The 46,990-nt window shown below is 73.4% G+C and carries 38 protein-coding genes and 1 tRNA gene; 10 read left to right on the top strand and 29 right to left on the bottom strand.

Annotation, left to right across the window (positions count from 1 at the left end):
- Positions 1-43: 43 nt before the first annotated feature.
- The 11 genes from groL to ABD254_RS14095 form a co-directional block, all read right to left on the bottom strand.
- A complete protein-coding gene (groL, locus tag ABD254_RS14145) occupies positions 44-1,669 on the bottom strand; it encodes a chaperonin GroEL (RefSeq protein ID WP_344249060.1) in 1,626 nt (541 codons plus the stop codon).
- A 306-nt stretch (positions 1,670-1,975) separates the two neighbouring features.
- Positions 1,976-2,179, bottom strand: a complete 204-nt coding sequence (locus ABD254_RS14140) for a cold-shock protein (RefSeq protein WP_344249059.1) — start codon at positions 2,177-2,179, stop codon at positions 1,976-1,978.
- Between the two features lie 126 nt (positions 2,180-2,305).
- Positions 2,306-3,073, bottom strand: a complete 768-nt coding sequence (locus tag ABD254_RS14135; RefSeq protein ID WP_344249058.1) for a GntR family transcriptional regulator — start codon at positions 3,071-3,073, stop codon at positions 2,306-2,308.
- A 74-nt stretch (positions 3,074-3,147) separates the two neighbouring features.
- A complete protein-coding gene (locus ABD254_RS14130) occupies positions 3,148-3,486 on the bottom strand; it encodes an L-rhamnose mutarotase (protein ID WP_344249057.1) in 339 nt (112 codons plus the stop codon).
- Positions 3,483-5,012 (bottom strand): sugar ABC transporter ATP-binding protein, encoded by a 1,530-nt coding sequence (locus ABD254_RS14125; protein ID WP_344249056.1) that lies wholly within the window; start codon positions 5,010-5,012, stop codon positions 3,483-3,485. The genes ABD254_RS14130 and ABD254_RS14125 overlap by 4 nt, the downstream gene beginning before the upstream one ends.
- Positions 5,009-6,028, bottom strand: a complete 1,020-nt coding sequence (locus ABD254_RS14120; protein ID WP_344249055.1) for an ABC transporter permease — start codon at positions 6,026-6,028, stop codon at positions 5,009-5,011. The genes ABD254_RS14125 and ABD254_RS14120 overlap by 4 nt, the downstream gene beginning before the upstream one ends.
- Complete coding sequence (locus tag ABD254_RS14115) at positions 6,025-7,245, bottom strand: ABC transporter permease (protein WP_344249054.1); 1,221 nt, start codon at positions 7,243-7,245, stop codon at positions 6,025-6,027. The genes ABD254_RS14120 and ABD254_RS14115 overlap by 4 nt, the downstream gene beginning before the upstream one ends.
- The gene (locus tag ABD254_RS14110) at positions 7,242-8,330 is read right to left on the bottom strand and encodes a mandelate racemase/muconate lactonizing enzyme family protein (protein ID WP_344249053.1); all 1,089 of its coding nucleotides are present in this window, start codon (positions 8,328-8,330) and stop codon (positions 7,242-7,244) included. Before ABD254_RS14110 ends, ABD254_RS14115 begins: the two co-directional genes overlap by 4 nt.
- A gap of 32 nt (positions 8,331-8,362) precedes the next feature.
- Positions 8,363-9,424, bottom strand: coding sequence for a substrate-binding domain-containing protein (locus tag ABD254_RS14105; protein WP_344249052.1), 1,062 nt, complete (start codon positions 9,422-9,424; stop codon positions 8,363-8,365).
- 224 nt (positions 9,425-9,648) lie between these two features.
- A complete protein-coding gene (locus ABD254_RS14100) occupies positions 9,649-10,311 on the bottom strand; it encodes a LytR C-terminal domain-containing protein (RefSeq protein WP_344249051.1) in 663 nt (220 codons plus the stop codon).
- A gap of 63 nt (positions 10,312-10,374) precedes the next feature.
- Positions 10,375-10,716 carry a DUF3263 domain-containing protein gene (locus ABD254_RS14095; protein WP_344249050.1) on the bottom strand — a complete coding sequence of 114 codons (342 nt, stop codon included), beginning with the start codon at positions 10,714-10,716 and terminating at the stop codon, positions 10,375-10,377.
- Between the two features lie 125 nt (positions 10,717-10,841).
- Here ABD254_RS14095 and ABD254_RS14090 point away from each other — a divergent pair, with 125 nt between their 5' ends.
- Entirely contained in the window at positions 10,842-11,549 is a 708-nt protein-coding gene (locus ABD254_RS14090; protein WP_344249049.1) for a uracil-DNA glycosylase, read from the top strand.
- A 49-nt stretch (positions 11,550-11,598) separates the two neighbouring features.
- Positions 11,599-12,483, top strand: a complete 885-nt coding sequence (locus tag ABD254_RS14085) for an SGNH/GDSL hydrolase family protein (RefSeq protein WP_344249048.1) — start codon at positions 11,599-11,601, stop codon at positions 12,481-12,483.
- Positions 12,484-12,567: 84 nt separating this feature from the next.
- On the opposite strand, the gene ABD254_RS14080 is transcribed toward ABD254_RS14085, so the two are convergent.
- The 3 genes from ABD254_RS14080 to ABD254_RS14070 all read right to left on the bottom strand — a co-directional run bounded on the left by ABD254_RS14080 (position 12,568) and on the right by ABD254_RS14070 (position 15,553).
- A tRNA-Thr gene (locus ABD254_RS14080) sits at positions 12,568-12,643 on the bottom strand.
- Positions 12,644-12,704: 61 nt separating this feature from the next.
- Positions 12,705-13,514 (bottom strand): DsbA family protein, encoded by an 810-nt coding sequence (locus ABD254_RS14075; protein WP_344249047.1) that lies wholly within the window; start codon positions 13,512-13,514, stop codon positions 12,705-12,707.
- 134 nt (positions 13,515-13,648) lie between these two features.
- Positions 13,649-15,553, bottom strand: a complete 1,905-nt coding sequence (locus tag ABD254_RS14070; protein ID WP_344249046.1) for a serine/threonine-protein kinase — start codon at positions 15,551-15,553, stop codon at positions 13,649-13,651.
- Positions 15,554-15,694: 141 nt separating this feature from the next.
- Here ABD254_RS14070 and ABD254_RS14065 point away from each other — a divergent pair, with 141 nt between their 5' ends.
- The 4 genes from ABD254_RS14065 to ABD254_RS14050 all read left to right on the top strand — a co-directional run bounded on the left by ABD254_RS14065 (position 15,695) and on the right by ABD254_RS14050 (position 20,763).
- On the top strand, positions 15,695-17,149 hold the full coding sequence (locus ABD254_RS14065) for an alpha,alpha-trehalose-phosphate synthase (UDP-forming) (protein WP_344249045.1): 1,455 nt from the start codon (positions 15,695-15,697) through the stop codon (positions 17,147-17,149).
- Entirely contained in the window at positions 17,142-17,990 is an 849-nt protein-coding gene (gene otsB / locus ABD254_RS14060; RefSeq protein WP_344249044.1) for a trehalose-phosphatase, read from the top strand. Before ABD254_RS14065 ends, otsB begins: the two co-directional genes overlap by 8 nt.
- A 221-nt stretch (positions 17,991-18,211) precedes the next feature.
- Entirely contained in the window at positions 18,212-19,336 is a 1,125-nt protein-coding gene (locus ABD254_RS14055) for an ABC transporter ATP-binding protein (RefSeq protein ID WP_344249043.1), read from the top strand.
- A 77-nt stretch (positions 19,337-19,413) separates the two neighbouring features.
- Entirely contained in the window at positions 19,414-20,763 is a 1,350-nt protein-coding gene (locus tag ABD254_RS14050) for a DUF4032 domain-containing protein (protein WP_344249042.1), read from the top strand.
- A 255-nt stretch (positions 20,764-21,018) separates the two neighbouring features.
- On the opposite strand, the gene rlmB is transcribed toward ABD254_RS14050, so the two are convergent.
- From rlmB to ABD254_RS14025, 5 genes are all read right to left on the bottom strand, one after another.
- Positions 21,019-21,999, bottom strand: a complete 981-nt coding sequence (rlmB, locus tag ABD254_RS14045) for a 23S rRNA (guanosine(2251)-2'-O)-methyltransferase RlmB (protein ID WP_344249041.1) — start codon at positions 21,997-21,999, stop codon at positions 21,019-21,021.
- A gap of 70 nt (positions 22,000-22,069) precedes the next feature.
- Entirely contained in the window at positions 22,070-23,503 is a 1,434-nt protein-coding gene (gene cysS / locus ABD254_RS14040; RefSeq protein ID WP_344249040.1) for a cysteine--tRNA ligase, read from the bottom strand.
- A gap of 64 nt (positions 23,504-23,567) precedes the next feature.
- The gene (locus tag ABD254_RS14035; protein WP_344249039.1) at positions 23,568-26,492 is read right to left on the bottom strand and encodes a helix-turn-helix transcriptional regulator; all 2,925 of its coding nucleotides are present in this window, start codon (positions 26,490-26,492) and stop codon (positions 23,568-23,570) included.
- 73 nt (positions 26,493-26,565) lie between these two features.
- Entirely contained in the window at positions 26,566-30,312 is a 3,747-nt protein-coding gene (locus ABD254_RS14030; protein WP_344249038.1) for a S8 family serine peptidase, read from the bottom strand.
- Between the two features lie 290 nt (positions 30,313-30,602).
- Entirely contained in the window at positions 30,603-31,790 is a 1,188-nt protein-coding gene (locus tag ABD254_RS14025; protein WP_344249037.1) for an alanine racemase, read from the bottom strand.
- A gap of 132 nt (positions 31,791-31,922) precedes the next feature.
- Between ABD254_RS14025 and ABD254_RS14020 the strand changes: the two genes are divergently transcribed.
- Entirely contained in the window at positions 31,923-33,287 is a 1,365-nt protein-coding gene (locus tag ABD254_RS14020; protein ID WP_425553812.1) for a D-arabinono-1,4-lactone oxidase, read from the top strand.
- Here ABD254_RS14020 and ispF read toward each other — a convergent pair.
- The 3 genes from ispF to ABD254_RS14005 form a co-directional block, all read right to left on the bottom strand.
- Positions 33,274-33,789: a 2-C-methyl-D-erythritol 2,4-cyclodiphosphate synthase gene (gene ispF / locus ABD254_RS14015; RefSeq protein WP_344249035.1), complete on the bottom strand. Its 516-nt coding sequence runs from the start codon at positions 33,787-33,789 to the stop codon at positions 33,274-33,276. The two genes, ABD254_RS14020 and ispF, sit on opposite strands and share 14 nt — an antisense overlap.
- Complete coding sequence (gene ispD, locus ABD254_RS14010) at positions 33,786-34,529, bottom strand: 2-C-methyl-D-erythritol 4-phosphate cytidylyltransferase (protein ID WP_344249034.1); 744 nt, start codon at positions 34,527-34,529, stop codon at positions 33,786-33,788. The genes ispF and ispD overlap by 4 nt, the downstream gene beginning before the upstream one ends.
- A gap of 140 nt (positions 34,530-34,669) precedes the next feature.
- The gene (locus tag ABD254_RS14005) at positions 34,670-35,152 is read right to left on the bottom strand and encodes a CarD family transcriptional regulator (protein WP_188522243.1); all 483 of its coding nucleotides are present in this window, start codon (positions 35,150-35,152) and stop codon (positions 34,670-34,672) included.
- A 263-nt stretch (positions 35,153-35,415) separates the two neighbouring features.
- Here ABD254_RS14005 and ABD254_RS14000 point away from each other — a divergent pair, with 263 nt between their 5' ends.
- Positions 35,416-35,916, top strand: a complete 501-nt coding sequence (locus tag ABD254_RS14000; protein WP_344249033.1) for a hypothetical protein — start codon at positions 35,416-35,418, stop codon at positions 35,914-35,916.
- Between the two features lie 106 nt (positions 35,917-36,022).
- Here ABD254_RS14000 and pstB read toward each other — a convergent pair whose 3' ends face one another.
- From pstB to ABD254_RS13970, 6 genes are all read right to left on the bottom strand, one after another.
- Positions 36,023-36,802, bottom strand: a complete 780-nt coding sequence (pstB, locus tag ABD254_RS13995; RefSeq protein ID WP_344249032.1) for a phosphate ABC transporter ATP-binding protein PstB — start codon at positions 36,800-36,802, stop codon at positions 36,023-36,025.
- Between the two features lie 45 nt (positions 36,803-36,847).
- Positions 36,848-37,804, bottom strand: a complete 957-nt coding sequence (gene pstA / locus ABD254_RS13990) for a phosphate ABC transporter permease PstA (RefSeq protein ID WP_344249031.1) — start codon at positions 37,802-37,804, stop codon at positions 36,848-36,850.
- Positions 37,804-38,799: a phosphate ABC transporter permease subunit PstC gene (gene pstC / locus ABD254_RS13985; protein ID WP_344249030.1), complete on the bottom strand. Its 996-nt coding sequence runs from the start codon at positions 38,797-38,799 to the stop codon at positions 37,804-37,806. Before pstC ends, pstA begins: the two co-directional genes overlap by 1 nt.
- Positions 38,800-38,913: 114 nt before the next feature.
- Positions 38,914-40,023 carry a phosphate ABC transporter substrate-binding protein PstS gene (locus tag ABD254_RS13980; protein WP_344249029.1) on the bottom strand — a complete coding sequence of 370 codons (1,110 nt, stop codon included), beginning with the start codon at positions 40,021-40,023 and terminating at the stop codon, positions 38,914-38,916.
- A gap of 187 nt (positions 40,024-40,210) precedes the next feature.
- Positions 40,211-40,927, bottom strand: a complete 717-nt coding sequence (locus ABD254_RS13975) for a response regulator (RefSeq protein ID WP_344249028.1) — start codon at positions 40,925-40,927, stop codon at positions 40,211-40,213.
- The gene (locus ABD254_RS13970; protein WP_344249027.1) at positions 40,924-42,216 is read right to left on the bottom strand and encodes a sensor histidine kinase; all 1,293 of its coding nucleotides are present in this window, start codon (positions 42,214-42,216) and stop codon (positions 40,924-40,926) included. The genes ABD254_RS13975 and ABD254_RS13970 overlap by 4 nt, the downstream gene beginning before the upstream one ends.
- Before the next feature lie 172 nt (positions 42,217-42,388).
- Here ABD254_RS13970 and phoU point away from each other — a divergent pair, with 172 nt between their 5' ends.
- Positions 42,389-43,054, top strand: coding sequence for a phosphate signaling complex protein PhoU (gene phoU, locus ABD254_RS13965; RefSeq protein WP_344249026.1), 666 nt, complete (start codon positions 42,389-42,391; stop codon positions 43,052-43,054).
- Positions 43,055-43,355: 301 nt separating this feature from the next.
- Here phoU and ABD254_RS13960 read toward each other — a convergent pair whose 3' ends face one another.
- Positions 43,356-45,758 (bottom strand): polysaccharide lyase 8 family protein, encoded by a 2,403-nt coding sequence (locus ABD254_RS13960; RefSeq protein WP_344249025.1) that lies wholly within the window; start codon positions 45,756-45,758, stop codon positions 43,356-43,358.
- A 236-nt stretch (positions 45,759-45,994) separates the two neighbouring features.
- On the opposite strand from ABD254_RS13960, the gene ABD254_RS13955 reads away from it, so the two are divergent.
- Positions 45,995-46,939, top strand: a complete 945-nt coding sequence (locus ABD254_RS13955) for an NAD-dependent epimerase/dehydratase family protein (RefSeq protein WP_344249024.1) — start codon at positions 45,995-45,997, stop codon at positions 46,937-46,939.
- The last annotated feature ends 51 nt before the right edge of the window (positions 46,940-46,990 follow it).

Below are 46,990 nucleotides of genomic sequence, written 5' to 3'. Positions count from 1 at the left end.
GGCCGCCGTCGTGCGTCAGCGCGGGGCTGCGACGGACCTCAGATCAGAAGTCCATGCCGCCCATGCCGCCGTCACCACCCGGAGCGGCCGGGGCCGGCTCCGGCTTGTCGGCCACGACGGCCTCGGTGGTGAGGAACAGCGCGGCGATCGACGCGGCGTTCTGCAGCGCGGAGCGCGTGACCTTGACCGGGTCGTTGACGCCCGCGGCGAGCAGGTCCTCGTACACGCCGGTGGCGGCGTTGAGGCCCTGGCCGGCGGGGAGGTCCTTGACCTTCTCCGCGACGACGCCGCCCTCGAGGCCGGCGTTGATCGCGATCTGCTTGAGCGGGGCCGAGACCGACGCGGCGACGATCTGCGCGCCGATCGCCTCGTCACCCTCGAGCTCCAGCTTCGGGAACGCGACGGCACCGGCCTGGATGAGCGCGACGCCACCACCGGCGACGATGCCCTCCTCCACGGCGGCCTTGGCGTTGCGCACCGCGTCCTCGATGCGGTGCTTGCGCTCCTTGAGCTCCACCTCGGTGGCCGCGCCGGCCTTGATGACGGCGACGCCGCCGGCCAGCTTGGCGAGGCGCTCCTGCAGCTTCTCGCGGTCGTAGTCGGAGTCCGACTTCTCGATCTCGCTGCGGATCTGGTTGACGCGGCCCGAGATGAGCTCGGCGTCGCCCGCACCCTCGACGATCGTGGTCTCGTCCTTGGTGACGACGACCTTGCGCGCCTGGCCCAGCAGGTCGAGCGTCGCGTTCTCCAGCTTGAGGCCCACCGTCTCGGTGATGACCTGGCCGCCGGTGAGGATCGCGATGTCCTGCAGCATGGCCTTGCGGCGGTCGCCGAAGCCCGGGGCCTTGACGGCGACGGACTTGAAGGTGCCGCGGATCTTGTTCAGCACCAGGGTCGCGAGGGCCTCGCCCTCGACGTCCTCGGCGATGATGAGCAGCGAGCGGCCCGACTTCATGACCTGGTCGAGGACCGGGAGGAGGTCCTTCACGTTCGAGATCTTCGACTCGACGATGAGGACGTACGGGTCCTCGAGGACGGCCTCCTGGCGCTCCGGGTCCGTCTCGAAGTAGCGGGCGAGGAAGCCCTTGTCGAAGCGCATGCCCTCGGTGAGCTCGAGCTCGAGGCCGAAGGTGTTCGACTCCTCGACCGTGATGACGCCTTCCTTGCCCACCTTGTCGAGGGCCTCGGCGATGAGCTCGCCGATCGCGGGGTCGCCGGCGGAGATCGCGGCGGTGGCGGCGATCTGCTCCTTGGTCTCGATGTCGACGGCAGCGTTCAGGAGCTGCTCGGTGACGGCCTCGACGGCCTTCTCGATGCCGCGCTTGACGGCGATCGGGTTGGCGCCGGCGGCGACGACCCGCAGGCCCTCCTTGACGAGCGCCTGGGCGAGCACGGTGGCGGTGGTGGTGCCGTCACCTGCGACGTCGTCGGTCTTCTTGGCGACCTCCTTGACGAGCTCCGCGCCGATCCGCTCGTAGGGGTCCTCGAGCTCGATCTCCTTGGCGATGGAGACACCGTCGTTCGTGATCGTGGGGGCGCCCCACTTCTTGTCCAGAACGACGTTGCGGCCCTTGGGGCCGAGCGTGACCTTCACGGTGTCGGCGAGCTGGTTGAGCCCGCGCTCCATGCTCCGACGAGCAACCTCGTCGAACGCGATGATCTTGGCCATGGGGACTGATCCTCCGCTGGTGGCTGAGTTGGCCGGCCGGTGCCCGCGACGGACGACCACCCTCGCGGCGTTCATGTCACGCACGCGCGGGGGCCTCACCTGTCGACCCGAGTGCTTCACCCTCGCCGCCGCCTGACCGCCACGCGGAGCGCGGCTGTCACTCGACGGTCGAGAGTGCTAAGTCATTATTGGCACTCTCGGGTGGCGAGTGCAAGACGTTCGCCCAGGGCGTGGAGCGCACGACGAAGGGCCGGCGCCCCGCGACGCGTCGACGCGTCGTGGGGCACCGGCCCTCGCGGCGCGTCCTCAGGCGGGGCGGACCTGCTCGGCCTGCGGTCCCTTCTGCCCCTGCCCGACCTCGAACTCGACCGGCTGCCCCTCGTCCAGGCTGCGGTAGCCGTCGCTCTGGATGGCGCTGTAGTGGACGAACAGGTCCTGCCCGCCCGCGGTCGGGGTGATGAACCCGTACCCCTTCTCCGCGTTGAACCACTTGACGGTGCCCTGGGCCATGTACTTCTCCTTGTGCTTCCCTCGGGCCGCAGGGCCGGCGCCCCACGGTGACGCGAGCCTAGTGGCGCGCCTCACGACGAGGGAAGCACCGATGTCCGGGATGTCGGGATCCGGTCGGGCGGCGCCCTATCCGAGCTGGGCCAGCGCCGCGACGACGGGCTCGAACCTCGCCTCGGAGGACTCGATGTGCTCGCGCATCAGCGTGGATGCCCGGTCGACGTCGCCGGCCGCCACGGCGGCAGCGATCGCCGCATGCTCGTCCAGCACCCGCGAGCCCCGGGCACCACCCTCGTCGAGGTACAGCCCGAACTGCCCGTCCACCAGCTCCGCATCGACCGACGCCACGTGCACCGTCCGCGACGCCAGGTACAGACGCAGGAAGTGCAGGTGAAAGTGCGTGCGCTCGAAGGTCTGCACGATGAGCGCGTTGCCGGCCAGCGTGGCCACCAGGGTGTGGAAGCGCGAGTCGTGCTCCATGAGCGCCCGGTAGGCGCTCACCTCGTCGCCCGGGTCCGCGAACGACGCCCGGGCGGCGTCGAGCTCGGCGGCGAGCGCCGCGCGCGCCGCGTCGTCCGCGCGCCGGGCCGCGGTGCCGGCCGTCCAGCTCTCGAGGACGGTGCGCAGCTGGGAAAGGTCGACGAACTCGCCGACCGACAGCAGCGGGGTGGTCGAGTAGCCGCGCATCGGCGTCTTGACGACGAGCCCGTCCGACTCGAGTCGTACCAGGGCTTCTCGCAGCGGGGTGGGCGAGACGCCGAGCTGGGCGGAGAGCGCGTCGATGTTGATGCGCGCCCCCGGCGCGATGACGTGCTCCAGGATCATGTCCCGCACCACGAGGTGGATCTCGTCGGACAGCACGGACCGTGAGATCGGCCCGGGCGCGGAGAGGCTCATCGTGCCTGCTCCTCTCCTCCGCACGGCCCGTCCTGGGCCGGCGTCCACTATCGCACGGGTCGCCGCCCGCGCGGTCACGAGCCCGTCCCGGCGCGCTGGGACGCGAGCGACCACACGCGTTCCAGGGGCGCGAGGCGGTCCGCGCCGTCGGCGTCACGGAACACCTCGACCCACCGCCCGATGGACGCCTGCCACGCGACGTTGGCCGGGTCGTCCTCGAGGGCTTCGAGGGCGGCGTCGAGGTCGTCGCAGTCGACCAGGTGGAAGAGGTTCTCGCCCGAGCGCCAGATGGTCCACGCGCGGATGCCCACCCGCGCGAAGGACGCGTCGAGGTCGTCCGGGATCCGGGCGTGCGCGTCTCGGTACCCCTCGACCGCTCCCGGTCGCAGGCGCGAGTGCAGCGCGACGATCATGCCGCCCCCGCGGGCTCGCGGTGGACCAGGCGGATGACGGCCTTGCTCATCTCGTCGTAGTCGTGCGTGTTCTCCACGCGGCCGGTCACCTCGAGGTCGCTCATCACGACGATCGCGTCCACGAGGGTGACGATCTCCGCAAGGTCGCTCGAGATGACGAGCACCGCCTTGCCCTGGTCGGCGAGCTCCCAGATGAGACGGTAGAAAGCGCCCTTGGTGCGGACATCGATGCCGACGGTCGGCTCGTCGATGACGAGGACGTCCGTCTGGGCCGCGAGCCACTTGCCGAGCGACACCTTCTGCTGGTTGCCGCCGGAGAGCTGCCCCACGAGCTGGTCGCGAGAGGAGACCTTGATGTCGAGCCGGTCGATCAGCTCGTCCGCCGTGTCCCGCATGCGCCGGCCGCGGAGCACGCCGAGCCGGTCGGACAGGCGGCGCAGCACCGTCACGGTGAGGTTGCGCGCCACGGTCTGGTCGAGGAAGAGCCCCTCGGCTTTGCGGTCCTCCGTGACATACCCGATGTGATGACGGTCGAGCGCGTCCGACACGTCGCGGATCGTGGTCGCCTCGCCGGACACCCGCACCTCGCCCGCCGTGATCCGGTCCAGGCCGAGGAGGGCGCGGGCGAGCTCGCTGCGCCCCGCCCCGACGAGGCCGTACAGTCCGACGATCTCCCCGGGGTGCACCACGAGGTCGACGTCGCGATGCCCCGTCGCGGTCGCTACGCCACGCATCTCGAGCGCCGGGGTGCCCGAGCGGTCCGGTGCGCGCTGCGGCACGTCGAGCTTGGCAAGAGTACGGCCCACCAGCAGGTCGACGATCGTGTCGCGGTCGAACTCGGACAGCGGCCGCGACTCGCACACCGAGCGCCCGTCCCGGAAGACGGTGACGGTGTCGCAGTGCGCGAACACCTCCTCGAGCTTGTGGCTGACGAACAGCACCGAGCGCCCCTGCGCGGTGAGCCGGTGCACGACGTCGAAAAGCATCTCGGTCTCGGTGCCGCTGATCGATGCGGTCGGCTCGTCGAGGAGCAGCACCGCGCTGTCGGTGTACAGGCCTCGCGCGATCTCGACGAGCTGGGTCTGGGCGGGCGAGAGCCGCCCCATCGGCGTGCGCGGGTCGATCGGGAAGCCGAGGTCGTCGAGGACCCGGCGCGCGCCCTCGCGCACCGCGGGCCAGTCGACGCGCCCGGCGCGGGTCGGTGTGTGACCGAGGACGATGTTCTCGGCGACGGTGAAGCCGGGGACGACGTTGCGCTCCTGGTGGACGACGCCGATGCCGGCGTGGGTCGCGTCCTGCGCGGAGCGCAGCACCTTCTCCTGGCCTGCGACGACCAGGGACCCCGCGTCGGGAGGCTGGATGCCGGTGAGGATCTTGATGAGCGTGGACTTTCCCGCCCCGTTCTCGCCGAGCAGGGCATGCACCTCGCCGGGAGCGAGCCGCAGGTTGACGCCGTCGAGGGCGCGGACGCCCGGAAAGGACTTGCTGACGTCGCGGACCTCGAGGGCCCAGGGCTGGCTGGTCACGAGGCGGCTCCTTCGACGACGGGACGGCGGGGCACCGGGCCGGTCGTGGTGGGCGCGGCCGCGCGCGGCGCGCGGCTGCGGAAGCGGTCGAGGGCGACCGTGCCGAGCACGACGGCGCCGATCACCAGGTTGACCCAGCTCGGGTCGAGCTGGAACGCGGCGCGTGCGCTGTCCACGAGCCGCACGATCGTCGCTGCGAGGACCGTGCCGAGGACTGCGACGGAGCCGCCGGTGAGCGAGACGCCGCCGATGATCGGCGCTGCGAAGCTCGCGAGCAGCCAGTCGCCGCCGATGCTCTTGTTGACGCCGGGCAGCGACACCATGACGAGCAGCGCCGCGATGCCGCACAGCAGACCCGAGAGTCCGTGCGCGGTGATGAGCGCGCGCGAGTTCGAGATGCCGGACAGCGTGGCCGCGAGGGGGTTGCCGCCGCTGGCGAGCATCTCGCGGGCGGGGAGCAGGTGCCGGTAGGCCGCCGAGAGCGCGACCGCCAGCACGACGGCGAACCAGAAGATCAGCGGGATGCCGAGCGGGCGCAGGTCACCGAGCGACTGGAGCCCCGCCCACGATGCGGAGGTGATGGTGCGGGTCCCGACGAGCGCGTACTGCGCGCCGGCGAGGATCGTCATGGTGGCCAGCGTGACGACGAACCCGTTGATCTGGGTGAGCACGACGATGACGCCGTTGAGCACGCCCGCCACGAGGCCGACGAGGACGGCGGCGAGGCCCGCGAGCCAGCCGGGCAGACCGAGGTCGGCGGCGAGGACTCCGGCAAGGCACGCGGCGAACCCGCCGATGGACCCGACCGCGAGGTTCATCTGCCCGACGGCGAGGGTGGCCATCTGGGCCAGACCGATGACGATCGGGATGGCGAGGAACTCGAAGAAGGTGGTGACCGAGATCGGAGCGAGGAACTCCCCGCCGGACTGGATCGCGAGCACGGCCACCCCCGCCACGACGACGAGAGCGAGCGTCGTCGTCTGACGGCGGAGCAGCTCCGCGATGCGGGCGCTCATCGCTCCGCCCCCGCCGTGGAGGGGGAGGCGCCCTCGGGCGCGGCGGCGCCCGCAACGGGCACGGGGGCGAGGCTGGCGCGCAGCCGCGAGCGCTGGCTCATGACGGTGCGGATCCGATCTGTGCAGAGGGCGAGGAGGAGCACGCTGCCAAGCAGGATGTTGAGGCCTTCGATGCCGACGCCGAAGAGCATGAGGCCCTGGCGGATGAGGACGGTCAGCGTGATGCCGAGGAAGGTGCCGAGGACGGAGACGTACCCACCCACGAGCAGCGTGCCGCCGAGGATCGGGCCGAGGAACGACTGGAGCATGAACTCCTGGCCGATCGCCGGGGTGAAGGAGCCGGTGCTGGCGCCGAGCATGATCCCGGCGAGGGCGGCCAGGCCGCCGGACAGGGCGTGCACGGAGATGACACGCCGGTCCACGGGGACGGCGGAGAGCAGTGCCGCGCGCTGGTTGGACCCCGTGAGCAGCACCTCTCGCCCGAACCGCGTGCGGGCGAAGAGGAAGCCGACGACCGCCATGACGACGATCGCCAGGATGACGAGCAGGGGGATCCCGGCGGGACCACAGACGTCGCCGAGGCAGAGGTCCGACGTGCGGCCGCGGCCCAGCAGGTCCAGGCCCTCGACGTCGGCGGAGATCGCGGCTCCGGTGCTCACCCAGGCGTAGACGGCGGGCACCAGGCCCAACAGGGCGAAGCTCATCGCGAGCGTCACGACGAAGGAGTTGACCCCCGCCTTCGCGACGAGGACGCCGCAAAGCGCGCCGATGGCCGCGCCGACGAGGATGCCGACGAGGATGCCGACGGGCAGGGAGACCCCGAGCCGGTCGAAGGCGATCGCGCTGGCCATGGCGCCCGTGGCGGCCATGCCACCGACCGCGAGGTTCATCTGCCCGACGGAGAGCACGGTCATCTGCGCGAGGCCGACGACGGTGTAGATCGCCACGGTGGTGAGCATCGGGCCGAGCACGAAGTTCGCGTTCCAGAACATCGGGCGAGCGGAGCCGATGACCACGGCGAGAACGACGATGAGCAGGACGAGCCCGACCCGGTTGTCCGACACGAGTCGGCCGAACCGCGCCCTGGTCGACGGGTCGACCCCGCGGTCGATCCGCTCCCCCACCTCGTGCTCCGCGCGGGCGACGCCGTGTGCGGCGGACGGGGCGTCCTTCGTGGCGCCGGCCGGGCTGCCCCCGGCGGCACCTGCGGCGTTCACGCGACCCTCCGGTCGTCGAGCGCGTCCGGGTCCCAGTCGATGCCGAGCCCGGGCGAGTCGGGGGCCACGGCGAGGCCGTCCGCGACGTGCAGCTCGGTCCGGGTGACCGCGCGCAGCTGGGGGATGTGCTCGACGTACGCTCCGTTGGGCACCGCCGCGACGAGGCTCACGTGGAGCTCCATGAGGAAGTGGGGGCAGACGGCCGTGTTGTACGCCTCGGCGAGGTGCGCGACCTTGAGCCACGGGGTGATGCCGCCGACGCGGGCGACGTCGACCTGGACGATGCCGGCCGCCCCCCGGTGCAGGTAGTCGCGGAACTGCCCGACCGAGTAGAGGGACTCCCCGACGGCGACGGGGATCGACGTCGAGCGGGCGAGGTGCGCGTGCCCGCTGACGTCGTCGGCCGGCAGGGGCTCCTCGAGCCAGTAGAGGTCGAGGGGCTCGAAGGCGGCCGCGCGGCGCACCGCTTCGGCCGCCGTCATGGACTGGTTGGCGTCGACCATGAGGTGCAGCTCCGGACCGACCTTGTCGCGCACGGCCTGCAGCCGCTCGACGTCCTCGGCGACGCTGGGCTTGCCCACCTTGATCTTGACGCCGCGCAGCCCGCGGGCCTGCGACGCCTGCGCGCCGGCGACGAGCTCGTCGACCGGCAGGTGCAGCCAGCCGCCCTCGGTGTCGTACAGCGGGACCTCGCGCCGGTAGCCGCCGGCCATCTGCCACAGTGCCTGGCCGGTGCGCCGGCCGCGGAGGTCCCACAGCGCCGTGTCGACGGCGGCGAGGGCCAGCGAGGTGATGGCGCCGACGGTGGTGGCGCGGGTGGAACGGAACAGGTCCGACCACACCGCCTCCACGGACCGGCTGTCCATCCCGACCAGGCGGGGGACGAGGTCCTCGCGCAGCAGCGCGAGGACGGCTCGTCCGCCCGTCCCGATCGTGTAGGAGTACCCGACGCCGGTGAGGCCGTCGGCGGTATCGATCTCGACGAGGATCGTCTCCTGCTTGAGGAACGCCTGGACGGCGTCCGTGCGCGCGGTCTCGACCTCGATGTCGACGAGGTAGGCACGCGCAGCGGTGATCACGGTCATGCTGTCGGGTCTCCCGGTGGCTCGGCTTGCGGTCACTCGCAGGTGAGCAGCTCGTTCTTGAACTGGTCGAGGATCGTGTCGGTCTCGGCCTGGCGCTCGTCGTCGTAGGTCTCGACGTTGTCCTGCGTGACGACGAACGAGCCGGAGTCGATGACCACGCCGGGGTCGGCCATCGTGCAGGCCTTCGTCTGGAGCTGGGAGAGCACGTACGAGCCGACGTAGGCCTGGCCGGCCGGGTTCTGCACGACCGTGGCGGACACGGAGCCGTCCTTGATGCCGTCGAGGATGACCACGTCGTCGTCGATCGCGACGACCTCGATCGGCAGGCCGGAGTCCTTGACCGCCGAGGCGGACGCGACGGCCGGGTTGTACGCGGTGGAGACGAAGCCGTTGATCTCCGAGCCCTTGGCGGCGAGCAGGTCGGCGACGGCCTTCTGCGCGGTGGACAGGTCCTTGTCGATGTCCGTGACGGTCGTGAGGAGCGTGACCTCGCCCCCGGTCTCGTCGACCGCCTTCTCGACACCGGCGATGCGGCGCTGGGTGTTGGCGTCGACGTTGTTGCCCGTGAGGTGGACGAGGTTGCCCGAGCCGCCCATCGCCTCGATCGCGGCCTGCGCCGCCTTGTACGCGGCGACCTCGGTGTCGGTGGAGAGGCAGAAGTCGGCCTCGTTGGTGTCGCCCGCGGGGCAGGAGGCGATCGAGCCGACCGCGAAGCCCTGGTCCTTGAGCTGCTTGAACGTGGTGTTGATGTCCGTGGGCGAGACGCCGAAGACGCCGAACGCGTTGTAACCCTGGGCGGCCAGGCTGTTGAGCACCTCGTTCTGCTTGGCCTGGTCCCACTCGGCGGTCTCGTTGAAGGTCACCTCGCCGAGGCCGAAGTCCGACTTGGCCTGCTGGCCGGCCTCCTCCCACGGCTGGAAGTAGGGGTGCGACCCGCCCGACACGAGGGTGACCTTGACGCCGGCGGCGTCCGTGCCGCCGGCGGCACCCTCCGTGCCCTGGGCGGTGTTCTCGGACTTGCTGGTGCACGCGGTGAGCGCGAGCGCGGCAACGGCCGCGATCACGAGCGTCCGGGTGGTGGTGCGAACGTGCATCTCGTCCTCCACGTTGAGAATGAAATAGCAAATAGGATCTTCGATCTGCATCCTGCTGTGTTCTGAGGCGCGGTGTCAACCGTCCTTGCGGTCACGGTCGGATCCCGGTGGGCCACCCCCACCCGGCGACGTCCGGTCGTGCCGTCCCGGGCACGACGACGGGCCCCCAATCCCGCAGGATGAGGGCCCGTCGTCGAAGGATGGAGCCGCCGGCGCGTCGGCGGTCAGCCGACGGGCTCCTTCAGGACCACCCACACGGCCTCGGGGCTTGCGGAGACGTCGTCCGACTCCTGCACGTTCGCCGGGTCGACGCCGAGCGCCTCGGCGACGCCGCTGGCCGTGTCTGCGCGGTCGGCCCCGTACAGGACTGTGGTCTCGTCGTAGACGTCGTCCAGCGTGTCCGGCACGTCGGCGGCGGTGACCTCTGCAAAGCCTGCGTCGGCGAGGACGCCCTGCCCGGCCGCCGCCTGCCCGGCCGCGGCGTCTCCCGCGATGTCGTTGAAGACCATCACCGGGGCGTCGAGGCTCGCCGCCGCCGGGTCGCCCGGCAGCTCCGTCGCCCCGTCGCCGTCGTCCGTCGGCTCCTCGCTCTCGCCGTCCGTCGGCTCGGAGGACGCGTCGTCGGACGGCGACTCCTCCGTGGTCGGTTCGTCGGTGCCCGCGGCGCCGCCCTCCGACTGCTCGGCGGCAGGCGGGTTGCTCGGCTCGTCGTTCGACAGGAACGACACGGCGCCCACGGCGATGCCGCCGCACACCACGGCGACCAGGAGGAACGGCCACACCGAGCTCCACCCGCTGCGCGGCTCGCGGTGCACGCCGACCGGCGAGCCCTCGGGCCCGCGGACGTCGAACTCGTCGGGCGGGTAGGAGTACTGGCTCTTGCTCACGGCGGACAGGGTATCCGCTCCGCGCCGCGTGCCGTCCAGCCGCCCCTCGGACACGGACCGGGGTCAGGCCTGCGCGTCCGACAGGCGCCGCGCCGACCGGGCCCGCTGCCTGGTCGAACGCATGCGCCGCAGCCGCTTGACCAGCATCGGGTCGTGCTCGAGCGCCGCGGGTGAGTCGATGAGCGCGTTGAGCACCTGGTAGTAGCGCGTGGCCGACATGTCGAACAGCTCCCGGACGGCCTGCTCCTTCGCGCCCGCGTACTTCCACCACTGCCGCTCGAAGGCGAGGACCTCGCGGTCACGGTCGGAGAGGCCGGACTCCGCCGCGTCGGCGGGAGCCTGGGTCGTCGCGGACGACGTCGCCTCGGGGTCCGGGTGGACCTCCTGGACCAGCATCTTGCTCATGGCGACCCAGTATGGCCCGCCCCGCCCCGGGGCCGACGACGCCGCGCCGCGGACCCTGTTCCCGCCACCTGTCAGGCCCACGAGCACCTGTCACCTCGCGGGGAGGGTGCGCTAGCGTCGCGGGCGTGGACACCCCGACGACCGGCACGACGACGCCCACCCGGCCCCCGCTCGACGCGGTGATGGCGCCCGACTGGGCCGCCGCGCTGGCCCCCGTCGAGCCGCAGGTCCACGCCATGGGCGACTTCCTGCGCGCCGAGGTCGCGGCCGGTCGCACGTACCTGCCCGACGGCGACCACGTGCTCGCCGCGTTCGCGCGCCCGCTCGCGGACGTGCGCGTGCTCGTCGTGGGCCAGGACCCGTACCCCACGCCCGGCCACCCCATGGGCCTGTCGTTCTCGGTGCAGCCGCAGGTGCGGCCGGTACCGAAGTCGCTCGTCAACATCTTCACGGAGCTCACCGAGGACGTCGGCGCCCCGCCGCCGTCCGGCGGCGACCTGCGGCCGTGGGCGGACCAGGGCGTCATGCTGCTCAACCGGGTGCTCACGGTGCGGCCCGGGGCGCCGGCGTCGCACCGCGGCAAGGGCTGGGAGCAGGTCACCGAGGCGGCGATCAAGGCCCTGGTGGCCCGGGGCGGTCCGCTCGTCGCCATTCTCTGGGGGCGGGACGCCGCGTCGCTCAAGCCGTGGCTGGGTGCCGTCCCGTCCGTCGAGAGCGCCCATCCGAGCCCCCTGTCGGCGTACCGCGGGTTCTTCGGCTCGCGCCCGTTCTCCCGGGTCAACGCGCTGCTGGATGCGCAGGGTGCGGCGCCGGTCGACTGGCGGCTGCCCTGACTCTCGTTGCCGCGAGCACCCTGTGGGCGGCCGGGGGCAGAATGGCCGGGTGACGACGCACGAGCCCGCCCCCACCGCCGACAGCTCGACCGACACCTCGGCCGACAGCGCACCCCGCTGGTCGCGCTACGTCGCCCTCGGTGACTCGTTCAGCGAAGGCCTGTGGGACCCGTACCCGTACGACGACGGCTCCCCCGCCCCCGCGGGCACGGAGTCCGACGCGAAGCAGCGCGGCTGGGCCGACCGCCTCGCCGACGCCCTCTCGGCCCGGCGCACCGCCGCCGGCCAGGCACCGCTCGAGTATGCGAACCTCGCGATCCGTGGCCGCCTGCTGCGGCCCATCCTCGACGAGCAGGTCGACGTTGCCCTCGCGGCGCAGCCCGACCTGGTGTCGCTCGTCGGCGGCGGCAACGACATCCTCCGGCCCCAGGCCGACATCGACGTGCTCTCCGCGCGGCTGGAGGAGGAGGTCGCGAAGCTGCGGGCGGCGGGCATCGACGTGCTGCTGGGCACGGGCTTCAAGGCCGGTCCGGGCCTGAGCTGGACGCGCGGGCGCGTCGGGCAGTACAACGCGAACCTCTGGTCCGTCGCGCGGCGGCACGGCGCGTTCGTGCTGGACCTGTGGGGCCTCAACCCCCTGTTCGACCTGCGCATGTGGTCCGACGACCGCATCCACCTGACCCCGGAGGGCCACCGTCGCGTCGCGGACGCCGCCCTCGTCGGCCTCGGCCTGGAGCCCGACGACCCCGACTTCGCCGTCCAGCTCGACCCGCTGCCGCCGCAGGCGTTCGTCGCGCGGGCCCGCGCCAACGCGCAGTGGGCGCGCACGCACGTCGTGCCGTGGGTGCAGCGACGGATCCGGCACACGTCCAGCGGCGACGGCCGGCAACCCAAGTGGCCGACGCCGGCCGCGACCTGGCCGCCCGAGCGATAGGACGTCGTCGGTCGAGCCTGCCGATTCCTGGCTTCGATGCTTCGACGAGCTGGCTGGGGGCGGCGCAGGCTCGACCAGCGGAGATGGAGCCGCCTGTCGGGTTCGAACCGACGACCTTCCGTTTACAAGACGGGAGCTCTACCAGCTGAGCTAAGGCGGCGGGAGCGCGGCACAGCCTACCGGGACGCCCGGTAGGCCGTGCCGCGCGACGGTGCAGTCGGTCAGCTGCCCGCGGCGGCCGTGACGGCCTCCTCGAGGGCGCCGGCCGTGCTCCAGTTGTCGAACCGCTCGCCGTCGACGACGACGGTCGGGGTGCCGAAGCCCCCCGTCTGCGGGTTCTGCAGCGCCTCGTCGGTCGTCGCGGCCTGCGTCGCCGAGTAGGCGTACTGCCCGAAGGTGTCGCGGGCCGTGCCGTCCGAGATCCCGGAGGCCACGTCCGCCGGGGCACCCGCCTCCTCGGCGTACGACGCGAGCTGCTCGTCGGTCAGTCCCTCGGTGCCCTCACCCGGCTGGTTCGTGAAGAGCGCGGCGTTGTACGCCGGGAACGCCTCGGGCGCCCGGTCGGCCACCCACGCCGCCGCGGCGGCCGCGCGCGTCGAGTACTCCGTGCCCGCCGACTGGTCGTCGAGGATCGCCACCGGGTGGTAGACGACCGTCGCGTCGCCGCCCGAGACCATCTGGTCGATGCTCTCGGCGTTGACCTGCTCGAACTGGCCGCAGATGGGGCACATGTAGTCGAGGTACACGTCGATCACCGGGGCCCCCTCGTTGGAGGTGCCGGCCGCGCCGTCGGCGCCGACGGGGATGCCGCCGCTCTCCTGGGCCGTCGACGGCATGGTCACGTCCGCGAGCGGCATGTCCTTCTTCTGCCCCTGCTGCAGGATGACCCACACCACGACGGCGAGGGCGACGAGCGCGACGGCGAGCACGCTGAGCGTGATCACGCGGTTGCGCTTGTCGCGCTGGAGCTCCTTCTCGCGCAGGGCCAGGGCCTCGGCACGCGCCGCGTCGCGTCGCTGTGCCTTGGTCATGTTCGGGTTCTTGGTCGACATCGTGTCCTCGGGGATCCCTTCGGGCAGTGCGAGACGGCGGCCACCCGGCCGCGTCGAGCGAGAAGCGGGACGACGCCCAGCCTACCCGGGCTCCAGGGCCTGCCGGGGCGCGCTCAGAGCAGGTCCGGCGCCCCGCTCAACGGCCACCACTCGATCAGCGGAGGCTCGTCGAGCAGCGGCGCCGCGAACACCCAGGCGAGCACCAGGCAGGCGACGACGAAGACCGCCGCACCCCACCGCCCCGGGGCGAGGCGCGCGAACAGGATGCGACCGCCCTCCCGCGCGGTGCGCCCGGCAGGGCCGAACCACGTGGCCACGAGCGCCACGATCATCGCGCCGGCGAGCACCCCGTTGAAGACGATCTCCTCGTTCATCCCGCCGACCGACCTGGCCTCGAGGTCGCCGCGCGGCAGCAGCACGAGGTGCCCGGCGCCGAAGAGCCACCACCCCGCGACGACGCACAGCACGCCGGCGCACGCCCCGACCAGCACCGCAGGGATGACCCCGAGCGCCCCGACCAGCGCGTGCCACGGGAACAGGAGCGTGGCGACGAACCCGTCGGAGCCCCGCACGCCCCTGCGCTCGCGCCGGTGGTGCAGGGCGTCCCCGGACGTCGCGACCATGCGGCACACGACGACGATCGCCACAAGCACCCCGAACCCGATCAGCGGGCGGGTCGCGGCCAGCACGACGAGCGGCACCGCGAGCGCGAGCGCCGACCCGGGCCGCCGGGGGTGCACCGGCCGCACGTACGGCTGCGGCTCCTCCGGCAGCTCGGTGACGAGCTGGTCGTAGCCCTTGTAGCGCGCGTCGCCGACGGGGATGGCCCGCGTCCCGCCGTCCTGCGCCTGCATGCGGTCCCGCTCGAGGGCGGTCATGGTCTGGGTCGGGTCGCCGGGATCGGCGACGGCGGCCTCGTCCGCCCGGACGGGCGCCGTCGACGCCGCGGGCGGCACGCTGGCGGGCGGGGGTGGCGGCGGCGTGCTGGGCACGGGCAGGCTCGTCGTCGTCGCCCCGGCCGCCGCGCCCGCCGCTACGCCCGGGCCCACGACCTGCGTGGGCAGGGCGACGCGCTCGGTCTCGAAGGCCTGCACGATGCGCTGGGTCCCGTCGAGGTCCTCCCAGGCCGCGGGGGCGCCGCCGAGTGCGTCGTCCAGGTCCCGCCGCAGCGCGCGCGCCACCTCGGTGGGCCCGAAGCGCCGGCCCGGGTCGGCCTGGAGCGCGCCCGCGAGCGCCCGCGTGCTCCGCGCCGGCAGGCCGACGAGGTCCGGCCGCCCCTCGCGCGAGCGGCGCAGCACCAGCTCGGTGGGCCGCACCCCGAACGGCGAGCGCCCGGTCGCGGCGAAGGACAGCAGCGCCGCCCAGCTCCACCAGTCGGTCTCGGCGACGGGCGCCCCGCCGTCGAGCAGCTCCGGCGCGATGTAGCCGGGCGTGCCCATGACGAAGCCGGTCGACGTGGTGCGGGCGTCACCCGGCCCCTGGGCGATGCCGAAGTCGATCAGCACGGGGCCGGCCGCGGTGATCATGACGTTCGAGGGCTTGAGGTCGCGGTGCACGACGCCGGCCGCGTGGACCGCCTCGAGGGCGTCGGCGAGCTGGTCGGCCAGGGAGAACAGGTCGGCGGCGTCGAGCGGCCCGCGGGCGTCGACCTCCTCCTCGAGGGTGACGCCGTCGACGAGCTCGGTGACGACGAACGCGTACGGCCCCTCGAGCTCGGCGTCGAGGACCTGCGCGACGGCGGGGTGGCGCAGGCGCTGCAGCGCGGCGGCCTCGCGGCGCAGCCGGTCCCGGCCGGCGGGGTCGGCGTCGACGTGCGCGTGCAGCACCTTGAGCGCGACGGCGTCCCCGCCGCCGTCGACCGCCTCGTAGACGGCACCCATCGCCCCACGGCCGAGCTGCCGCACGACCGTGTAGCCGCCGACCTCCGCGCCCTCGGCGAGACCGCCGTCGCGCCCAGGCCGGATCGTGACCGGCCCTGGACCCGGACTCGGGGCCTGCACCGCGTCGACCTCACCCATGCGCACACCGTAGCCGCCCGCGCACCCGCGGGCGCGCGCTGCGAGGGCGTGCCACTGCGCCCCTGACTAGGGTGACCGGGGAAGGGCCTCGCTACCCTGTCCGGGTAGGACGATGTCCAACAACTCTTGGAGAGATCCCCGTTGACAGGTCAAGGAACGTCACGCAAGAAGGGCGGCTACGACCTCGTCGTGGTCTCCAACCGGCTCCCCGTCGACTTCACCGTGGACGAGGACGGCGGCGTCCAGTGGCAGCGTTCCCCGGGCGGCCTCGTCACCGCCCTCGAGCCCGTGATGCAGGAGGCGGACGGCGCGTGGGTCGGCTGGTCCGGCGCGCCCGACCTCGACCACGAGCCGTTCGAGGCCGACGACATGCTGCTGGTGCCCGTCGCGCTCAGCGCCTCCGACATCGAGCGGTACTACGAGGGGTTCGCGAACGACACCCTGTGGCCGCTCTACCACGACGTCATCTCCCCGCCCACGTACCACCGCCAGTGGTGGGACGCGTACCGCCGGGTGAACCAGCGGTTCGCCGAGGCCGCGGCCGCCCAGGCGGCGCACGGCGCCGTCGTATGGGTGCACGACTACCAGCTCCAGCTGGTGCCGAAGATGCTCCGCGACCTGCGCCCCGACCTGCGTATCGGCTTCTTCAACCACATCCCGTTCCCCGCGGTCGAGCTGTTCCAGCAGCTCCCGTGGCGCACCCAGATCGTCGAGGGGCTGCTGGGGGCGGACCTCATCGGCTTCCAGCGCGGCGGCGACGCCTCGAACTTCGTGCGGTCGGTCCGCCGGCTGACCAGGCACACGACGCGCGGCCCGATCATCAGCGTGTCCGACGACGACGGCGGCCCCGGCCGGCGGGTGCGCGCGGCCGCGTTCCCCATCTCGATCGACTCCCGGCACTTCGACGAGCTGGCCCGCACGCCCGAGGTGCAGGCCCGCGCGAAGGAGATCCGCGCCGACCTCGGTGACCCGACGGTCATGATGCTGGGCGTGGACCGCCTGGACTACACCAAGGGCATCCGGCACCGGATCAAGGCGTACGGCGAGATCCTGCAGGACGGCCGGCTGGACGTCGAGCACTGCACCCTCGTGCAGGTGGCGAGCCCGAGCCGCGAGAACGTCGGCGCCTACCAGGAGCTCCGGGAGCACGTCGAGGGCGCGGTGGGCCGGATCAACGGCGAGTTCGGCGAGCTCGGTCACTCCGCGATCCACTACCTGCACCACTCCTACCCGCCGGAGGAGATGGCGGCCCTCTACCTCGCCGCCGACGTCATGCTGGTGACCTCGCTGCGCGACGGCATGAACCTCGTCGCGAAGGAGTACATCGCGGCCCGCTCCGACGAGCGGGGCGTCCTCGTGCTGAGCGAGTTCACCGGCGCCGCCGACGAGCTCGCGCCCGGCCCGCTGCTGGTCAACCCGCACGACATCGACGGGATGAAGGACATCATCGTCACGGCCGCGCGCATGGATCCCAGGGAGCAGCGCCGGCGCATGCGGCGGCTGCGGCGCAAGGTCATGGCGGACGACGTCGCGAAGTGGTCGCAGAGCTTCCTCGGCGTCCTCACCGCGATGCCGCCGCGGACCACCCATGTCTGAGCCGCCCCACGGCTCCACGTCGGACGCGACGGCCGCGGCCGTCGCGTTCGCCGGGCCCGGTCCCGGCGGCGGCCCGCGCGCACGGCTCGTCGCGCTCGACTTCGACGGCACCCTGGCCCCGCTGGTCGACGACCCGACCGCGTCCGCCATGACGCCGGCCGCACGCGCCGCCGTCGACCGCCTGGCCGTGCTGGCGGCCGGCGCGACGGCGGGCGGCGGCGTCCTCCGCGTCGCCCTGGTCTCCGGGCGGGACGTCGCCGACCTCGCCGCCCGCTCGTCCGCGCCGCCGGGGACCTACCTGGTCGGGAGCCACGGCGCCGAGACCGGTGTGGTCACGTCCGACGGCGTGGACGCCGTGCCCCTCCGGCTCACCACCGAGCAGCAGGCCACGCTCGGCGCCCTGCGGGCGGGGATGTCCGACGCCGCCGCCGGCCGCGCGGGCGCCTGGGTGCAGGACAAGCCGAGCGCCGCCGTCCTGCACACCCGCCTGTCCCCCGGCCCGGACGCCGCGGCCGCCGTCGCCGCGGCGGACGACGTCGCGGGCCGCCTGGGCCTGCACGCCATGCACGGCAAGGACGTCGTCGAGGTCGCCGTCGTGCCCACGTCCAAGGGTGAGGCGGTGGGGCGGCTCCGGGCGGCGCTCGAGCAGGAGTCCGGGCTGCCCGTCGTCGTGCTCTACGCCGGCGACGACACGACGGACGAGACCGCCCTGGCGGCGCTGGGGCCCGACGACCTGGGCCTCAAGGTCGGCCCGGGGCCGACCCGCGCGACGCAGCGCGTGCCGGACGCCGACGCGCTCGCCGCGCTGCTGCAGGCCCTCGCCGACGGCCTCGACCGCTGAGCACCGGCACCGAGAGCGCCCCCACCTGCAGGGTGACGAGACACACGTCACAGGCATGTACGATCGACCCGCACGACCCGGCCGGAGCACGGCGACGTCCCCCGGCGGCTCGCGCGCGACAACAGAATGTGTCACCGCCGACACGCGAGTCGTGAAAGCGCAACGGCACCCACCCACAACGGATCGTCCGGCACGTACCTGCCGGTGGAGGGACACCACTCATGGCTACGGTCACTTTCGACCACGCGACGCGGATCTACCCGGGGACGGAGAAGCCCGCCGTCGACCAGCTCAACCTGCACGTCGAGGACGGCGAGTTCCTCGTCCTCGTCGGCCCCTCGGGCTGCGGCAAGTCCACCTCGCTGCGCATGCTGGCCGGCCTGGAGGACGTCAACGGCGGCAGCATCTACATCGGCGACCGCGACGTCACGGACGTCCAGCCGAAGGACCGCGACATCGCGATGGTCTTCCAGAACTACGCGCTCTACCCGCACATGTCGGTGGCGGACAACATGGGCTTCGCGCTGAAGATCGCGGGCAAGCCGAAGGCGGAGATCCGCGAGCGCGTCGAGGAGGCCGCGAAGATCCTCGACCTCACCGAGTACCTCGACCGCAAGCCGAAGGCGCTCTCCGGCGGTCAGCGTCAGCGCGTCGCCATGGGCCGCGCGATCGTGCGTCAGCCGCAGGTGTTCCTCATGGACGAGCCGCTGTCGAACCTCGACGCCAAGCTCCGCGTCCAGACCCGCACGCAGATCGCGTCGCTGCAGCGCCGCCTCGGCGTCACCACGGTCTACGTCACGCACGACCAGACCGAGGCCCTCACCATGGGCGACCGGATCGCCGTGCTCAAGGGCGGCCTCCTGCAGCAGGTCGGCACGCCGCGCGAGATGTACGACACCCCGGCGAACGTGTTCGTCGCGGGCTTCATCGGCTCTCCGGCCATGAACATCGCGACGTTCAAGGTCGACGACGGCGTGGCGCACGTGGGCCCGGCCCGCGTCCCGCTGGAGCGCGAGGTCGTGGCGCAGCTCACCGAGGCCGACGGCGGCAAGGTCACCCTCGGCTTCCGCCCCGAGTCGCTCGACGTCGTCCCGGAGTCCGCGGGCAGCTCGTTCCCGGTCCTGGTGAACCTCGTCGAGGAGCTCGGCTCCGACGCGTTCGTCTACGGCACTCTCACGGGCGAGTTCGCCCAGGAGGCGGAGGTCCGCTCCGGCGCCGGCGAGAACCAGGTGATCGTGCGCATCGACCCGCGCGAGGTCCCGATGAAGGGCGACACCATCCACGTGTCGATCAAGACGGGCAAGGCGCACCTGTTCTCGGCCTCCACGGGCAACCGCCTGGGCTGAGCCGACGGCTGGCACGAAGGGCGGGTCCGGCAGCAGCCGGGCCCGCCCTTCGTCTACGCTGGCGTGCGTTCTTCGTCGTGACCAGCATCCAGGAGGTGTGCGGGGCCGTGAGCACCGAGCAGCTGCAGATCACCTCCGCGACCCCGGACTCGGCGCTCCTCGACCTGCCGTGGCGGCTGCCGCTCACCGACTGGCCCAACGACGTGCTCGCCGCGCTCCCCCGCGGCATCTCCCGGCACGTGGTGCGGTTCGTGCGCCTCGACGGCCGCGTGCTCGCGATCAAGGAGATCAGCGAGGCCGTCGCGTTCCGCGAGTACGGCCTGCTGCGCCAGCTGCGCAAGCTGGAGATCCCCGGCGTCACGCCGCTCGGCGTCGTCACCGGTCGCCGGGACGACGCCGGCGAGCCGCTGGAGGCCGCGCTCGTCACAGAGCACCTCGCCTTCTCCCTGCCGTACCGCGCCGTCTTCAGCCAGGCGCTGCGGCCGGACACCGCCACCCGCCTCATCGACGCGCTCGCCGTGCTGCTCGTGCGGCTGCACCTCGTCGGCTTCTACTGGGGTGACGTCTCGCTGTCGAACACGTTGTTCCGGCGCGACGCCCACCAGTTCGCCGCCTACCTCGTGGACGCCGAGACCGGCGACCTGCACCGCGAGCTGTCCCGCGGGCAGCGCGAGTACGACGTCGACCTGGCCCGCACCAACATCATCGGCGAGCTCATGGACCTCGCCGCGGGCGAGCTGCTCGACGAGGACGTGGACGAGCTCGGCATCGGCGACGCCCTGGTCTCCCGGTACACCGAGCTGTGGCAGGCGCTCACCGGCGTGGAGTCGTTCGCCTCCGACGAGCGCTGGCGCGTGGCGGCCCGCATCGAGCGGCTCAACCACCTGGGTTTCGACGTCGGCGAGCTGTCCATCACCACTGACATCGACGGCACCACGGTGCGCATCCAGCCGCAGGTGGTCGACGCCGGTCACCACTCCCGCCGCCTGTTCCGCCTCACCGGGCTCGACGTGCAGGACAACCAGGCGCGGCGGCTGCTCAACGACCTCGACTCCTACCAGGCCGCGACCGACCGGCAGGAGGACGACCCGCAGCTCGTCGCGCACGACTGGCTGCAGAACGTCTTCCACCCCACCGTGCGCGCCGTCCCGCGCGACCTGCGCCGCAAGCTCGAGCCCGCGCAGCTCTTCCACGAGATCCTCGACCACCGGTGGTTCATCTCCGAGCGGGCCGGGCGCGACGTCCCCATGCTCGAGACCACCGAGTCGTACGTCGAGAACGTGCTGCGGCATCGCCCGGACGAGAAGGCCATCCTCGGCCTCGCCCCCGGCGAGGTCGACCCGGAGCTCGAGGACGACGTCCCCGAGGACCGCCGCGACGACCCGGCCGGCAACCCGGAGGACGACCACTTCCACCTGTCGACCTGATCGGCGACGGTCGAGCCCGTCGGTCGAGCCCGTCGGTCGAGCCCGTCGGTCGAGCCCGTCGGTCGAGCCCGTCGGTCGAGCCCATCGGTCGAGCCCGTCGGTCGAGCCCGTCGGTCGAGCTTGTCGAGACCAGGTTTCGACAGGCTCAACCAGCGGTTGGCAGGCTCGACCAGCGGTTGGCAGGCTCAACCAGCGGTTGGCAGGCTCAACCAGCGGTTGGCAGGCTCGACCAGCGGTTGGCAGGCTCGACCGGCGTCAGCGGCGGGCCTGCGCCACCTCGTACAGCGTGATCCCCGCCGCGACGCCGGCGTTGAGCGACTCGACGTCGGACGAGATCGGGATGGACGCCACCGCGTCGCAGGTCTCGCGGACCAGGCGTGACAGCCCCTTGCCCTCGGAGCCCACGACGAGCACGACGGGGTCGGTCGCGAACGCGAGGGAGCGCACCTCGGTGTCGCCGCCCGCGTCGAGGCCCACGACGAACAGGCCCGACTTCTTGAGGTCGCCGAGCGCGCGCGACAGGTTGGTCACCTTCGCGACCGGCACGCGGGCCGCGGCCCCGGCCGACGTCTTCCACGCCGACGCGGTCACGCCGGCCGAGCGCCGGGACGGCACGATCACGCCGTGGGCGCCGAAGGCGCCCGCGGACCGCAGCACCGCCCCCAGGTTGCGCGGGTCGGTGACGCCGTCGAGCGCGACGAACAGGGGCGGGACACCGGCCTCGGCCGCGGCGTCGAGCAGGTCCTCGACGTCGGCGTAGGCGTAGGGCGGCACCTGCGCGGCCACGCCCTGGTGCACGGAGCCCTCGGTGAGGTGGTCGAGCTCGGTGCGGCTGACCTCGAGCAGCTGCACGCTGCGCACCGAGGCGAGCTCGAGGATCTCGCGGGTGCGGTCGTCGTGGTCGATCCGCGCCGCCAGGTGCACGACGGTCATCGGCACGTCGTTGCGCAGCGCCTCGAGCACCGCGTTGCGGCCCGCGACGACCTCGGCCCCGCCGGTGGGACGCCGGGTGCCGCGCACGACGCCCTTGGCCGCGCCCTTGCCGGACTGCGTGGTCTGACGCTTCTCGGCCTCCACCTTGCGCTTGTGCGCCGGATGGTAGGTGCGGTCCTCGGCCTTCGGCGTCGGGCCCTTGCCCTCCAGCGCCTTGCGGCTGTGGCCGCCGGTGCCGACGCGAGCGCCCTTCTTGCTGCCGGACTTGCGGATCGCGCCGGGGCGCTTGGAGTTGCCTGCCATCGTGTCTCTCTTCTCTGTCCGTAGGTCGAGCCTGTCGAGACCTGGTTTCGACAGGCTCAACCAGCGGGGGTCAGTCGGTGAGCGTCCAGCGGGCGCCGTCCGCGGAGTCCTGCACGACGACGCCGGCCGCGGCCAGCCGGTCGCGGATGGCGTCGCTCGCGGCCCAGTCCTTCGCGGCGCGGGCGTCTGCCCGGGCGGCGAGCTCGGCGGCGACGAGCGAGTCGAGCGCGGCGCGCGCCTTCGACGCCCCCTGGTCCGCGTCGTCGGCCCACCGGACGGAGCCCGGGTCGAGGCCGAGCACGTCGAGCATGCCGCGCAGCGCGACCAGCTCGTCGCGCGCCTCGGCCTCGTCCCGCGCGGCGAGCGCGGAGTTCCCCGCCCGCAGGTGCTCGTGCACGACGGCGAGCGCGGCGGGGACGTTGAGGTCGTCGTCCATCGCCGCCACGAAGTCGGCGGGCAGCTCGGCCTTGGCGACCTCCTCGGCCGCGACGTGGCCGACCCGCTCGCTCGCGCGCTCGACGAACCCGGCGAGGCGCTCCCACGTGGCGCGGGCCTCGTCGACGGTGTCGGGCGTCCACTCCAGCATCGAGCGGTACTGGACGGCCGCGAGGGCGTACCGGATGACCGGCGCGGGGGCCTGCGCGAGCAGCTCGGAGACGAGCATCCCGTTGCCGAGGGACTTGCTCATCTTCACGCCCTGCTGCGTCACCCACGCGCAGTGCATCCAGCGCTGCGCGAAGCCGTAGCCCGCCGCGCGCGACTGCGCCTGCTCGTTCTCGTGGTGCGGGAACCGCAGGTCGAGGCCACCGCCATGGATGTCGAACTCTTCGCCCAGGTAGCGCTGCGCCATCGCGGAGCACTCGAGGTGCCAGCCCGGGCGCCCCCGCCCGAACGGCGTGTCCCAGGACGCGGTACCGGGCTCCCCCGGCTTGGGAGCCTTCCACAGCGCGAAGTCGTGCGGGTCCCGCTTGGCGGACGCCGCGACCTCCGGGTCGTCGGTCGGCTCGGGGCTGAGGTCCTCCAGTCGCTGGCGCGTCAGCTCGCCGTACGACGGCCACGACCGCACGTCGAACCAGACGTCGCCGTCGCCGGTGGCGTAGGCGTGGCCGCGCTCGACGAGCCGCTGCATGAGGGCCACCATGTCCGGCACGTGCCCCGTCGCCCGCGGCTCGTACGTGGGCGGCAGGACGCCGAGCGCGTCGTACGCCCGGCCGAAGGCCCGCTCGTAGCGGGCCGCGTGCGCCCACCACTCGACGCCCGCCGCGGCGGACTTCGCGAGGATCTTGTCGTCGATGTCGGTGACGTTCCGGACGAGAGTGACCCGCAGCCCCTTGCGCTGCAGCCAGCGACGGAGGACGTCGAACGCGACGGCCGGCCGCAGGTGCCCGACGTGCGGTGCGGCCTGGACCGTGGCGCCGCACAGGTAGATGCCGACCTCGCCCGTGCTCAGGGGGACGAAGTCGCGCACGTCGCGCGTCGCGGTGTCGTACAGGCGCAGGGTCACCCGGCCAGCCTACCGGCCGTGTCTCCGCCCGGGCCCTCGCCGACCTGGCCTCCCGCCCGGCTGCTCAGCCGACGACGTCGTCGAGCAGACCGGCCTCGCGCGCCGCCATCGCGGCGGCCGTGCGGGACGTGACGTCGAGCTTGCGCATCGCGGACCCCAGGTGGCGCGCCACCGTACGCGGGGAGAGGAACAGCACCTCGGCCACCTCGCGGTTCGTCATGCCCCGCGCGACGAGGCCGAGCGCGTCCACCTCGCGGGGCGAGAGGCGGTTGCCGTAGCCCTTGCGCCCTCGCCGCCAGGTGCGGACCACGTCGACGCCGAGGCCTCGCAGGTCGCGGGCGACCCGGTCGGTGTCCCAGGCTGCGCCGAGCTCGCGCAGCCGGGTCTCGACGTCGGTGAGCACGGCCAGCCCGTCGTCCCGCCGTCCCGCGCGCATCAGGCTGTGGGCGCTCCGCTCCCGCGCCAGCTCGGCGTCGTACCGGCGCTGCACGCCGGCCCAGGCAGCGGCCGCCGAGCCGTGCCGCTCGGCCGCTCGGTCGTGCTCACCGTCGGCGTCGGCGAGCAGCCCGCGACACGCGGCCAGGGCCGCCGCGGGCCCGGGGGCGCGGCGGCCCTCGACGCCCGCCGCGAGCTGCTCCACGACCCGGGCGGCCTCGTCGTGCCGCCCGACAGCGAGCAGCGCCTCCACGTGCACCGGGGCGAGGTCCCCGAGCCACATGCCGATCCCCTTGCGCGAGATCGCCTCCACCCACGGCGAGGTGGTGCGCAGGGCAGCGGGCGCGTCCCCGTCCGCGAGCGCGATCCGGCCGAGCGCGACGACGGGCGGGATGGCCAGGGGCTCGACGATCCCCAGCCGGACGTACTGGCCGGTCACGGCGTCGAGGTCCTTGACCGCCGCGACCCGGTGTCCGGACGCCAGCCGCAGCAGGCCACGGAGCTGCCGGGCGGCGAGCAGCTCCCTCGGCCAGGAGGTCTCCGACTCGGCGACCTGCCGGACCGTGTCCTCGAGCCCCGACCACCGGCCGGTGAACCAGGCGAGGTAGGCCCGGCAGGTGGTGATCCCGTCGATCAGCCGTTGCGGGGGCGCCTCGAGCTCCGCGACGACGTCGAGCATCCGCCGGGCGTCGTCGTACCGACCCCACACGAGCGCCGCGCCGGCGACGTTGAGCATCCCCGCGGCGAGCGCGTGCCGCACCGGCCGCTCGGAGGGCTCCAGGGTCGCGGCGGCGGACTCGAGGTCCGCCACGAGCGCCCAGCCCTCCTCGTGCCCGAGGAGGAGGAGCGCCGAGGCGCGCGCGCCCCGGAACGCGACGGACTGCGCGTCGCGGGCCTCCGCGGCCAGCGCCCTCCCGCGGTCCAGCCACGCGAGATGACGCTCGGCCGGCCACTCCGGGACCACGGGCATGGCCAGGTTCGCCGCCACCGTGAGCGCGAGGTCGGGGTCGTCGTCGAGGTCGGGCATCGCCGCTGCGAAGGCGCCGAAGGCCTCCTGCTGCCGCCCCGCCTGCCACAGGTTGCGCGCCAGCCACACGCGCACCGGACCGCGCTCCGACGGCGAGATCCTCGGGTCGTCGACCACGCCGCGCAGCGCGACGACGACGTCGTCCATGAGGTCGCCGAGCGACGACACGCTGAAGAAGGATGCCGCCCCGAGCTTGCCCGCGAGGCGGCAGAGCCGCTCGGGAGGGTGCTCGGCCTGGGTCAGCACGCGCAGCAGCTGCACGACCGCGCCGCGGTCCGCGCCGGCCTGGAGCGCGACGTCGGCGCCGGCCTCCGCGAAGCGGCACCAGCGCTCGGTCTCCCCCGCCTCGCGGCTGTGCCGCGAGAGCCGCTCCACGGCGTCGGGCGCGGTCCGTTCGACCACCCGCGAGGCCCGCGCGTGCAGGTGCCGCCAGGTCGACGCCGGGACCGACCCGGCGACGGCCTGGGCGTCCAGCACGTGCCGGTAGTCGTAGCGGCCGGGTCCCGCCTCCCGCACCAGGCCGACCGCCAGCGCGGTGGCGAGACCGGGCCGCGCCGCCGCTGGCGAGATCCCGGCCACCTCCGCCAGCTCGGTCTCGGTCGACGGCGCGGCCAGCACCGCGGCCGCCTCCAGCACGCGGCGCGCCGCGGACCCGAGCCGGTCGACCCGCTCCAGGACCGAGTCACGGACGGTCGGCGGCACCTCCAGCTCGTCCCGACCCGCGGCGAGCAGGTCCTGGCTCCGCACGATGTGGCGGCGGTCCGCGAGCAGCCTGGCCATCTCCTCGACGGCGAGCGGTACTCCGTCGGTGCGCTCGTCGAGGAAGGACGCGAACTGGGGCGACACGTCCGCGCCGCCGAACATCGACCCCACGAGCTGCCCGGTCTCGGCGACCGACAGGGGCCCGAGCGTCAGCCGGCAGACTCGTGCCCCGGCCGGGGCACGGGCCGTGACCCGACGCAGCGGCGACCCCTGCGGCACCTCCCCGTCCCGGTAGGTGAGCACGAGCGACGGCCCCGGCCCGGGCGCGGACGCCAGGGTCAGCAGCAGGTCCAGCGTGGCCGCGTCCGCCCAGTGGGCGTCCTCCACCACGATCGTGTCGACGCCCGTCGCGTCGAGCAGCTCGACGAGCGCCCGGAGGACCCGGTGCCGGTTCGCGCCGGCCGAGCGCAAGGGCTCGGGCGCCGGCGGCAACGCGTGGGCCCACTCGGGGAGCAGCGGGCGGAGCGCCCCCGCGACGACGCTCAGGCCGAGGCCCGCCACGTCGTCCACCGACCGTCGCAGGCCGTCGATGACCGGCCCGAGAGGAAACGGCTCGGCCAACGGCGGGCACGTCATCCACAGCACGTGCCGGGGCGAGACCGCCAGCGCCTCCTGGACCAGCCGGGACTTGCCGATGCCCGCCTCGCCCTCGAGCGTCACGTGCGCCCTGCCGCCGTCCAGGGCCCAGGCGACCTGGGCGAGCTCACGCGCCCGACCGACGAACTCGGGCCGGACGACGTCGGGGCTCACTCGCTCCGTCGCCACCCGAGACCGTCTCCCTCACCGCGCCGTCGCTGCCGGGACGCAGCATAGTGCGCGTCCCGGCAGCGACCGCCCGTCAGGGCCGCACGACGACGGACAGCTCGCGGCTGCGGGTCTCCCCCGTCGCGTTGGACAGCACGCCGACGTACCGGTGGGTGCCGGGCTCGCGCCCCGTCACGACCGTCGTGGCCGACTGGGCCGCACCGCCCGAACCTCGGGTGAGGTCCTGGCGGTCGATCTCCACGCCGTCCTCGAGCAGCACGTAGCCGGTGGCCTGCGTGCCCCACCACTTGTCCATGGTGACGGTGTAGGCGCCGTCGCCGTCGTGGTTGTCGTGCGAGAGCACGGGGACGCCGGGGCCCGCCTCGGTCACCCGCACCGTGTGCACGTTGGCGCACGCCGTGGTCCCGGCCGCGTTCACCAGCTCGCACGTGTACGTGTACTCGCCGTCCGCCCGGCCGGTCACCGGGACCGAGACGTGCTGCGCCCCCCGGCCCGACCCCGTGAGCTGCTCCGTGCGGATCAGCGCGCCGTTCTCGTAGAGCCGCATGCTGGTGCCCGCCTGGCCCCACCAGAGGTCGACGAGGACGTGGTAGTCACCGTCCTGCAGCCCGGTGTCCCACCCGTTGTCGTCGCTGATCCGTGCCTCGCCCGGCCCGTCGTCGAACGACACGGCGACGTCGTCGGAGCACCGGTCGCCCCCGGCGTCGCACAGCCGATAGGTGACGGAGTCGCTGTCGTCCGCGACGTCGTCGGTGTGCTCGCCGTCGTTCGGGACGGTCGCGACGCGTTCCCCGTCGCGGTAGATCTCCGTCTCGGTCGTGAGCGAGCCCTCCCAGGCGAGCCGCACGCTCCGCTCGTCCCGTACCCGGTGGACCGTCGCGGCCACGTCGTACGGGGCGTCGAGCTGGACGCGCACGACCTGCGTGGCCGACCCGTACGACGTGGTGTAGACCGACCCGCCGTCCGGTGACATGAGGGACGTGGTCAGCACGGACGCGGGGGTGACGATGCCCTGCACCCGCTCGAAGGAGCCCACGTCGACCTGCACCACCGAGCCGGGGCCCGACGCCGTGCCGAAGTAGGCGAACTCGCCCTGCGGGTCGACGACGGCCGACTCAGGCGTGTTCTCGTTCGGCCCGAGCGTGATGGCGCCGAGCCGTGCGAACGGTTCCAGCCCCACCTTGAGCACCTTGCCCGGCGTGCCGTGGACGCCCACCAGCAGGTTCCCGCCGTCCGGGGTCATCACCGCCGACGAGACGAACCAGTCGGTCCGCTCCATGGTGAGCCCCTCGACCCGCTCCATCGAGCCCAGGTCGACCTTCACCACCCGCGTGGGCAGGGTGTAGGTGGCGAAGTAGGCGGTGCTCCCGTCCGGCGAGATCGCGGCCTCGGCCAGCGAGTTCTCGCCGCTCGCCATCGGCGTGGCGCCGACCCGCTCGAACGACCGGAGGTCGACCTTGACCACGCGGCCGGGGCTGGTGCCCGTGCCGAAGTAGGCGAACCGGCCGTCCGGGTCGATCAACGCCGAACGGAGGTCGTTCTCGCCCGGCGCGAGGGTGATCGAGCCCGCGAGCTCGAACGACTCCAGGTCGATCTTGACCACCCGGCCGGGCGAGCCGCGCGTGCCGAAGTACGCGAACCTTCCCTCGGGGTCGACCACGGCGGACCGGTGCACGCTGTCCGCGGCGTCGAGCTCGATCGCACCGACGCGCTGCATGGTCCGCAGGTCGACCTTGACTACGCGCCCCGGCAGAGAGTGCGTGCCGTAGTACGCGTAGCGGCCGTCGGGATCCATCACGGCCGCCTGCACGGCGGACTCCCCGCGGGCGAGATCGAGGCTGTCGACCGCCGCGGGGAGGAGCCGGCCCGTGCCGCTCACCGCGACCTCGTCGGTCCCGGCGCCGGCGACGCCGATCCCGAGCGTCGCGTCGACCCGCCCCGTGGCCTGCGGGCGGTAGGTGAGCTCGATCGTGCAGCTGTCCCAGCGGTCCAGCGTCGTGCCGGCGTCGCACGTGCCGCCGGTGGCGCGGAACCCCTCCGAGAGGCCGCCGACCTCGTCGATCGTGGCCGCGTCCGCCCCGAGCCCGGTGACGGTGACCGTCCGCACGTCGCTGACGGTCCCGAACGCGACGACCCCGAAGTCCACGAGCGACGGGCTCACGTGCACGGCGACTCCGGCCGGGGCCCGCAGCGCGACGGACCGCGTGGCGCCCTCGTCGGCGACCACCGTCACCCGCTCCTCGGCGTCGACGTACCCGAAGGCCCCGGCCCCGACCGTGTAGTCGCCCTCCGGGAGACGGACGGCGTACCGGCCCTCGCCGTCGGCGGTGGCCGTGCGCTCCACCGGTCCGGTGAAGGTCAGCGCGGCACCCGGGACCGGATCGCCGGTCTCGGCGTCCGTCACGGTGCCGTCCAGGACCCACTGCGGCGAGCGCGGAGCCGCCGCGACCGCCGCGAGCACGTCGAGCCGGCCCTCGCCCCAGACGTTGTTGCGCTCGACCGTCCCGCCGCAGGTGAGGTCCTCGACGTCCACGGCGGAGCCGTCGAGCACGGCGCGCGTGCCGTCGAGGTCCCGCTCGAGCGCCGGCGCGGCCGACCACAGAAGAGCGACGGCGCCCGCGACGTGCGGCGCCGCCATCGACGTCCCGTTCATCGCGACATAACGGTCACCCGGCACCGCGGACTGGATCGCGACGCCCGGCGCCGCGATGTCGGGCTTGACGTCCGCGTCGCCGAAGGGCGAGGGCCCGCGCCCCGAGAACGTGGCGATCGCGCCGGCCGAGTCGTAGGCGCCGACCGAGTACGCGGCGGCCGAGCTGCCCGGGTTCCCCGCCGTACCGCACTGCGGGCCGTTGTTCCCGCCGGCGAAGACGGGGAAGATCCCCGCGGCCAGCCAGGCGTCGACGGTCGCGTCGTACCAGGGGTCCGCGCCGGCGTCGGCGCTGCCCCACGAGTTGTTGATGACGTGCGGACGCAGGCTCGGGTCCGGGTGCTCACCGTTGCGGTCCGTCGGCGCGAGCATCCACTGGCCCGCGGAGAGCAGGAGGCTCTGCGAGCAGTAGTTGGCCGGGCACGCCGTCGCGGCGATCCACTCCGCGTCGGGGGCGACGCCGATCCGGTGCCCCTCGGCGGAGCCCAGCATCGTGCCGACGGTGTGGGTCCCGTGCCCGAGCGTGTCGCACGGGTCGTCGTCACCGCACGACCCGGAGGGGTCCCACCAGTTGTAGTCGTGGACGAACGTGCCGTCGTCCTGCGTCCCCCGGTACTGCTCGACGAGGGCCGGGTGGTCGTACTGCACCCCCGTGTCGATGCTCCCCACGACGATGCCCTCGCCGGTGGCCCCGTAGGTGTCCCACACGTCGGCGGCGCCGATCTGCTGCACGCCCCAGGCGATGTCCTCGGCCGTCGCTGCCGCTGCCGCGTCGGGGTCCGGGACCTCGGGCACCTCGTACGTCCGGTCGGCGGTCACCTCGGCGACGTCCGGCAGGCTGCTGATCCGGTCGAGCAGGTCGGCGTCCCCGGTGACCTTGACGGCGTTGGCGACCCAGAACTGCTCGTACTCGGCGCCCTCGTCGGACAGCAGGTCGACCAGGCCGGCCTGCGAGCGCCGTGCCGTCGACGTGAGCTCGTCGTAGACCGCCTGCCCCTGCTCGGCCCGGTCCGCGACCCGCGCGGAGGAGGTCAGGTCCGCCTGCTCGTCGAGATAGACCCAGAAGGTCGTCTCCTCGCCGCCGCTCAGCGCGCGCTCCACGGCCCGTTCGACCGGCACGGGCTCGTCCGCGCTCGCCGTCCCCACCGCCCCCACCAGCGCCACACCCATGGTCAACGAGGTGGCCGCCAGCAATGCGACCGACCGAGTTCGCCGGTGAGGTGTCACGTCGTCTCCTTGCGTTCGAGAGGGGGAAGCTCCCGGGTGGGAGAACCGTCGTCCCACGTTCACCTGTTGCGGCCGGCGTCGCGAGTGTCCGAATGACCCAGTCATTACCGTCGCGCCGTCGTGGCGGACGGTCGCAGCCGATCCCTCAGCCGATTGCTTCGTCGGCCGAGTCTGCGGTCCCGCTGCGGGCAGGTGCCTCGTCCTCGGCCCCCACCCTGCGCTGCCCCTCCGCCTCAGCCGAAGGCGCGCTGCTCGCCGCGGTAGGTCGGCACGACGTCGACCACCTCGTCGCCGCGCACCAGGTGCACCGACGCGAACCGCTCCATGAGCTCGCCCGCCTTCGCGTGGCGCATCCACACCCGGTCCCCGACCCGCAGGGGACGCGTGCCGGACGGCCGCCGGCGCAGCGGCGTCATGACCTCGCCCGCGCCCTCGGCCCCGGTGAGCGCCCAGCCGGCGGTCGCGACCCGCGGGAGCCGGGACCGGCCGGCGGGCCCGGACGCCGGGTACCCGCCGCCGAAGGCCGTGGCCCACCCTGGTGCGGGCACGCGCACGACGTCCAGCCCGAAGAAGGCGGACGGGCGCGGAGCGAACGACCGGTACCCGTCGAAGAGCCCGGGGACGAACAACCCGGAACCTGCCGTCACCTCGGTGACATGCGGCCCGGCGCCGGAGGTCTCGAGCGACCCGGTGCCGCCGGAGTTCACCAGCTCCAGGCGGTGCCCGACGGCGGCCTCGGTCGCCGCGAGCAGCTCACCGCGCCGGCCGTCGACGTCCGCGACCGACAGTCGCTTGACGAGCCGGACGGCGGGGTTGGTGTCGGGCAGGCCGGCGACCTGCGCCTCGTAGAGCATGAGGCCGCGCAGCCGCGCCCCGGGCACGGCCTCGACCCGGGCCGCGAGCGTCGCGACGTCGGCCGGCGAGCGCAGCGGCGAGCGGCGTGTGCCCAGGTGCACCTGCAACGGCCCGACGCCCAGGCGCAGGGACGCGTCGACGTCGAGGCAGACCTGCACGTCGGGCAGGACTTCGCCGGCCGCCTCGAGGGCCCGGCGCAGCGGCACGAGCTGCGCCACGTCGTCGACCATGAGGGTGACCTCGCGGCGCGCCGTGGCGTCGCCGGCGAGCCGGGCCAACGCGTCGCGGTCGACGCTCGGGTAGCCGACCAGCACGTCGCGCACGCCCGTGCCGGCCAGCCAGAGCGCCTCGGCGAGAGAGAACGACATGACGCCCGCGAACCCGGCGTCCAGGGCGCGGCCGACCAGCGAACGCACCCGGACCGACTTGCTCGCCACCCGCACCGGCCGGCCGCCGGCGCGCCGGAGCAGGTCCGTGGCGTTCGCGTCGAAGGCGTCGAGGTCGACGACGGCGACCGGTCCCGGCACGTGCGACGTCGCACGGCTCAGCCGCTCCGTGAGGCTCATGCGCCGCACCGTACACCGCCCGAACCGGCGCCGGACACGGGCGTCCGGTCATGGCAGAGTGTGCGCGTGACTCGAAGCAGCGTCGCCCCCGCACCGTCCCCCGCTCCCCCCTCGTCTGGCGCCGAGCACCCCCTGCGCACCTGGGGGCGCACCGTGACGTGGCGGCCCGCCCGCCGCGCCGCGCCGCGCGACGAGGCGGAGCTCGCCGCCCTCGTCGCGGGCGCGAGCGCCGAGGGTCTGCGCGTGCGCGCGATCGGCGCCGGGCACTCGTTCACCCCGGCCGCGGTGACCGACGGCCTGCACCTCGACCTCGACCACCTCGCCGGGGTCGAGGCCGTCCTGCCGCAGCCGGACGGCACCACGCACGTCACCGTGCGCGCGGGCACGCGCCTGCACGCGCTGAACCGCCTCCTGGCGGCGCTGGGCCTGGCGATGCGCAACCTCGGCGACATCGACCGCCAGTCGGTCGCCGGCGCGATCTCGACCGGCACCCACGGCACGGGGGCGCGCCTGGGCGGGCTCGCCACGCAGGTCCGCGGCGTGCGGCTCGTCGCGCCGGACGGGCAGGTCCGCACGGCGACCGACGCCGCCGCCCCGGGGTCCGCCGAGCGCGACCTCTTCGAGGTGGCGCGCCTCGGTCTGGGCACGGTGGGGGTGCTGTCGGCCGTGACGCTCGAGGTGGTGCCCGCGTTCTGCCTGCACGCCCGGGAGGAGCCGTGGCCGCTGGACCGGGTGCTGGAGGGCCTGGACGACTACGTCGACGACAACGACCACGCCGAGTTCTACTGGTTCCCCGGCACGCGGCGGGCGCTGACGCTGCGCAACAACCGCGCGACGCCCGACCAGGTCCGCGCGCGGGACGCACGCCGCGCGGGCGTGGCCGGCTCCCTGCGGTCCGCCGCCGGGCGGGCCCGCGCCCTGCTCGACGAGGAGCTGCTGTCCAACGGCGCGTTCGGGGCGGTGAACCGCCTGGCGCTGGCCGCCCCCGGCCTGGTGCCGCGCCTCAACGCCGTGAGCGCGCGGGCCCTCCCCGCCCGCGACTACGTGGCACCGTCGCACGAGGTGTTCATCCATCCGCGCCGCGTGCGGTTCGCCGAGATGGAGTACGCCGTGCCCCGCGCCGAGCTGCGCGACGTGCTCTCCGAGCTCGACGGCTGGCTGCACAGCTCCGGCGAGCCGGTGCCGTTCCCCGTCGAGGTCCGCTTCGCGGCCCCCGACGATGTCTGGCTCTCGACCGCGCGCGGGCGCGAGACGGCGTACGTGGCGGTGCACCAGTACGCCGCGATGCCGCACCGCCGCTACTTCGGGGCCGCCGAGCGGATCTTCACCGCCGCCGGCGGGCGCCCGCACTGGGGCAAGCTGCACACCCGCACGGCCGAGGACCTGGCCGCCCACTACCCGCTCGACGACGTCGCCCGCGTGCGTGCCGCGGCCGACCCGGACGGCGTCTTCCGCAACGACTACACGGACGCCGTGCTGGACCTCACGCCGAGATAGCGGGGGCGACGAGGGCGGTCGCGATCGCGGCGACCCCCTCGCCGCGGCCGGTGAGGCCGAGCCCGTCCGTCGTGGTGGCGCTGAGCGACACGGGTGCTCCGGCCGCCGCGGACAGCGTCGCCTCGGCCTCGGCCCGGCGCGGGCCGATCTTGGGCCTGTTGCCGATCACCTGGACGGCGACGTTCCCGATCTCGAACCCGGCGTCCCGCACCCGCCGCGCCGCCTCGGCGAGGAGGACCGTGCCGGCCGCGCCGGCCCACTGCGGCTCGCTCGTGCCGAAGTGGCTGCCGAGGTCGCCGATCCCGGCGGCGGAGAACAGGGCGTCGGCGGCGGCGTGCGCGGCGACGTCCGCGTCGGAGTGCCCGGCCAGACCGCGCTCACCGGGCCAGCGCAGGCCGCCGACCCACAGCTCGCGGCCGGCGCCCTCGGGAGCGAAGGCGTGCACGTCGACGCCGATGCCGGTGCGGGGCAGGCGGTGCTCCCGCGGGACGGTCCCGCTCACGACTCCTCCTCGACGAGCAGGCCCGCGACGAGCAGGTCTCGCTCGGTGGTGATCTTCATCGCGGCCTCGTCGCCCGCCACGACGTGCACCGGGAGGCCGAGCGCCTCGACCAGCCCCGCGTCGTCGGTCGCGGCCAGGTGCTCGGCGGCGGCCCGGGATGCCCCGGCGGCGTGCGCGCGGACCAGCACCGCGCGGTCGAAGCCCTGCGGCGTCTGCACCACGCGGAGCAGCCCGCGGTCCGGCGTCTCGACGACGCGCTCGACCAGCGGTCCGTCCGCGGCCTCGGCCACCGCGACCGCCGCGAGCTCGACCCGCTTCACGGTGTCCACGACGGGCAGTCCGGGCACGACCGCCGGGTGCCCGCGCCGCACCGCCGCGACCACGCGCCGCACCAGGGCAGGCGGGGCGAGCGGCCTGGCCGCGTCGTGCACGAGGACGACGTCGACGCCCTCACCGGCGAGCCGCAGCCCGGCGGCGACGGACGCCTGCCGGGTGGTGCCGCCGTCGACGACGCGGACCGGCAGGTCGACCTGCGGGTCGCCCGCCACGATCTCGCGCACCGCGCCCGCGAGCCCGGGCGGGCACGTCACGACGAGCATGTCCACGACGCCCGACGCCGCGAGCCGCCGGGCGGCGTGCAGCACGAGCGGGAATCCGGCGAGCCCCACCAGCGCCTTGGGCAGGTCACGGCCGAGCCGGGAACCCGACCCTGCGGCGGTGAGGATCGCGAGCGTCGTCATCGAGGGCTAGACCTTCGGCGGTGAGAGGGGCCGCGGCCGTGCGGCGCACGACTGCGGGCGGGCGGACATCCCGTGAACACGAGTGTCGCCGCGCACCAACTTCGGTGCGCGGCGACGTCGCTCGTTCGACGACGGCGCGATCAGGAGGCGAGAACCTCGTCGATGATCGCGCCGGCCTTCTCCTCGTCGACACCCTCGGCGAGTGCGACCTCCGACTCGAGGATCTGGCGGGCCTTCGCCAGCATCCGCTTCTCGCCGGCCGACAGGCCCCGGTCCGCGTCACGGCGCGACAGGTCGCGCACGACCTCGCCCACCTTGATCACGTCGCCGGACGCAAGCTTCTCGAGGTTCGCCTTGTAGCGGCGCGACCAGTTGGTGGGCTCCTCGGTGTACGGGGCGCGGAGCACCTCGAACACCTTGTCCAGACCCTGCTGGTCGACCACGTCACGCACGCCGACGAGGTCGACGTTCTCGGCCGGGACCTCGATGGTCAGGTCGCCCTGGGCAACCTTGAGCTTGAGGTACATCTTCTCTTCGCCACGGATCTTGCGCGTCTTGATCTCCTCGATCAGCGCGGCGCCGTGGTGCGGGTAGACAACCGTCTCGCCTACTGTGAACGTCATCTGCAGATGTCCCCTTTCCCAGTCGACCATCCTACCACGCGGGGCCGTCACGACTTTCGACCCCGGGCCTCGCCGCCGACCGGCAGTACCCACGTTTCCGCAGGTCACAGGCTTGATACGGACAGAATGGGGCGAACCGTCCGCGGCATGACTAGGATGATCCGGGGCCCCTTGCGGGCTCCGTCAACGACTTGTTGTGTGCGCGCGACGTGAAGGAACCCTCTCTCGCCCGCGCGCCGGCCATGCCCCGCGAAGGAGAGCACGTGTCCCGCTCCGCCCGTCCCGCACGTACCGTCGTCGTCGCAGCGAGCGCTGCGGCCGGCGCCCTGCTGCTGGCCGCCTGCTCCCCCACCACCACGACGCTGCCGTACGCGGCGTCGGACGGCGCACGCGTCAACCTGACCGACTCGGTGCGCGGCCTCAACCTCATGGTCGTGACCGAGGGCGAGGGGATGCCGGGCGCGATCCTCGGCGCGCTGGCCAACGACTCCGCCGAGACCGTCGACTTCGAGCTCGCACCCGCGGGCGCGGCGCCGCTGTCGGTCTCGGTCCCGGCGGGCCAGACGATCTACCTGTCCGCCCAGCAGGACGGCGACCAGGTGCTCGACGCGACGATCGACGCCGTCGCGACCATCCCGGGAACCAACCTCGAGGCCACGCTGTCCGGGGCCGGGGCGGACGAGGACTTCTTCCTGCCCGTCTTCGACGGCAGCCTGCCGGAGTACGCCGACTACCTGCCGGAGGCCAGCGCCCCGGCCTCATGAGCCGCGCGGCTTGCGCCGCACCCGCACGAACGACGCAGCCCCCGGACGGGTCGACCTGTCCGGGGGCTGCGTCGTTCGCGCACGGCCCGGCGCGCGGGCCGCAAGATCACCCGAAGCGGCCGGAGACGTAGTCCTCCGTGGCCTGCTGGGACGGCGAGGAGAAGATCGTCGCCGTGTCGTCCATCTCGATCAGGCGGCCGGGCTTGCCGGTGCCGGCGATGTTGAAGAACGCCGTGCGGTCGCTGACCCGGGCCGCCTGCTGCATGTTGTGCGTGACGATGACGATCGTGTACTCCTGCTTGAGCTCCTGGATGAGGTCCTCGATCGCCAGCGTCGAGATCGGGTCGAGCGCGGAGCACGGCTCGTCCATGAGCAGCACCTGCGGCTTGACGGCGATCGCGCGCGCGATGCACAGGCGCTGCTGCTGCCCGCCCGACAGGCCGGAGCCGGGGCGGTCGAGGCGGTCCTTGACCTCGTTCCACAGGTTGGCACCCTGCAGCGAGCTCTCGACCAGGTCGTCGGCGTCGGACCGGCTGATCCGGCGGTTGTTGAGCTTCACGCCGGCGAGCACGTTGTCCTTGATGGACATCGTGGGGAACGGGTTGGGCCGCTGGAAGACCATGCCGATGTTGCGGCGCACGGCGACCGGGTCCACGTCGGCGCCGTAGAGGTCGACGCCCTCCATCTCGACCGTGCCCTCGGCGTAGGCACCGGGGATCACCTCGTGCATCCGGTTCAGGGTGCGCAGGAAGGTCGACTTGCCGCAGCCGGACGGCCCGATGAAGGCCGTGACCGACTTGGGGTCGATCGTCATCGTCACGTCCTGCACGGCGAGGAAGTCGCCGTAGTAGATGTTGAGGTCCTTCACGTCGATGCGCTGAGCCATCGTTGTTTCCTTCGTTCGAGCTGCGTGAGCGGGGCGGTCTGCGCGTCAGCGCAGCTTCGGTGAGAACCAGCGGTTCACGAGACGGCCGGCGAGGTTGAGGACCAGCACGATGACGATGAGCACGAGCGCCGCGCCCCACGCGTTCTGCATCGCGATGTCGGGCACGCAGGTGGCCGACTCCCCGCCCGGGCAGGTCGCCAGGCCCTGGCTGTACTGCCGGTAGGCGAACACCGGCAGCGTCATCATCCGGTCGTGGAACGGGTCGAAGTTGATGGAGTCGGTGACCCCCACGGCGACCAGGAGCGGGGCAGTCTCGCCGATCACGCGCGCGACGGCGAGCAGCACGCCCGTCGTCAGGCCCGCGACGGCCGTGCGCAGCACGACCTTGACGATCGTCAGCCACTTGGGCACCCCCAGCGCATACGCAGCCTCGCGCAGCTCGTTCGGCACGAGCTTGAGCATCTCCTCGCAGGATCGCACGACCACCGGGATCATCAGCACCGACAGCGCCACGGCACCGATGAAGCCGAACCTCGCCGACGGGCCGAGGATCAGGGTGAACAGCGCGACGGCGAACAGGCCGGCGACGATCGACGGGATGCCGGTCATGACGTCGACGAAGAACGTCACCGCCCGGGCCAGGGCGCCACGGCCGTACTCGACCAGGTAGATCGCGGTCAGGATGCCGATCGGCACCGAGATCAGCGCGGCGAGCGCCGTGATGATGAGCGTGCCCACGATGGCGTGGTAGATGCCGCCGCTCGGGTCGCCGCCGAAGATGTTGCGCATGGACAGCGTCAGGAAGTCCATGCTGATGCGGCCGATGCCGTTGGAGACCACCGTCCACACGAGGGAGACGAGGGGCACCATCGCGAGGCCGAAGGCGGCCCAGATGAGCACCGTCATCGTGCGGTCGGTCCGCTTGCGGCCGGCGTCGGCGGACGTCAGCAGCGCACGGGTACGCGCGGCGTCGTCGGTCAGGTTCGTGGTCGGCGCGCTCATCAGTTGGCCCCCGAGAAGTCCTTGCGGCGCGCGACGATGGCGCGCGCCCCCATGTTGACGGCCAGCGTGATGACGAACAGCACGAGGCCGGTGGCGATCAGCGTGTTCACCGCGAGCCCGCTCGCCTCCGGGAAGTCGAGCGCGATGTAGGCCGCGATGGTCTGCTGCTGGGCGCTCTCGAGGATGTGGAACGAGTACAGGAACCCGGGCGAGAGGATCATCAGCACCGCCATCGTCTCGCCGAGCGCGCGGCCGAGGCCCAGCATCGCGGCGGAGATCACGCCGGAGCGCCCGAACGGCAGCACGGCGGTGCGCACCAGCTCCCAGCGCGTGGCACCGAGCGCCAGCGCGGCCTCCTCGTGCAGCTTCGGCGTCTGGAGGAAGACCTCGCGCGAGACCGCCGTGATGATCGGCAGGATCATGACGGCGAGCACGATGGCGACGGTGGCCAGCACGCGTCCCGTCGGGGACGCCACGCCGGCGAACAGGGGGAACCAGCCGAGGTACTGGTTCAGCCACTCCCACACCGGCACGGCGACCGGGGCGAGCACGAAGAAGCCCCACAGGCCGTAGACGACGGACGGGATGGCCGCCAGCAGGTCGACGAGGTAGCCCAGCACCTGGGCGAGCCGCGGCGGGGCGTAGTGGGAGATGAACAGCGCCACCCCCATCGCCAGCGGGGTCGCGACGGCGAGCGCGAGGATCGCGGCGAGCAGCGTGCCGAAGACCAGGGGGCCGACGAAGCCGAGGAAGGAGCTGCCCTCGGGGAAGCGCGGGACGCTGGCCGCCAGCTCCTCGCTGCCCGCGGTGACGGCCGGCCACGCCTGCCACAGCAGGAACAGGGCGACGGCGGCCAGCACCGCCAGGATCAGGACGCCCGCGCCCACGGCGAGCCAGCGGAAGGCCCGGTTGAGGCCCCGGTCGGAACTGCGACGACGCCGGGGACGTCGTCGTGCCGGCGCCGTGGCGGGCGGCGGGCTGGCGGTGGTGGTCACGCGTACTCCTCGTTCTCCTACGGTGGTGACGCCGCCGCCGGTTGAGCCTGTCGAAACCCGATGATCGGTTTCGACAGGCTCAACCGGCGATGGTTCGCCCTGCGACGGTCAGGGTCAGCCGGCCGCGATCGCCTCGATGGACGGCATGATCGCGTCGCGGACGTCGGCGGACAGCGGGGCGGAGCCGGCGGTGTCCGCGGCGGTCTGCTGGCCCTCCTCGGAGGCGACGTAGCTCATGTAGCCCTTGACCACGTCGGCCGTGGCGGCGTCGGCGTAGGTGCCGCAGGCCAGCATGTAGGAGACGAGGACGATCGGGTAGGTGCCCTCGAGGTCGCGCTGCAGGTCCACGGTGTAGATGCTCTCCGCGGTGCCCTCGGTGCGCGGCGACTCGGCCACGACCGCGGCGGCCGCCTCGGCGCTGTAGGGGACGAACTCCTCGCCCACGCCGACCGCGACGGTCCCGAGGCCCGACACCTGCGAGGCGTCGGCGTAGGTGATCGTGCCCTCGCCCGACTGGGCGGCCGAGATGACGCCCGACGTCTGGGCCGCCGACTCCTGGCCCTTGATGGGCCAGATGCCCTCCGGCTCCCAGGTCCACACGTCCGGGGCCACCGTGTGCAGGTAGTCCTGGAAGTTCTCCGTGGTCCCGGAGTCGTCGGAGCGGTGCACGACGGTGATGTTCGAGTCGGGAAGCTCGGCGTCCGGGTTGTCGGCGGCGATCGCCTCGTCGTTCCAGGCGGTGATCTCGCCGGCGAAGATCTGCGCGATGACCTCGGGCTGGAGGTTCAGGGTGTCGACGCCGGGCAGGTTGAACGCCACGGCCACCGGGCTCACGTACCCCGGGAACTCGATGACGCCGCCGGCGCCGCACTGCTCCTCGGCGGCGGTCAGCTCGTCGCCCTCGAGCGCGGCGTCCGAGCCGGCGAACGCGTAGGTGCCGTCGCCGAAGCCGGTGCGGCCACCACCCGAGCCGACCGGGTCGTAGTTGATGGTGGTGTCGGGGTTCGTCGTCTGGAACCCGGCACGCCAGGCCTCCTGGGCGGACTCCTGCGACGAGGCCCCGCCGCCGTCGATCGTCCCCGACAGCGTCGACTCGGCCGAGTCGGGGGAGGTCGTGCCCTCCGAGGCGGAGGTCTCAGGGTCGGAGCCGCACGCCGCGAGCGAGAGTGCGAGAGCGCCGACCGCGACGACAGATCCAGCGCGGGTGAATCGGCTGAGCTTCACGTGTCGTTCCATCCTGTTCACGCGGTGGTTGCGCCGGCGACCGCCGGCCTCGCTCGGAACGCTAAGGAGGCAAGGTGGCCCGGGGCCCAGGAGCGGGTGAACGGGAAGTGAACAGTGGTGGGCGGCGCGTCACCCCGGTCACGGGGATGTCACGAAGACCCCCTCCGGAGTGCTGCCAGGAGTGCCGTCAGGAGTCCCCGTCGGCGAGCTTGTACCCCAGGCCCCGGACGGTGAGCAGCAGCTGCGGCGACCCGGGGTCGGCCTCGATCTTGGAGCGGATGCGCTTGACGTGGACGTCCAGCGTCTTGGTGTCCCCGACGTAGTCGGCGCCCCACACCCGGTCGATGAGCTGGCCGCGCGTGAGCACGCGGCCGGCGTTGCGCAGGAGCAGCTCGAGCAGGTCGAACTCCTTGAGCGGCAGCGACACCGCCTCGCCCCCGACGCTGACCGTGTGGCGCTCGACGTCCATGCGCACGGGTCCAACCTCGAGCACCGACTCGCCGTCGTCGTCGTGACCGTTGGTGGGGGCGTCCACGGCCGCCGGGCCGCGGCGACGCATGACCGCCCGCATCCGCGCCAGCAGCTCGCGGAACGAGTACGGCTTGGTGACGTAGTCGTCCGCGCCGAGCTCCAGGCCCACCACCTTGTCGATCTCGGAGTCCTTGGCGGTCAGCATGATGACCGGCACGTCGCCCCGGTTGCGCAGCTCGCGGCACACCTCCGTGCCCGACAGGCCGGGGAGCATGAGGTCGAGAAGCACCAGGTCCGCCCCGCCGTCGTCGTACGCGGCCAGCGCGTCGACGCCGTTCGAGGCCTCGACGACCTCGAAACCCTCGCGGGTGAGCTGATACGTCAGGGGGTCCCGATACGACTCCTCGTCCTCGACCACCAGGATGCGCGTCACGCCTCCACCTCCTCGTCTGGGGTGCGGCCCGGCCGCGGGGCCGTCACCGCCCCGTCGTCGTTCGTGCGGGCACGCGGGGTCGTTCCCGCGGCCTCGTCGTCGCTCGTGCCGTTGCTCGTCGTGCTCGTGCCGGGCAGGGCCGGCAGGTCGTCGTGCGGCAGGTCCGCCGCGGGGATGCGCAGCGTGAAGGTGGACCCCTTGCCCGGCTCCGACCACATCCGGACGTCGCCGCCGTGGTCGGCCGCGACGTGCTTGACGATGCTCAGGCCCAGGCCCGTGCCGCCGGTGTCCCGGGAGCGCGCTGGGTCGACGCGGTAGAAGCGCTCGAAGACGCGGTCCTGCTCGTCCGCGGCGATGCCGACGCCCTGGTCGACGACGTCGATCTCCACGAGCCCGTCCCGTTCCCGCACGCCCACGCCCACGCGGGTGTTCTCCGCCGAGTAGGCCACGGCGTTGTCCAGCAGGTTGCGCACCGCCGTGACCAGCAGGTTGTGGTCGCCGTAGACCAGGCAGTCCACCGAGCCGCCCACGGTGACGGTGATGTTCTTGCCCTGCGCGGTGGTGCGCGCCCGGTCGACGGCCTCGTCGACGACGTCGCGCACCGGGATCGCGGCGACCTCCTGGAGGGCGCCCGCGACCTGCAGGCGGGAGAGCTCGATGATCTCGTGCACCAGCGCCGACAGGCGCGTGGCCTCGGCCTGCATGCGCTCGCTGAACCGCCGCACCGCCACCGGGTCGTCGGCGGCGTCCTGCACCGTCTCGGCCAGCAGCGCGAGCGCGCCGACGGGGGTCTTGAGCTCGTGCGAGACGTTCACCACGAAGTCACGTCGGATGGCCTCCACGCGCCGCGCCTCCGTGCGGTCCTCCGCGAGGACGAGCAGGTTGTCCGGCCCGACGGGCGCGACGCGGACCTGCAGCAGGACGGTGCCGGAGCCGATCGGGCCGCGCGGCAGCTCGAGCTCCTCCTCGCGGATGACGCCGTCGCGGCGCACCAGCCGCACGAGGTCGACGATCGCGGGGTGCACGAGCGCGTCGTTGCGCACCACCCCCAAGGCGTAGGCGGGCGGCGACGCGCGCACGACGTCGTCGTCGGCGTCGAGCACCACGGCGGCGGAGCGCAGCACCGCGAGCACCCGGACCAGGCCCTCGTCGAGCTCTGCGCCCGCGGGCTCCGGGGCCGTGCGCTGCAGTCGTTCGGAGATGCGGAAGGCGAGGGTTCCGACCACGCCCACCACGACGCCGAAGATGCCGGCGACCACGGCCGTGACGCCGTGGATGAATTCGTCCACGGCCTCAGCCTAGGTCGGCGCGCGCCCCGCACCCGACGGGAATCCGAACTGCTCAGCGACCCGACGTCCACTGTTCACCTTCGGGGTGCCTCGAGTTCACCTAGCGGTCCACACCGCGTCCCCGGGCCGTGACAGGCTGGCCGGAGCACCTATTTCCGTGAGAGGACAACCGATGCGAGAGATCTTCGAGGCCGAGCTGCGCCAGGTCGGCGACGACCTCATCGAGATGAGCCGGCTCGTCGAGTCCGCGATCCGGCGGGCCGGGACCGCGCTGCTCGAGGCCGACCATCAGCTCGCCCAGGAGGTCATCGCCTCCGACCACGCCATCGACAAGCTCGAGAGCGCGCTCGACGAGCGCTGCGTGCACCTGCTCGCCCAGCAGGCCCCCGTCGCGACCGACCTGCGCATCATCATCACCGCGCTGCGGATCAGCGCGTCCCTGGAGCGCATGGGCGACCTGGCCCGGCACGTCGCCGAGGTCGCGCGCGGCCGGTACCCGGCGCAGGCCGTGCCCGGCCCGGCGCGCGAGACGTTCGTGAAGATGCAGGCGGCCGCCGTGCACGTCGCGCAGCGCGTCACGTCCCTGCTCGCCACCCGCGACGTCGCGCTCGCCGCCGAGGTCGAGCAGGACGACGACCTGCTCGACGCCCTGCACCAGGACACGTTCGCCGCTTCCCTCGCGCCCGGCTGGGCAGGTACGCCGCAGGAGACGATCGACGTCACGCTGCTCGGCCGGTACTACGAGCGCTTCGGCGACCACGCCGTGTCCGTCGCCCGCCGTGTCACGTTCCTCGTCACCGGCGACTTCGACTCCGAGCACGCGCACACGGAGGCCTGAGCCGGAGCGCAGCGAAGGGTGGGGGTCGAGGAACGAGGCACCCGCCCGCAGCGGAGCGCAGGCTCGGGCCGACCGACGAGCACCGAGGCCTGAGCCGGAGCGCAGCGAAGGGTGGGGGCCGAGGAACGAGGCACCCGCCCGCAGCGGAGCGCAGGCTCGGGCCGACCGACGAGCACCGAGGCCTGAGCCGGAGCGCAGCGAAGGGTGGGGGTCGAGGAACGAGGCACCCGCCCGCAGCGGAGCGAAGACGCAGGACGGCCCCGGACGCGACTCGCGCGTGCGGGGCCGTCGTCTCTCTGCCTCAGCCCGCCAGGGAGGCCTCGAACGACGCACCCGAGGCGTTCGCGAACGCGGCCTCGACGCGCACCACGTGGCCGCCGGTGACCGTCAGCCGGTCGTGGGCGGCCGTGACCCGCGTCAGCTTCCGGTCGAGGTCGATCTCGACCGTGGCGCGCTCGAGGGACTTCGACGGCGACGACACGGCCAGGTCGGCGGTGCGCGCCGTCCCGGACACGAGGACCGCGCACGGCCCGGTGGCCCGGACCGGCCCCTCGTCGGTGACGGCGAACAGGTGGGCGAACAGGAACCACCGGCCCCGCCGGACGGCGCGCACGACGTGCGCGGTCGCATCCTGGCGCAGGACCTCGACGCCGAGCTCCTCGGCGTGGTCCGCCGTCAGCTCCGCGGTTCGCTCGGCGCTCGCGCCGGGCAGGATCACGTACCCGTACCGCCCACCGGTGGTGCCCGCCTGGTGCCGGACGCCGAGCGTCGCGTACCGGCGGGTGCGCAGGTCGGTGGACCCGCCCGTGTCGCCGCCGGAATTGACGTCGTACCACGACCCGGACCGGTCGGCCACGCCCGCGCGCACGTCCTGGCCGCCCAGGAACACGTACCCGGCCACCCCGTCGAGGTGCGCCCATGCCGGCGTCGCGGCCTCGGCGGGCGTGGTGACCCGCGCTCCGTCGAGCGTGAGCACCGGGTCGGCGTCGGTGGAGAACGACCGGTTCTCCACGACGGTCTCGGCGTCCGACCCGGTGGCGTCCACGCCGGAGCCCAGCGCGACCACGGCGTCGTCGAGCAGGAACCACGACTTCCTGGCCCGCAGGTTGCCCAGGCTGTTCGTCAGGTCCATCCCGGCCGTGCCCCAGCGGCCCGCGAGGCCGACGCCGCCGCCCCACGCGTTCTGCGCGCGGGGGATGCCCGTGCCCGCCCCCGACGCCCCGGACTGGCGCGGCGCGAGGGACGCCGTCGTGCCCGGAAGGCGGTACGGGTCCACGGTGGGCCAGTAGTCGTCCGAGAACTGGCCCTGGTCGCCGTCGACGTAGAGGTAGGCGGCGCCGTCGCCCTGGTGCCAGCCCAGGTTGTTCTCGTCGTTGCCCCACTCGTAGCGGCCGATGCGGCTCGAGGACGTGGCGACCGTGTACGCCCACCCGTGCCCGCGGTGCACCATCCGCTCCTGCGTCCCGAACTGCCGGTGCCCCTCGGGCTCCGGCGTCCCGGCGACCGTGTCGTCGGCCAGCAGCGGCAGCGCCCGCGACAGGTCGCTGATCGTGGCGGTCGCGGCGTAGTCCTGGGTGCATCGCGACATCCAGCCCTTGGCCAGCGACTGGTACGCGTCGCGGTACGGGGCGTCGAGCTGCGTCGCGAGCAGCAGGAGCGAGCTCACCGTGGTGAACCCGTCGTCGAAGTCGTGCTCGCGTTCCCGCGAGACCGCGCGCCCGCGGACGGTCTCCATCATCCGGCCGTTCCAGACGAACGGCGCGAACGACCGGTCCGGCGCGTCGAGGACGGTCGTGACGTCGGGATCGGTGACGTCCCACGGGCTGCCCGCGACGAGCATCAGCGAGCGCGCGACGCCGGACAGCGCGACGTTGCCGTACGTGCCCACGTACGGGAGGTACGAGTGGTCGATGTAGGAGCCGTCGGCGTAGAAGCCGTTCCCCGACGTCACGTGACGGAACAGGCTGCGCTGCCCGCCGCCGACGACGTCGCTGAGCGCGTCCCGCGCGAGGACCATGTCCGCCTCGTCGCGGGCGGTGATGCCCCGCAGCAGGCACGCGAGCGCCTTGTCGGCACGGTTGCCGCCCGTCTCGGGCGACGTCGACGTGCCGCGGTAGTTCGGGTTCGGAGTGAACCTGCGCACGGCAGCGACGGCCGCGGCGCGGTCCTCGGCGGAGAGCAGCGGGTCGAGGAGCACCGACAGGTCGCCGAGCGTGCGCGGGACGCCGATCTCCCAGAACCACCAGTTGCCCGACTTGCGGATCGTCAGGTTGTACCAGTGCGCGCTCATGTGCCGGTACCAGCCGGCGAGCCGCTCGGCCACGCCGGCGTCGCCGTGCTGGTCGGTGCCGCGGGTGGCCCACGCCGTCGCCACGAGCAGGATCCGGGAGTACGTGAGGGCGATGTTGGCCTCCCTCGGCCCGCTCATCGGCAGGTCGGCCCAGATGTCGCCGCCGGACGGCGGCACGGGCGCACCGCTGCTCAGCGCCTCCGCCGCCTGCGTCGACAGGTCCGCGAGCTGTGCGGCGATGCGCGGATGGGCGACGTCCAGGTCCGCCCCGCCGGTGAGGTAGTCGGCCCAGCGGGAGCGCAGGTCGTCGAAGCCGTCGGCCGCCCGCGCCCTCGGCAGGCCGAACGGAGAGCCGAGCATGCCGGCCGCCATCGGGACGGCGGCGCCGGCCAGCAGCAGGGTGCGACGCGTCATGCCTGGCCTGGTGACCTCCGTGGGGTGCTGCGCTCGCATCGGCGTTCCTCTCGTCATCGAACAGGTCCGGTCCGGGCCACCCACACCGTCGTAGGCGGCCGCCCGCCCACTGTGGCCCGAAATGCTCGTTCCGACAAGGAAGAGGTCACTATTGCTCATCGTGATCTGGCTGGGTCGCCCAGGTGTCACGGACAGGGCGGCCGTATCGTCGGTCCGGATGAGGAGAGGGGAGCATCATGAGAGTGCTCGTCGCCGGGGCCACCGGAGCGGTCGGTAGCCGCCTGGTGCCCCTGCTGGTCTCGGCAGGGCGCGACGTGGTCGGGACCGCCCGGACCGAGTCCCGGCTCGCTGCCGTGCGCGACGCCGGGGCACAGGGCGCCGTCATGGACGGCCTCGACCCCGACTCGGTGCGGGCGGCCGTGCAGGCGGCCGCGCCCGACGTCGTCGTCCACCAGCTCACCGCGCTGTCGAGCATCTCGGGCGACTTCCGCAAGTTCGACGAGGAGTTCGCGGTCACGAACCGGCTGCGGACCGAGGGCACCGACGCCCTGCTCGCCGCCGCGCGCGAGGCCGGCGCCCGACGGTTCGTGGCGCAGAGCTACACCGGGTGGCCGAACGAGCGGCGAGGCTCCTGGGTGAAGGACGAGGACGACCCGCTCGCCGACGACCCGGGCAAGGAGGCCCGCCGGTCGCTCCGCGCCATCCGGTACCTCGAGCGTGCGGTCACCGGCGCGGCCGGCATCGACGGCGTCGTCCTGCGCTACGGCGCCTTCTACGGACCCGGCCAGGCCGTCTCGCGCACAGGTGCCGTGGCCGAGACGATCCGCCGCGGACGGTTCCCCGTGGTCGGGGGCGGCACCGGCGTGTGGTCCTTCACGCACATCGAGGACGCTGCGACCGCGGCAGCGGCCGCCGTCGAGCGCGGCGCTCCGGGCGTCTACAACGTCGTCGACGACGAGCCCGCACCCGTCACCGAGTGGCTTCCCTACCTGGCCCAGCAGCTGGGCGGCAGGCGACCGATGCGGCTCCCGGCCTGGCTGGCCCGCCCGATGCTCGGTCAGCTGGGGGTCGCGATGATGACGACGGTGCGCGGCTCGTCGAACGCGCGGGCGAAGGCCGAGCTCGGCTGGCTGCCCCGGTTCCCCAGCTGGCGCGAGGGGTTCCGCACGGGCCTCGGCTGAACCGACCGCCCGGCCGGGTCGCCGGCCTCCCACGGGAGGGCTCGTCGGAGG

The sequence above is a fragment of the Isoptericola hypogeus genome (assembly GCF_039531145.1).
In the GTDB taxonomy this organism is placed as follows: Bacteria; Actinomycetota; Actinomycetes; order Actinomycetales; family Cellulomonadaceae; genus Isoptericola; species Isoptericola hypogeus.
Note: the sequence above shows the minus strand (reverse complement) of the source record. Positions and strands in the feature narration are given on the sequence as shown.

What these genes read in the sequence shown, in the direction of transcription:
- ABD254_RS14075 (WP_344249047.1), bottom strand. Translation starts at nt 13,514, where the DNA reads ATGACCAAGGCACAGCGACGCGACGCGGCGCGTGCCGAGGCCCTGGCC.
- rlmB (WP_344249041.1), bottom strand. Translation starts at nt 21,999, where the DNA reads ATGGCAGGCAACTCCAAGCGCCCCGGCGCGATCCGCAAGTCCGGCAGC.
- ABD254_RS14105 (WP_344249052.1), bottom strand. Translation starts at nt 9,424, where the DNA reads ATGCACGTTCGCACCACCACCCGGACGCTCGTGATCGCGGCCGTTGCC.
- ABD254_RS14005 (WP_188522243.1), bottom strand. Translation starts at nt 35,152, where the DNA reads ATGACGTTCACAGTAGGCGAGACGGTTGTCTACCCGCACCACGGCGCC.
- pstA (WP_344249031.1), bottom strand. Translation starts at nt 37,804, where the DNA reads ATGAGCGCGCCGACCACGAACCTGACCGACGACGCCGCGCGTACCCGT.
- phoU (WP_344249026.1), top strand. Translation starts at nt 42,389, where the DNA reads ATGCGAGAGATCTTCGAGGCCGAGCTGCGCCAGGTCGGCGACGACCTC.
- pstB (WP_344249032.1), bottom strand. Translation starts at nt 36,802, where the DNA reads ATGGCTCAGCGCATCGACGTGAAGGACCTCAACATCTACTACGGCGAC.
- ABD254_RS14120 (WP_344249055.1), bottom strand. Translation starts at nt 6,028, where the DNA reads ATGAGCGCCCGCATCGCGGAGCTGCTCCGCCGTCAGACGACGACGCTC.
- ABD254_RS14095 (WP_344249050.1), bottom strand. Translation starts at nt 10,716, where the DNA reads ATGAGCAAGATGCTGGTCCAGGAGGTCCACCCGGACCCCGAGGCGACG.
- otsB (WP_344249044.1), top strand. Translation starts at nt 17,142, where the DNA reads ATGTCTGAGCCGCCCCACGGCTCCACGTCGGACGCGACGGCCGCGGCC.
- ABD254_RS14030 (WP_344249038.1), bottom strand. Translation starts at nt 30,312, where the DNA reads ATGGGTGTGGCGCTGGTGGGGGCGGTGGGGACGGCGAGCGCGGACGAG.
- ABD254_RS14140 (WP_344249059.1), bottom strand. Translation starts at nt 2,179, where the DNA reads ATGGCCCAGGGCACCGTCAAGTGGTTCAACGCGGAGAAGGGGTACGGG.
- ABD254_RS13960 (WP_344249025.1), bottom strand. Translation starts at nt 45,758, where the DNA reads ATGACGCGTCGCACCCTGCTGCTGGCCGGCGCCGCCGTCCCGATGGCG.
- ABD254_RS14070 (WP_344249046.1), bottom strand. Translation starts at nt 15,553, where the DNA reads ATGGGTGAGGTCGACGCGGTGCAGGCCCCGAGTCCGGGTCCAGGGCCG.
- ABD254_RS14025 (WP_344249037.1), bottom strand. Translation starts at nt 31,790, where the DNA reads ATGAGCCTCACGGAGCGGCTGAGCCGTGCGACGTCGCACGTGCCGGGA.
- groL (WP_344249060.1), bottom strand. Translation starts at nt 1,669, where the DNA reads ATGGCCAAGATCATCGCGTTCGACGAGGTTGCTCGTCGGAGCATGGAG.
- ABD254_RS14055 (WP_344249043.1), top strand. Translation starts at nt 18,212, where the DNA reads ATGGCTACGGTCACTTTCGACCACGCGACGCGGATCTACCCGGGGACG.
- ispD (WP_344249034.1), bottom strand. Translation starts at nt 34,529, where the DNA reads ATGACGACGCTCGCGATCCTCACCGCCGCAGGGTCGGGTTCCCGGCTC.
- ABD254_RS14135 (WP_344249058.1), bottom strand. Translation starts at nt 3,073, where the DNA reads ATGAGCCTCTCCGCGCCCGGGCCGATCTCACGGTCCGTGCTGTCCGAC.
- ABD254_RS14110 (WP_344249053.1), bottom strand. Translation starts at nt 8,330, where the DNA reads ATGACCGTGATCACCGCTGCGCGTGCCTACCTCGTCGACATCGAGGTC.
- ABD254_RS13955 (WP_344249024.1), top strand. Translation starts at nt 45,995, where the DNA reads ATGAGAGTGCTCGTCGCCGGGGCCACCGGAGCGGTCGGTAGCCGCCTG.
- ABD254_RS14130 (WP_344249057.1), bottom strand. Translation starts at nt 3,486, where the DNA reads ATGATCGTCGCGCTGCACTCGCGCCTGCGACCGGGAGCGGTCGAGGGG.